A 57325-nucleotide genomic window follows, 5' to 3' on the forward strand; every position below is an offset into this window, starting at 1 on the left:
AAAGTGCCTGTTCCGTCTCCTTCTTCAATCCATACAATATAGGAAGTATTTTAAGATCTAACAGGCCCTAGCAAGATTCGGAGAAATCGCTAAATTCTTAAGAGAATATTTGGGAGACAATAAGTGATTTACTGTTATGTCGACGAGATAACCCCTGATGTTATCCGAGGATGGGCTTTTAATCCAAATGCGGCCGATGTTCCCGTAACTCTTCATGTGGTTTTCGATGAACAGGAGTTACTTCGTATCCAGTGTGATGCCATCCGTGAAGATGTGTTGGAAGCTGGTGTTCCTTCTTCCCAAGTCGGATTTCAATTTGCACCTCCTGCTTCAGTCCTAGATAACAAAACAAGAAAACTCACTTTTAAAAGCCGCCTTGATGATGTTGTCCTGGTTTATAATAATCAGGAAGTACCATCGATCGATTTTACAGAAACACTCCCAGAGCAGATTTTCTCCTATGTTGATGGAAACAAGGCTGGGGCACTGACTGGCTGGGTCGTTTCAGGCAACCGTATCACCGGAATGAAAGGTGGACGTGACCTACTGGTGACGTGTGGTGGCGAAAAAATTGGCCATATCCAGGCAGACCGGTATCGCGGAGACGTAGGAAAAGTTCTCTCCTGTGATCCGTATTGCGGATTTCAGTTCGTTCCCCCACCATTGTTCCGGAAATCCTATCCGCAAGAATTTCATTTCTATGTTCTTCCTGAAATGAAGGAACTGGATAACAGCCCATATTTTACAAGCTTCGTGTCTGATAAATACGAAGGTGTTGTGCTGGATGTGGTTGACCAGATTGACGCCCTGCATACACAACTCACCCAGTTGCGTCGGCAAGTGCGGGATATTCTGCCACAGCCGGGTTATACACTGGCCGATTATCACAAATGGGCTACAGACTACTTCCCCATTTTGCGCCGTTACGTTGACCGTACCCGTGTTGCAGATACGGAAGAGCCTTTGGTAAGTGTGATCTGCCCTGTTTGGCGTCCTGATCTGAGTGACTTCCGTGCCGCTGTTGAAAGTGTCATCAACCAGACATGGCAAAACTGGGAACTGATTATTGTTGACGATTGCAGCGAGGATGAAGAACTTCGGGATCTTATTCTTGAATTTGTAGACCTAGACCCAAGAATCCAGGCTATTTTCAAAGAAACCAATGACGGCATTAGTGGCACCACAAATGTGGGCATTGAAAACGCCAATGGTGAATGGATTGCCTTCTTTGACCACGATGACCTGCTTGTAGATGTTGCTATTGAATACATGCTGCGGGAAGCCAAAAGAAGTCAGGCTGATCTGCTGTATTCAGATGAAGACAAGATTGATCGCAGTGGATATTATAGTAACCCGGCTTTCAAGACAGACTGGAACTATCGTCTGCTTCTGGGTGTCAATTATGTCTGCCATTTTGTTATGGCCAAAACTGCTCTCGTCAAAAAAGTTGGCGGCCTGAACAAAAAGTACGATGGCGCGCAGGATCATGATTTTCTGCTGCGCGTTTCAGAAAATCTTTCAGCGCGGAAAATTCACCACGTTCCAGAAATTCTGTACCACTGGCGCATTACCGCCAAATCCACGGCAGCGGATATTGGCAACAAGAGCTACGCAGTAGACGCTGGTGTACAGGCTGTTTCTGACCATCTGGCACGCCGTAAGCTCCCAGCCAAAGTCACATCCCAACTTAATAACACGCTATATTCCGTTGAATGGACGTTCAAGGAAGAACCTACAGTCACGATTATTGTGCCTTACAAGGATGAAATTCCCACAACAAAGCGTTGCCTTGATGCAATTATCAAGCTGACGGCCTACAAGCATTACGATGTCATCTTGATTGACAACTGGTCGGTTACAAAAGAAGCGAAAGCTTTTGCCAAATACGTTGAAAAAATCCCCAACGCTCAGATTCTGACCTTAAAAGAAAAGTTCAACTATTCTCGCCTGAACAATAAGGCTGCTGCTCTTTCTGATTCTGATTTTGTGGTTTTCCTGAATAATGACGTGTTTGTCGAACAGGAAAACTGGCTGAATATTCTGGTCAATGAAGCTTTGGCAGATCAGGAAGCCGCTATTGTTGGTGGCAAGTTTGTTTATCCTAACCAGACTGTGCAGCATGCTGGCGTTTTGTTGGGGATTGGAGACGTTGCTGGCCATGCTCACGTTGGTATCCCGCGTGATGAAGGTGGTTATGCAGGCCGCGCCTATTTCCCACAGGAAATGTCTGCTGTAACTGCTGCTGGCATGCTTGTCAGGAAACCTGCTTTTGACATGGTTGGGGGCTTTGACGAAGAAAACCTGACCGTGGCCTTTAACGATATTGATCTTTGCCTTAAAATTCGGGATGCAGGCTTTAAGGTTATCTGGACACCTGATTTCTGTGCAGAGCATCATGAAAGCCTGAGCCGCGGAAGTGATGACCGCCCCACCACGGAACGTCGTTTCTTCCATGAAACACAATATATGCTTGAACGGTGGGGTGATCGCCTCCAGCGCGATCCGTTCTACAACCCACATTTTGCATTAGACCGGCAGGTCTTCTTTGATCTTCTGCCACCAGAGGTCAATTTGGACCGCTATCCGCCTTTGCCCAAAGATCAGAACGTTACTCCACATCTATGGGAAAAATCGGCAGAACAGACTGCTTCTAAATCATCCACCACATCCAAGTCTGCGCAGAAACCTGCAGCTAAGCCGACCAGACGGAGAAAAAAAGCATCGGCGTAAACTAAGTCATGGCTACCGTGACAACCTTTAAGGTTGTCACGGTAGCCATTTTATTTTGTTGGCATGATATGCATTATGTTTACAAGGCATGGTGCAATGCCTCTTAACCCTTCAAGTATAATAAAGAAGGGCTTAAAATTATTGCTTCAAGAACAGAAATAATTATTCCTGTATCCATACTAGAGACAGCTGGATCGATAGCTGGAAGGTATTGTTTAGATAAGAATGCTTTTCTTTTTCTAAACAGTTTATCTTCTGTGCAGATAGGATCAGCCAATATAAAATTATTCAGAAAATTTTATACTTGCTAATCCCTGCACTATGTCGCCTTTTAGATAAGCATATATTAAAGCATTGTGAAGTGCTGATTTTGTTATACCAACGACCAGTGGGCCGTCACGAAAACTCATCATTTGTTGTAAAATACTTAATATTTTAAAAATAATGAAAATTTCCGAATATTTATTTCAATACATACCTTAACTTCATCATATCTACCTTGAGTATGAGAATTGTTTACTAACCCTAACAGATAAGATGGTATCATATTTCTATCCCTTTTATTTATTTGCAAATTACCAAGAATTTACTTCTCAGAAAGCATTGCAGAAGATTTAAAAACATCTCCGTTTTTAATAAATATTTCTAAAGGATATTCATCCCAATACACTAATAAGAGTTGATCATGAAAAGAGAATTTTCCCTTCGTATTATGTTCTAAATGACTTACGCTATTATTTGAAAAGTCTAGAACTATTTCAGACTTCCATAATGGAGTTTCTGCTATGACAATTCGTTTTTCTTCATCACGTGTAGGAACATGAAAGAACAGTTTTCTTTTTTCTGCAAACTTTTTCAGGCTATCATCAAATACCTCTCCTTTATCTATTAAAGAATAGTCTTTGTTCTTTTCTATAAATTCTTGAAAGTATATTTTTTGCCCTGAAAAATCTCCATCTATGGACCTAAAATAACGAATAATTAAATCCTCAGCAGATCTAAGATGATAATGTTTGATATGCGGAGCTTCTAATAATAAAGCCTGATCTGTATTATTTAAAAGATGGTTTGCTGTATGCGGGAAGTTCTCAGCATATTCTGACCAATCATCCCCAAGAGAATTTACAATCTTAATATCTGGCCATCCACTTTTTGATAGAAAATGATGGAAGCTATGATGCAGGGATGCATTGCTTTTTTTTATTCTTTCTTCAGTAAGGTAAGATGCTTTGCAAATATATTTTGTATGATTATTAAGATACTTGTCTCTGTAAACATAATTTCTTAAAACTGATCCATATGGACGCGAAATAAATCCAGATGTCTTAAACTGTAACCAATTAAAATAGACGCAATCAACATCACCCTTCTGAATATTCATGTAATCAGATATATTGGCGAAACTTTTTAAATCAAGAAATTCATCAATATCAAAAAAGGATATCCATTCTGATTCTTCCCGTGCAACAGTTAATGCATCCAAATACATTTCATGCTGCTTTCCTTTTTCAGGAAAGTATTTTACAGTTAAAAACCCTTTGGGAAGTCCAGCTTCATTTATTCTATCAAAAAATTCTGTTGGGTCATCATCATTACAGTAAACATAAATATGATCAAAACCTATTTCTTTGTAATAAGATAACCACTCCCCTATATAGTTACTCTCCCACCTTGCGCAGCATATAATAGAATATTTGTATTTTTTAGGCATATTTTCCAATTTATGATTTCCTTATCATTTATTTAGCTTTTAACTAATCAACTGATAAAAATATACAAAAATATCCCGATATTTGGAAGCCTGACTTAAAAAAGAAACCGTAAATTACAGAAGATCAAAACCTGATACACGAAAGCACTATTCTTATTAAAAGACCGAAATCTACGCGTATTATAAACAATATATGTAGAAATATTTCTAAAACATCTTTAACATCAATAATATGAGAAAAAATACGGAGTTTAATAATTAGATATCAATACTCCTTAGCCAGACAGAAGCTGATAACACATATCATAATTTATCGAAATAAAACAAAAATGTATACTTTTTATCTATTCGATATTATTTTGTCATTCCCTGAATTAACCATATAAAACAAGACGAATCAGATAAAACCCTTATTCGTCTTACAAACAATACATCTTCTTATGTAAGTATTTTAAGTTATATTAGCGCAATGGGCGGCCTTCTTTAAAGCCATAGCTAACATAATGAATGAAAGGTCCATACTCAAACGCAGCCACATCTGGGTTAATACGCAGGTAAGCTGCACTATCAAACAAGGCGTTAGGGTTTCTGCCTTCTTTAGCCCCAAAAGCTAGAAAATGTTCAAGTGGATTTATACCTGCCTCACGAATATCCGGGTAAGCATTAAGGTACCACTGACCATCAAAAAATATGGCATCCCGACGTTCTTGTTCAACTTGCTGTTCCACGATATTTACCTCAGATTGAAGTGCCGATGCAATTCGTTCTGCGTCTACTTCCGATGTTTGCGCAGGTAATTGTGGTTCTAACACAGTTTCTGCTTGTGTAACAGATGTGGCAACTTTCTTACGGGCAACCTTTACTCGTGAAGAACGCGCTCTACCTACAGTTTTTTGCACCAGATACTCCAACATGCATTCATAATTTCTTCTTCACCCGTTCATTTCTATACATGTAAAGAGCCAACATGATTCATGATATATTCATGAATCATGCAGAGTTCACAAATACACTTCTTTCCTTACCAAGCGGGTGATGGCCCCTTCACAACAACAGCAAGATCTTCTGGCCGGATCCACTTCCGAAACGCCGCCTGCACTTCTGCCGCTGTTGCCTTGTAGTAAACTTTTGCCCCCCGATCTGCATTATCAAGCGGTAAACCGAGTTCCTCCAAGTAAAGATACTGTGCAGCAATGCGGCTTAAGCTGGCCCTGGCAAGGGGCAAGCTCCGCAACAATGAAGCTTTGGCCAAAGATAGCTCTTCGGCTGTAAGAGGTGCTATCTGCATAGCCTGCAAATCTTTCATGACAACAGTCCGTGCTTTTCCAACCTTATCCGGGTCTGCACCGTAGTTGACAGTATAGGCCCCGCGCGTGCGTCCCCAATCAAAGGAACTGCTGACAGAATAAACATAGCCGGTTTTCACCCGCATATCTCTGTACAGACGTGAGGAGAACAGGCCGCCTCCAAGTGCCTCATTCCCCAACTGAAGCAGGAAATGGTCAGGTTGCGCTGCGGTCAAACCCAGCGTTTCTGCCAGTACAACATCGTCTTGTACGCTGCTTTTATCCGGCACTGTTGCGCGAGATGTTTTGCTTAACGGAACCGTTGGCAGGTTAATATCTGGTGTTGGCCCATCTGCCTTCCAGCCACCAAAAGCTTTTTCCAACACTGCCTGAGCTTTTTCGGGCGAAATATCACCCGTAACAACAATAGTTGTCAGATCTGGACGCCATGCACTCTGATAATAATGCAGCACATCATCTCGTGTCACACTCATAATGGATTCAGGCGTTGCATCACGCAGGGTTGGATCTGCTGCGGGCAGAATAGCGGCCTTGATAGCCTTGTCAAACAGATGCCCCGGAGAAACCAGCTCCCCTGCCTGCGCCTGTGCCAACTGCGTGCGCACAACCGTAAAATCTTTTTCCGGAAAAGCCGGATGCAGCTCATTTTCTGCCAGCAATTCCACGCCTTTTTCAAAATCTGGCGTAAGAACCTGTAAAGAGAAATTACCCCCTGCATCTTCCCATGCTGGCACATCATCCAACGCTTTTTGAAAAGCCAGACGATCATGCTGCGTTGTGCCATAGGAGAACAGGGCTTCGGTCAGGCTATGAACGCCTTCCTTCCCCTTGGGTTCCTGCAATTCTGGCGTTTGGCGAATTTGGCCCGAAAGCTGAATTGTATGACTGACATGAGAGGGCCACACAATCAACTTGATACCATTGGACAATGTGTTGACAGCAGGCAGAGGTGTGGGTTTTGGTTCTTCCAGACGTGCCAAGGCTTTTGCCGCCCAATCAGGCAATTTTACAGGCTTGTCCGGGGCTGTTGCAAAAGATTCCGCGCCCCCAAACCCTTTATCGGAAACCGGCTTGCCGGATGCTTCTGGTGTAAGAATGGCAGAAACAGCATGTGCGGGATCCAGCAATTTGGCAGCTAGATCATTCACCGCTTTGGGCGTAACGGCCTGGTAGGCCGCCACCAGATCTCCCGGACAATCCAAATTCTGAAATGCCAGCGCATTAGACCAGATAGACGCCAGACCACTCACAGAGTTGGCAGAAAACTGCAACTGGGCAATTTCTTTCTGTTTGGCGGCTTCAACCAGTTCTGCTGGCACACCTTCCTTACGGATTTTTTCCAGCACGGCTTTCATCGCGTTCATGGAGCCAGAGGCATCCGCACCCTTGGGGAAAGCCGCGAGCGCCAGACCAAAACCAGCTTCCTTTTTAGGGGCATATTCAAACCCCGCGTACAGAGCCTTGCCCTGCGGCACCAGATCATACAACGCGCCCCGCTGGCTGGAGAGCACATCGGAAAGAATATCAGCCGTTGCAAAATCTGCTGAGGAACTGCCCGCCATAGGAAATGCAAGTGTTGCAAACCCCACGGGATAATCTGTGGAAAGAGTAAGTGTTTTGGCAGGTGGTGCAACCGGAGCCACCTTATGGCGCTGCGGCAAATCCTTGCGCGGAATATTGGCAAACGTATCCTGCACCAGTTGCAGGGTAGAAACCGGGTTAATATCCCCCACAATAACCAATACGGCATTATTGGGCGCATACCATTTCTGGTAAAAATCTTTCAGGTCTGCCGCTGTGGTTTTATCAAAGGAAGGCCGCGTGCCCAGCGCATCATGCTCATACGGGGTACCCGCAAACAAAATGCCCTGCAACTGTTCCAGATACCGATAGGCCGGGCTGGAAAGATCACGCGCCACTTCCTGCTCAATCGCACCGCGCTCTTTTTCCCAATCTGCTTCAGACAGGGTTAATCCGTTCATGCGCAGGGCTTCAATTTTCAGCAATACGGGCAGATCCTGCGCCTGCGCTGTATAGAAATACTGTGTGACATCTTCTGTTGTATCTGCATTGTAGCTGCCACCCAGACGTGTGCCGATAGCTGCAAGCTGATCCTTATCCAGCCCTTTGCTCCCGCGGAACATCATGTGCTCCAGCGCATGTGCCGTACCCGGAAAGCCATCCGGCGTTTCTGCTGAGCCAACAAGATAATTGATTTCCGTGGTCACAACCGGTGCAAGCCGGTTGGGTACAATAACCACCTTCAAACCATTGGGTAAGGTTGCCCGCACAACCTGTGCGCTGCTTAGGCTTGGAGGCACAAGAGCAGATGGCATACCCGGTGCGGCATCCTGAGCGTGTGCCAATGTTGGGGAAAGAGCCGTGCCCCCTAACAGGGCCAGCGTTATGGCCAGCAGTGAAAAACGTGTACGGGCAGCAGAAGGCTTGCGGAAAATCATGCGTCTTCCTGTTCATGCAGAAACAGATCAAAAAAGGAAAGTTACTGCCCCAACTGTGGCAAAGGCAACTTTTTAACCAAGGCAGAAAGCTTATGCCGCCGCAGTTCAGAACGGGCACGTGCATCTTCTGTCATGTAATTCAACTGGATGGTATAGCGTTGCCCAACAAACTGTTTATGACCATGCCATGTGGTTGGACCATTAGGAAAAATCAGCAAAGTGCCATCAACGGGAGGCACTTCCTTGGCGTAATCTTCTATATCATGCGGGCCACGTAAAAGGCGCAAACACCCTTCCTGCCGTTCCCATGCCTCCCCCGCCCCTGATGGGTTGAGGTACAGCAGAATGGTGACACGCTTTGCCAATGAATCTGTGTGGATACGGCCATCTTTTTCACGCGTGCGCCCCCGAATGGTCAGCATGGCTGGCGCGTTATCCAAATTAAGGTGGAATTTTTCCGCCACAATAGCTTTCAACCGCGGGCCTTCCAGTTCTTCCACCAAATGCGCCATCAACGGTGAAAGCTGTAAGGACTCTGGTGGAAAAGATCCTCCAGAAACAATATGTGGCCTATGGGCAAACAACCGCCCCAGATCTGCCGTGCGGATAAAATGCGGCACCACCACATGCGGAAAAGGATCAGGCGAGATGGAAGCCTGTTCCAGCGCTGCATAATCTGGCTGAATAAAAGTGTCTGACGCTGCCATGCCGCAATATCCGCACAAATAAGAGTTTGTAACAAAGACGGTAGAAGGGATAAGCGGCAGAAACAAGGCCTGTCAGCATACCATTATGATCGCTTTTTGCGCCTGGCAGCCGGATCATAACCACCCCCACCTGGCCCCAAGGGGCGTGGCACTTTGTCTTTTTTGGGTTTGCGGCCACTTGCTGGCGTTTTTCCTGCTGTTGAGGCTGGCACTGCAGGTGGTTCCAGCCCAAGCTGCAAGGCTTCCAGACGCTGAATTTCATCTCGCAGGCGGGCTGCCGTTTCAAACTCCAGTTCCGCTGCCGCAGAACGCATGCGTTTTTCCAACCCGGCAATGGCAGCACCCAGATCCTGCCCTACAAACTCTGCCACGCCTGTATCTTCATCTGGCGCAATGGTGACATAATCCTGCTCGAACACAGAAGACACAATATCACTGATATTCTTGCGCACACTTTGCGGCGTAATGCCGTGTTCCGTGTTCCACGCTATCTGTTTTTCACGCCGGCGGGCTGTTTCCTCTACGGCGTAAGTGAGAGAATCCGTCATTTTATCTGCGTAAAGCAGAACCCGGCCTTCTACATTTCGGGCCGCACGGCCAATGGTCTGGATAAGTGATGTGCGTGACCGCAAGAACCCTTCCTTATCTGCATCCAGAATGGCCACCAACGAACATTCCGGAATATCCAGACCTTCTCGCAACAGGTTAATGCCAATGAGCACATCAAAGGCGCCCATGCGCAAATCGCGGATAATTTCTATGCGTTCCAGCGTATCAACATCAGAATGTAGATACCGCACCCGAATACCAGCTTCGTTCATGTAATCGGTTAAATCTTCCGCCATGCGTTTGGTCAGCGTTGTCACCAACACGCGCCCACCCTTGCCAATGGTGGTCCGACATTCTGCCAGCAGATCATCTACCTGATGTTCTACAGGCCGGATAATTGTAATGGGGTCCACCAACCCGGTAGGGCGAATAACCTGTTCAGCAAACACGCCGCCTGTGCGTTCCATTTCCCACGGGCCGGGTGTAGCACTTACAAAAATGCTTTGCGGCCGAAACTTGTCCCATTCCGCAAAATTCAAGGGCCGGTTATCCAGACAGGACGGAAGCCGAAAACCAAATTCCGCCAGAACGGATTTACGTGCATGGTCTCCTCGTTCCATACCGCCAATCTGCGGCACGGTTACGTGGCTTTCATCTACAATCAGCAGCGCATCTTCGGGCAGATATTCAAACAAGGTTGGTGGAGGATCCCCCGGTTTGCGGCCTGAAAGATAGCGCGAATAGTTTTCGATCCCCTTACACACACCTGTTGTTTCCAGCATTTCCAGATCAAAGGTGGTGCGTTGGTCCAGCCGTTCTGCTTCCAACAGCTTGCCAGATTTTGTAAACACATCAAGCTGCCCGCGTAGTTCCTGCTTGATACCTTTGATGGCCTGATTCAACGTGGGCCGTGGTGTCACGTAATGGCTGTTTGCGTAAATTGTAATTTCCTGCAGATCAGCCGTTTTTTCACCCGTGAGCGGGTCAAACTCTATCAGCCCATCAATTTCATCCCCAAACAAGGAAACACGCCAAGCTCTATCCTCATTCTGTACGGGAAAAATATCTATTGTTTCCCCGCGCACCCGGAAGGTACCCCGCGCAAACGCAGCATCATTCCGACGGTACTGGAGTTCAACAAGGCTTTTTATAAGTTTATCCCGATCAATTTCTCCACCCAGTTCCAGCTTTACCACCATGCGGGAATAGGTTTCTACAGACCCGATACCGTAAATACAGGAAACAGACGCTACAATAATCACGTCGTTCCGCTCCAGCAGCGCCTGTGTGGCGGCATGGCGCATACGGTCGATTTGTTCGTTTATCTGGCTGTCTTTTTCAATATATGTATCAGACCGTGGCACATAGGCTTCTGGCTGGTAATAGTCGTAATAACTTACAAAATATTCCACAGCATTATTGGGGAAAAACTGCTTCATTTCCCCATAAAGCTGGGCTGCCAATGTTTTGTTGGGTGCTAAAATAAGGGTTGGTTTTTGCGTGGCCTCAATAATTTTGGCCATGGAAAAGGTTTTGCCAGACCCCGTAACCCCCAGCAGAACCTGATCGCGCTCTCCAGCTTCCACCCCCGCCACCAGTTCACTGATCGCCTGTGGCTGATCGCCTGCCGGTTCATATTCCGACACCACTTCCATACGTTTCAAACGTGGACGCGGGGCCTGTTTTTCCGGCTCAAACAGAACGGGAGGAAGACTGGCAGCACGTTCGCTTAATGAGGGGCGCTTTTTGCCACGTGCCGCAGAGGAAGAAGTTTTGGAAGCCATTGCTCAAACATGGGCCGCCACATGCCCAGACGCAAGATATGGCCGCTACAAAACCACCCTAACGCACCACATGAAACAGAATGCGTGAAAGCGGGGTATGAGAGAGCACAATAACCACCAGCCCCAGCCCAATGCCTACGCGCCCGCCAATATAGGTATAAACCTGAGAAAGCTCATCCCGGCTGGCCATATCCATAAATGGATCCAGCCCTTTATAATCAGCCAGCGCCCTCATGCTGCGATAGCGCGAAAGCGCATCTGCACCCAACCCGGCACGGCTGAATTGCTGCGCGCTATAATTGTCCAGATCTTCTTTACGAAACTGAACAGCACCCGCTCGGTGAGAAACAGATTTGGGCCCACAGCCCAATATTTCCAGAAACCTCAGCCTGCGTGCGGGAATACCCAGATAGCCCGCAGCCTCAACCCGCCCCAACAACTGTTGGAGCGGGAACATGCAGACTGTCGCCTGCTCAGGCTCAGCCTGATAAGGGGGGCGCGGCTCTTTCATATCCTCACAGAGTGCGAAAAAAGCCACATCTGAGTCAATGCGTATCGGCCACCGCCAGCCTTGCGGGCAGAACAGGGCTTCATAAACCAGCCCTGCACCTGTTACGCCATATTAGGCCCGCAATGGCGGCGCCATGAATTCCGGCCCTACCGGATCTTTAATATCCTTGGCCAAAATAGCATCAACGGCTTTCATGTCTTCCGCATCCAGCTTCCAGCCAAAGGCATCGTCCACACCGGCAATCTGCTCTGGCTTGCGCGCACCCCACAGGGCAATGGTTGGCCCCCTATCCAGAACCCAGCGAATAGCCAGTGCCAGCATGCTTTTGCCGTGCTTGTTGGCAATGGCCTTCAGATCTTCCACCGCCTGCAGATACTGGCCAAAACGCGGCTGCTGAAATTTGGGATCTGTCTTGCGCAGATCATCCCCTTCAAACTTGCGATCTACCGTCATGCGGCCAGAAAGCAGGCCACGGCACAGCGGGCCATAAGCCAGCACAACCAGATTGTTCTTTTCTGCATAAGGCAGAACATCACGTTCTATTTCACGCTCAAACAGATTGTAGGGGGGCTGCACAGCAGAAACCGGTGCAAATTTGCGGAATTCATCCATCTGCGCGGGGGAAAAGTTGCTCAACCCCAAGGCTTTAACCTTGCCGCTTTTTACCAGATTTTCCAGTGCGCGGGCGGTTTCTTCAAACGGTGTGCGCGTATCCGGCCAATGTACCTGATACAGATCAATATAGTCTGTGCGTAGGCGGCGTAAGGACTGCTCTATTTCATCTTCAATCCGCGCGGGCCGACTATCCCGAAAAACCTTGCCATCCTGCCAGTTTAGCCCAACCTTGGTGGCCAGAATAACGCGCCCACGCCGGCCTTCCAAAGCCTTGCCAATAACTTCTTCAGAATGTCCAAACCCATAAACTGGCGCTGTATCAATCATATTGATACCGAGCTCCAGAGCTTCATCTATGGTCTTGCTGGCATTTGCATCATCTGCGCCACCCCACATGGAACCACCAATGGCCCACGTGCCCAATGCAATACGCGAGGCAGGTTTGGCTATACCCGGAATGGCAATTGTATCTGCCGACATAAGATGCGCTCCTTGATAGCTGGTTTATATGTTCCGTGCACAACATCCACACGGTTATGGCTGTATTTAACACGTATTTTCTGTATTGGAGCAAAGAGAAAAAATGGCCAAAACCCTTTTACGCAGATAAGGGTTGACCAGTGTTCATGACCTTTTAGACTTTTCAAGCATGACAACATCCAATCTTGCCGCTTTCCCCCGCTCTGGTGTTCTTGCTATTGTACGCAGGCAGAACACCTTTTTGCTTGTGCGCCGTGCAAATGCGCCAGATGCTGGATTATGGGGTTTTCCCGGTGGACGGATTGAGGCAGGAGAAACCATTTTTCATGCCGCAGAACGCGAGCTTTTAGAAGAAACATCCTTACCCGCAAAAGCAACTTCCATAATAGATGCTTTTGACAGCCTGCATTACGATGCCAATGGCACGCTGCAATTCCATTACATTATTCTTGCTGTAAAATGTGAGGAACAAGAACAGGCCCATAACCCCATACAAGCAGGGGATGATGCCTTGGAAGCCCGTTGGTTTTCCTATCAGGAAATCAGCGCTCTTGGTGCGCGTGCCAGCGCACGCCTGCACGGCTTAACGCGCCAGATCCTGCAAAAGGAAGCACCTTCCTATCTCTCTCAATAAATCAGGAAAATTCATGATCAGGGCATGTGTTTTTTAATATGCCCACTTAATGAAAAATCCGGCGTGTGACACGCTCCAACTTTTGACGCCAGATTACAAATATCCACAGCACAGCAGCCGCATATATTCCCCCCATGACTGTCATGGAAACAGGCACACCGGGCACCAGGTACGTTGCGGCATCACATGGTTTGGAAGGCAGAAGCGGCATGGAGGCCAAGCGCTCCGCCATAGTATGCCCGGAAACATGTGGGGCATGGCAGGCAGGAAATGGGCTGGGCCACCACTGCCACTCCACCCCGGCATGGCACACAGAAAGCCCTATTGCCCCCAGCATGAAAGGGACCGTTAGCCACACAATTTGCCGGGCGATTTTATCTGGCAACACAGCTGCCACAATGCCCGCACCTAACAGCAAACGCCACGGCCAGCGTTCCCACAAACATAATTCACAGGGCATAATCTGCAAAACATGTTGGGTATACCATGCCACTCCCAACGCCAATAACGCCGCAACAGCCAAAAACAGCGCAAGCGGCCGAGATGCATGGCCTCCCCTCATGCAGAACGCACCTCTGCCAATGACGTAATAAAGGAACGTGCCCAACTGCCAGCCGTAACACGCCAGACATCTGGCTTAAGCCGCTTCCACCGCACCTGTCTTTCAGAAAGAGACATGCTGAGTGCTTTATGCAGGGCATCTGCCACTTCATCCGCATCGTGCGGATTGACCAAAAGGGCATCTTCCATTTCTGGCGCGGCACCAGCAAAACGGGAGAGAATAAGCGCACCAGGGTCTTTTTCATCCTGAGCGGCCACATATTCCTTGGCCACCAGGTTCATGCCATCCCGCAAGGGCGTTACCAATGCTGCGCGGGCAAGGCGGAAAAACGGTGCCAGCAGTTCACGCGGGACCGGATGCGTAAGATAGCGAATAGGCACCCAGTCAAAATCTCCATACGTGCCATTCAGGTGGCCCACCACACCATCCAGTTCTTCGCGCAGCACCTTATATTCTGGCACGCTGCCGCGTGAAACAGGTGTGATCTGAAGGTAGATCACCTTGCCCCGATATTCCGGATATTTACGCAAAAACACTTCATACGCCCGAAAGCGCTCCGGCAACCCTTTGGAGTAATCCATCCGGTCCACGCCAATAATCAGCGGCAAACCCCTCAGACTTTTCTCCAGCTTCTGCACTTCAGGATTATTCAACCCGGCAGACGCCTGCTGCTGAAAACTCTCCGGGTCTATCCCTATGGGAAAGACACGCGCCCGTGCAGGCACGCCAACAACAGAGAACCCTTCATTAACATTGCGGGCATCATCTTCAGTCTGCACACCCATAACATCATAGGCGCGCAAAGACTTCATCAGTTTTTCCGCTCCCGGCAAGGCACGCATCAGGCTCCATGGCGGAAACGGAATGTGCAGAAAAAAGCCAATGCGGCATTTTACGCCCAGTTCACGCAATGCCAGCCCAAGCGGGAACAAATGGTAATCATGCACCCAGATCAAATCATCAGATTTCAATAACGGGGCAAGTTTACGCGCGAACATTGTATTCACGGCATGGTAAATGTGCCGGTCCTGCCGCGTATAATTCATCAACCCAGCGCGGTAATGGCACAGAGGCCACAAAATGCCGTTGGAATACCCTTCGTAAAATCCATTATATTCCGATTGGGTGAGATCCACAGTGGCATAGGTTACATTATCCACCTTATCTACGCTGACGCGCCGATCTTCACCCTCATCATCGGGAACTTGCTGGCCAGACCAGCCAAACCACAAACACTCCTGCCCCTGCACGGCATCACGCAGGGCAACAGCCAACCCTCCGGCAGGTTGGGCACGCTCACGCACTGCTGGAACACGGTTGGAAACAATAACAAGACGCGCCATCCCTTACCGGCTCCCACCTGTAAGAGAGGCCAACCAGGCCCGAAAGATGGAAGGGGTGGGAAAATCGGACGGAATACGCAGCCCAATCCCCCCCATTCTGCGCACAGCGGCTATGGCATCTTCATCCGTCACATCATCCCCCACAAATACGGGTTTTCGCCCTGTAAAGGGAGGGTTTTCCATAAGCAATGTTACGGCATAGCCCTTGTCTATTCCTGCGGGCCTTATTTCCCATGCCATTTTTGCCGGCAGAAGCAGGAATGTCCCCTTGGACTGCTTCACCCACTCTGCGGCAGCCAGACGCAATGCTTCTGCGGCTTCTGGCGCTGCACGATAATGCAGCACAAACCCGCCTTCCTTGTGCTCTAGCCGTGTGCCCGGCAATGTTGCCAACAAACTGCGTGCCTGCGCCAGCCATTCTGGCGGCAAAGGCGGCAGCGCGGCCCGTTCAATCGGCCCACCCGGACGATGCCGAATAGCTACCCCGTGCTCTCCGGCAACTGCAAACGGCACATCCCCCAGAAAATGATCTATCTGATCAATCGGGCGGCCGGAAACAACAGCCAAAGCATCCCCACATGCTTCACGCAAGCGGCGCAGGCTATCAAGAAGCCCATCTGGCACCACAACAGATTCTGGCGTGGGAGCAATATCCACCAGAGTACCATCAAAATCGAGCAGAAACGCTGTTTCGTTTAACGGGGGTAGATGAAAACGGAAATCCTGCGCACCGAGAGAACCTAGCACGTTTGCACCTCAATCCTTGTTGTGATGTCTGGACCTGAAGGCAAAATTGCTAGGCACTTTCTGCCAGACCATCGTGTTTATACACGTTGCCGAACACCCCCTGCTTCGACAACCACCGATCACACAGACCTGCCGCGCAGAACAGGCACAAAAGCGAAACGGCTTTTTAACCCAACGTTAATAGACACCCCCAGTTTCCTGCTTGTCTGGGAGGGTATCGGGCACTTCTGAACTACCAGTATGGCCAGAAGATGTTTTATCTCCACCATCTGCTGGTGTTGGCGCCGTATCCACGCCGGATGCAGGCGGAGCCGGTGGCGCCACCGGTTTGGGGAGTGGCGGCAACGCAGGGCCTGTATCTGCCCCTTCACACCGCACCATCCGCACATCATACACCGGGCTTTCAAACACCCCTAAGGCAGGCTCTGCCGCCAGCATCCACCCCTGAAAAGTGGCGCCATTAGGGTGCTTGTCCTGCATGGCCAGCCATGCTGCAGCATCCGGTGAAAGTGTTGGCGGCCGTAACAGGCAACGAGAGGGCGTAATATCCAAACTTTTATAATGCGCTGTTGTACCTACCGGAATAGAAAGGACTTCCACATGGGCATCCAGCCTGTCCAGCACCCGTACAACAGCGGTATCCTTACCTTGCCATGTATCTGGTGCATAAACTGCCGGTGGGGCCAATACCGTGCCCGCAGCGTGCGCCAGAAGAGGCATGCCAGCCAGCGTGGCGGCACAAACCGCAAGCGCATATCGCTTCATGCTGGCTGACTCCCATTTTTGGGAGAAGCAAGGCTGTCTACCATCTCTTTCAAACGCGCACGCATAAACTGTTCATTCACTCCCATCAGCATGGCGTCCTCAAACGCGTCTCGCATAATATCCTGCACCTCCTGCCAGTTTTCTGTCAGAAGGCGCAGCTTTTCATGGCAGGTTATGGGGTCTCCATCATCCTGCGGCCAGAAGCGTGGCTTTTCCATACTGTTGGTTTCCCGGCTTCAATTTTAAATTAACGGATTTTTATGTCTGTTTCAGGGCAAATCATTCCCGCCCGTGCCGCCACCACTGGTAGGGGCAGTTTTGTTGGCACGTGTCAGAGTATCCGTAACCGAGAAAATGAACTTGCTGAGCAACTGCTCCAAACTGATGGAGCCCTGGGTCTGCCCAACTGTTTCACCGGGTTTCAGGGTTTTGTCATCCCCACCGGGGGAGAGGGCAATATACTTACCCCCCAGCAAACTATCGCTGGTAATAATGGCGGCTGTATCATCTGAAAGATGAATATCAGGGCGCACTGTAAAGGTGACATGCGCCTTGAAACTGTGCGGGTCTACCGTTTCACTGACAACCTGCCCGATAGTTACGCCTGCCAGCCTGACATCAGAGCCGATATCCAGCCCATCTATGTGCGTAAAATCGGCATTAAGCCGGTACCCGGTTGTATCTGTCTTGCGGCCTTCGCCCACTACGGCAGCCACCAGCATACCGCCGATAGCTGCCAGCACGACAGCGCCTGTAAGCAGTTCTGTCAGACTACGCCGAGATTGTTCTGCCATTGCTGAAGCCATAAGCCACCTTGCACTCCCTGTATTGCCTATATGGCTTAGCAGGAAATGCGCGGCAGATCACGCATCAGGTGTCCATGCCTCGTAATCTCCTGTGGCAGGAGGGTGCTGACCCGTAGAATACAGGCTGCCCGGTGGCCTGTATGCCTGTGCCGTACCTGTCATGTTGGGTTGGTATGGCAACTGCCACGGCTTGCGTTCTTCTGCCGGAATAGGCGCATCCAGCGTGTGATGCAGCCACCCCCACCATTCTGGCGGCACGGCAGAGGCATCCTCCCCTTTCAGGTAGATCACCCAACGTTCGGGCCGTTCCACACCCCCACCCTGCCGGGCCGGGCCAGTGGATTCGTAATAACTGCGGCCATCGGCATCCTTGCCAACCAGCCGCCCTTTTCGGCGCGTATGCAGCCATGTTCCAAAGTTTGCCATGTGTTGAATGATAGGACTCCACCCCCGCACTGGTCCATGAAATATGCATATGCGCCTGATCAACTGCGCTCGATCAGCCCGTATTGCGGCAAGAAGCGGGACTTCACAAAAAGTTATCCCCCATATCCTCATTATGCAGAGTGTTAACCGCCTTTTGGCAGCACGATTCCGGGTTCCGAGGCGCAGGGCGAAAACGATAAACTGCCCCGCATGAACGCAACAGCCAGACGCCACTGGAATGGCGTGCTGATGAGCACGCTAGAGGCCGCAGCAGACCCGGACGCTCCCCTTCGCTCCGTTACGCTGCCCGCAGAATGGGATACAGATGCCGCAACGGCATTGGCCCAGCTTGTACCAGGAGATGAAGCGCTGGATTTGCCCAGCCTTGCCTCCCGCTGGATTGATGCGCTGGCACCAGATGATGCCACGGCACGTTCCCTGGTATGGATGCTGCTCACGCGGCAGGCCGCGCCAACGGAGGCTGTATGGCACTGCCGTTTTGATCGGCCACCGGGCTTTATAGTTAATCTGGCAGCCTTTGTTTCCCCCGGTGAAGGGTTTGCCGCGCGCACATTTGTTGCAGCACTGCGGCTGATCTGCTCCGTATTGCGCCATGCTGCCAGCACACTGGCCAACCAGCGCAATGGTGAACTGCCGCTACCAGATCTGTTTGCGTCAGAACAGGCACAAGCCACACCTGCCGCGCCAGCTGAGGAACAGGCAGCCACCCCACTGGCAGGCGATATTCTGCTGACCAATCTGGATGCCTGCCTTGCTGGCGTGGGATTGGATTACGATAGTGAGGATGGACGCGCCGCCGCATGCGCCATTGCCGCATTGGCCACCCTGACCGCCCATGCAGGCCGGGGGCCGGAATCTCTCCCGCTGCCACCTGTACGCACCGTCCTGCCTGGCTTGGGGGAAACCTTGCGCGCTGTGTGGAACGAAGCTGCGGTAGAAACAGAAACGCCTCTGGCACCTGTGGAAACAGGATTTTCCTGCTCTAACCCAATAGACGGGCTTTTGGGTGTAGAAGCCTGCGGGCTGGCCCCGGCTTTTTCCATGTTACGGCCCGATGGCAAGCTTTCCAGAAGCGCCTTACTGCGGCTGGAAGCCCGTGGTTTTACAGTTGAAACAGCCTTAGCCGCCGCGCTGGCAGGTGAAACTGTGCTCCCCCAGCCCGGCCCCAATGCACACCTGGCCATGTATCGGGCCTTAACCGGGTTTGTAGACCGCATGCCCGCACGGCCAGACGTGCAGAACCAGCCCATCCGTAACAAGCTGGAACGCGGCGTGCGCCGCACCCTACCCCCGCGGCATGGTGGCTTTACCCAAAAAACCACTATTGGCGGGCATCGCCTGTTCCTGCGCACCGGGGAATATGAAGATGGCACGCTGGGTGAACTGGCTCTTACCCCCACGCGGGAAAGCAGCATGGTGCGCGGGCTGATGGAAAGTCTGGGAGAAGCCGTAAGCATTGGCCTGCAATACGGTGCCCCGCTGGAAGCCTTTGTGGAAAACTTTGCCTATACCTGCTTTGGCCCGGCCGGCACGGTGGAAGGAGACCCGGTTGCCTCCTACGCCACATCCATGCTGGACTACGCCTTCCGGGCTTTATCTGACACGTATCTGGGTATTCGGCTGCCAGATGGCCCACACCAGGATACGCAATCTGACCCAGATCCACTTCTGCCGCTTGATCTGCCAGAAGCCGATGATACGCCGCCCACTGGGCGCAAACGCCGTAATCTGCGGCTTGTCTGCTAACGGCATAGGGTCCATTCTGCTGGGCAAAGGGCAGATTTCTGTGTCCTGCCCAGCTTTTTAACACAAGGAATACAGCGTGATGAGCACTCCTGAATCCCGCCTGGCTGAACTTGGTATCGAACTTCCAACCCCGGCTGCACCGGTTGCCAACTATGTGGCCTGTGTACAAACGGGATCTTTGTTGGTGGTTTCTGGCCAGTTGCCACTTAAAGATGGCAAGCTGTTTGCAACCGGCAAACTGGGGGATGCTGTTTCTGTTGAAACAGCAGTTGAAGCTGCGCGTTACTGCATGATCAACATTATTGCACAGGTGCGCGCCGCTGTGGGTGATCTCTCCCGCGTAAAGCGCGTGGTGCGTCTGGGTGGCTTTATTGCCTGCACGCCAGACTTTACCGCGCACGCAGCCGCCATGAACGGCGCATCTGATCTGGCTGTTGCTGTCTTTGGTGATGCCGGGCGCCATGCACGCTCCACCGTTGGCGTACCTTCCCTGCCGCTGAACGCCCCGATTGAAGTGGAAGGGCTGTTCGAAATCGGCTGAACCTGCAGGACAAACAGACATGGCTGAATGGTCCGTATCTCTGCACAACAGTATCCACGCCATTCCGGCAACGGAGTGGGATGCCTGTGCGGGGGCGGACAACCCATTTATCAGCCATGCCTTTCTTTCTGCCTTGGAAGATAGCGGTTCCGTACGCCAAGAAACAGGCTGGCTGCCTCAGCATGTCGGCCTGCATGGGCCAGATGGACAACTGGCCGCCACCTGCCCCGCCTATATCAAAGGCCATTCATGGGGCGAGTATGTGTTCGACCAAGGATGGGCACGTGCCTTTGAAGCCGCTGGCGGACGCTATTATCCCAAATTGCAAATTGCCGTTCCCTTTACCCCGGCACCCGGCCCACGCCTTTTAACGCGGCCAGATGCACCGGCAGAAACCCAAGCGGTTATGGCAGACGCCCTGCGCCAGATCTGCCATGATACGGGACTTTCCTCCGCCCATGTAACATTCTGCACTGAGCAGGAAAGTAATATTCTGACTGAACGAGGATGGCTCCCGCGCTTAGGTTTACAGTATCACTGGCACAATCAGAATTACGCCTGTTTTGATGATTTTCTGGAAACACTTTCATCCCGCAAACGCAAAACCATCCGGCGCGAGCGGCGTGATGCCAATGCTGCAGGGCTGAGCTTTCATACCCTCCGTGGATCAGAAATTACGCCTGAGGACTGGCAGGCCTTTTACACATTTTACCAAAACACAATTGATAAAAAATGGGGCAATGCTTACCTGACGCCCGCTTTCTTCCCGCTACTTTCTGAACGCCTGCAAGACCGTGTTGTGCTGATGATCGCACGGCATGAGGGCATACCCGTTGCCGCAGCCCTGAACCTTTTGGGGCACGATACATTATATGGTCGCAACTGGGGCTGCGTTGGCAACTGGCCATTCCTGCATTTTGAACTGTGTTATTATCGCGCCATAGATTTTGCCATTGCCCATGGCCTCAAACGGGTAGAAGCCGGCGCTCAGGGTGAACATAAAATTCAACGTGGTTATCTGCCCGCCCTCACACACTCTGCCCACTGGCTGGAAAACCCTTCTCTACGCAATGGGGTAGAAGCTTTTCTGCAAGCCGAACGCCCCGCCATATTGGCAGAAGCCGAGGCACTTACCGCCCTTTCTCCCTACCGGCAGAGCGCAACATGACCTGAAATTTCCCGCACATATCAGGCTTATGCTGGGGAAAGCGTTGTCGTTTAGCGTTTTTTTGCGTATGCCCCGGCTAGAAACTCCACACGCTTCTGCATGATCAACTGGCAGCTCCATGACCAACGCATCTTCCTCCTCCCTTCCCTCCGATCATCAGGCTTCCCTGATTGATGGCAAAGGCTTTGCCGCCAAAATGCGCCAGCATATCCGTGAGGATGTTCTGGCGTTTCACGAGAAACATGGTGTAACCCCCGGTCTGGCTGTTATTCTTGTTGGGAATGATCCTGCCAGCGAAGTGTATGTACGCAACAAGGCTGTGCAGACCCATCATGCGGGCATGCGCTCCTTCATGCACATGCTGCCCGAAAACACATCGGAAGCCGAACTTCTGGCGCTGATAGACCGCCTGAACAAAGACCCCGAAATTCATGGTATTCTGGTGCAGCTTCCGCTACCAAACGGGCTGGATGGCCGCCGTGTCACCAACGCCATTCTACCTGAAAAGGATGTGGATGGCCTGGGCGAGATCAATGCGGGGCGTCTGGCTGTTGGGCTGCCCTCTCTTATTCCCTGCACACCGTTGGGCTGCCTACTGCTGCTGCGTGACCAGTTGGGCGATATGAAAGGCCAGCACGCCGTGGTTATCGGGGCCTCTAACCTGGTGGGCAAGCCCATGGCTTTGCTATTGCTGGCAGAGGGCTGCACGGTTTCTATCGCGCATATTCACACGCGTGATACAGCCGCACTGGCGCGCGAAGCCGATATTCTGGTAGTGGCCACCGGCTGCCGTGAACTGGTGCGGGGAGACTGGATTAAGCCCGGCGCTACCGTGATTGACGTAGGTATCACCCGTATCAAAACCGATGATGGCAAAACCCGTCTTGTAGGGGATGTGGCATTTAATGAAGCGGTCAAGGTGGCAGGGCGCATTACGCCTGTTCCGGGTGGCGTTGGCCCCATGACCATTGCCTGTCTGCTGAAAAATACGCTAACCGCTGCCAAATTGCAGCTTGAGGGGAGCGCGGAATGAGCCTTTCACGCCTTTCGGTTGAGTTGATCCCGCGTTCTGCTGAGGCCTTGGCCGCAGATGTGGCTACAGTTAAAGCCACCTTCCCGGTTGCAGATACGCTGAATATTCCTGATCTGATGCGCTTTCCCCTACGCAGTTGGGATGCCGCAGCCCTTGTGCACCCTCAGTTTGGCAACGTTATCCCGCATATTCGGGCCATAGATATTGCGCCAAACGCGCCGTTGCCCGGTGTAGATCAACCTGGGCTGGAAGAAATTCTGGTGGTGCATGGTGACCCACCGGCAGACCTGAGCCACCGCACTTACCCCAACAGCACGGAAAGCATTATCCGCCGCTACCGGCAGGAAGCACCACATCTGAAAGTGTATGCGGCGTTCGACCCGTATCGTCGCGCCCCATGGAAAGAGCTGGAAGATGTGGCCCGCAAGAAAGAAGCCGGAGCCATTGGCTTTTTCACGCAGCCTGTATTTGACATGAAGCTGTTTGACCTGTGCCGCGAATGGTTGCAGAACGAATGTGTATTCTGGGGCCTTTCCCCCGTTATTGGCCCCAAATCCCGCTCTTATTGGGAAACAACAAACCACGTTGTTTTCCCGCATGATTTCTCCCCCACGCTGGAAGCCAATATCCAGTTTGCGCAAACGGTGCTGAAGGAACTGGCGCAGGAAAAAGGGAAGGCTTACCTTATGCCAGTGCGCATCAAGCTGGAGCATTACCTTCCTGCGTTACGGGATGCTGTGGCATAAAAACCGTGCATTCCTGCGGTATCTTTTCCTCCCACCAGATTATTTCATAGGACCAGCCCATGCCATTCTACCTTCTCTCCTGGCATGGCGCATTGGTGGGTTATACGGGCTTACGCCTCCATCCAGTTTCCTTTGCGCAAGCGTTTATGCGTGGCACAACACCAGCCACGCTGGATGAGCAATCTACGGCATTAAGCCCCGGTGAGGCATTTACCACAGCAGAGCCCATAGAAAACTTTGCAAACCGTCCGCTTGTTTCTGTGCGGGCGGGCAAAGGCTATCTTTCCAGCCGGGAGCAGACTTTGTTTGACGTGGCGCCACTTTGCGCCACGTGGGAGCATTTTCTGCTTTTGTCCCCAGAACTGCTTTCCATCCTGCGCGATCTGACAGAGCAGGAATGGTACTGTAAGGCCCGTTTTGTCGGCCGTGCCACGTGTGCAGAACATCATGTGCATTTGGGTGGGCATAAATGGCCCGCAGAACAGCTACAGGCGGAACGCAAGGGAGATACCATAACACTCTGGACAGATGCGACACCGGAAAAAGTCACGTTTACAGCCTGCCCTTCTCGTGTGCTTTCCGGGTTGGTGGAAGATCTGTTGCATCTTTTGCAAACCAAAACTTTGCGCCCTACCACAACACCATGGGCCACGCTGGAAGATCTGCGCGAACAGCTTTTACGCCTGAGTGTCACCCCGCGGGATACAAACACCTGCATACATCTGGCGCGCCTTTGCGCTCTTTTCGGGCAGTGGGAATTAGCTGATGGCTTTTTAACAATTGCCCGCCAGCATGATACGCGCTCTGAACTTCAGTGGATGGCTGCAGTTCTGGCCCTGCGCACCAAAAATAACGATACTGCCGCCAAGCTGATGGAACAGGCCCTGACCTCCCGCTATCCTGATCGGGATCTAGGCCCGCTGCTGGCGCCGTTAGTGACACGGCAACAGAATGGTGAAAATGCTCTGTTACTGGTGCCTGCAGCCCTCTCCAGCATCGGCCTTCCTGCCTTTGAAACGCCATTTGACATGCTGCTCATGCCCATGCGTCTTGCAGCCAAGAATGGGCCGGATATTCGGCGTGTATATAGCCGTCTGTTTGAACAGGCTTTTCAGAAACTGGACATAGAAAACCGCCTGCGCCTGCTGACTGCCGAAGCCCGGCTGAATGGCCTGAGCTGGTGGGAAGAACTGGGGCTGGGGCATACAAGCTGGCTGGCTGGCCTACAGGCTGAAGCAGATACGCATTATGCCATTGCCCGCAAACTGGCTGTGCAGGATAACATGACCCCCGCACAGTATGATCAGGGCGTGTTTTCGTGGCTCAGCATGCACGAATGTGGGCGCTTGGCCAGCCGGGCCATACCAGACGTGACCGGTGTGGCAAACTGGCAATGGCACTTCAGCATGCCAGAAGAACAGCCGGGCACGTGCCTGTCCTTTGCCTGCACGGAAAAACATTTTGATGTGGTGCCGGGGCTTGTGCTTTCACTTATTCATGCCTGCCGGGAAGATCGGTCTGCGGGCAAAATCCAGCTCTGCCTTGGCGTTGCACATCCAACAGTGGACCAACTGACTTTTCTTTCCACCGTTTCTGAATGGTTGGAAAAACATTCCACAACATTACGGCTCAGTTTCGGGCATGGAGAAACCAGATCAGACGCCACCATGCTGGAGCCTGCCCTACGCTATCTGATTCTGCCTGATATTGCCGCCCAATTCAGAACGCCTGTTTTGATAGGAGATTGTGCAGGGTATTTTCCGGCCAATTTTATCAGCCTGCTACGGGACATGAAGGCCCATGCAACATATGGCTTTGACCTGACCCAATTTGATGACAACGGCCAGCAGCAATATGGCACGCCATGGAGCATGAACACAGATCTGGCCTATTTTGGCGAGGCCGAGCTTGTGCCAGCCATTGCTGCGTTTATGAGCGATTATCTAAATACGGTTTGCGCGCCCAGCAATCCGTACCATACGGATATGGACCGCTGCACATTGGCACAGATGTTCCGCCGGTTTGTGGCCTCTCGCTGGGCACAGCTTTCCATCCGCTTCCTCAACGATGGACCACCCATGCTGGTTATCCCACACCATGACCAGGCAGGGCTTGTAACGCCAGAAAATGTGTTAAACGACCTTAAGGCGCATATACGTTAAACGCTGTTTGCACATTCCCCTGAACTCGCATGTCAGCTCAGGGGAATAAGTGATTATTTTTGAGAACCACTGCCATACAGAGCTGTCAGACTGGCAGAAGCCAACTTGTGATGGTTCACCATAAAACCCACCAAGGCTGGACTGGAATCTTCTTTCACATCCAAGGTCGGCACATCCAGCGCATAAACCGTAAAGATATAACGGTGCACGCGGCCTGGCGGAGGGGCGGCGCCCCCATAACCGGGCACACCAAAATCTGTCCGCACCTGCAAGGCACCTTTTGGCAACTTATCCCCAGCAGACCCCGCACCCGTGGGCAATGCAGTAACAGTGGCAGGAATATTAACCACCACCCAATGCCACCAACCGCTCCCGGTGGGGGCATCTGGGTCATACACTGTCACCACAAAACTTTTGGTGCCTGCGGGAGCGTCTTTCCACTCCAGCTCGGGAGAAAGGTTTTTCCCGTGCTGGCCCATGCCGTTATAAACCTGCTCTTGCGGCAGTGTATCTCCGTTTACAAAAGCGGGGCTTGTAAGAACAAATGCCATAAAAGTGGCTCCCGTACTGTTACCAGTTGCGGCTGATCAGCCAGAATTCTTCTGATGTCAGCGTAACGCCAGCTTTGGATTCGGCTGCGGCTTTTGCCAGCGCTTCAATCCGTTCAATCATAATAACCTTACGCTGGTGGGCTTCTGTGGTTTCATCTGTTGTTTTCAACACGCCCAAAGAAACTTCAGCAGCCTTGGCAACACGTGCGGCATCCAAAAGAGCGTAAGACATAAATCGTCATCCTTTAAAATATATATGCACCGGAATACCCTCCGGCGTTTCTAAAAAAAGAATCTGGCCCCTGCATGCCCTCTCTTCAACCCCTACAGGTTGCATGCTATCCGCAGAACTGCGCCTTTGCCTCTGGCCTTGGCCCAGCCGATTGCGTAAACGGTGCCATCATGAGCAGCAACCGCACCGAAGATTTTGATTTTCATCTTCCAGAAAGCCTGATTGCGCAGGAACCCGCCCGCCCGCGCGAGGCCGCACGCCTTTTGGATGCCACACAGCCTGGCATGTTTGCTGATCGGCGTATCCGTGATCTGCCTGCACTTTTAAAGCGGGGTGATTTGCTGGTTGCAAATAACACAGCCGTTATTCGCGCCCAGCTGCATGGCCTGCGCGGAGAAGCCAGAATTGGCATTACGCTGGACCAGATTCAGCCAGATGGCAGTTGGCATGTTCTGGTGCGCAATGCACGTCGGCTTAAGGTTGGTGATATTATTATGTTCCCCAACGTGCAGGACACAGCCCGCGTGCTGGCACTGGAACCCGGTGGTGGCGCTGTGCTCCGCTTTAGTGCGGAAGGAGATGCCTTTGATACGTTCCTGCAAAAAGCGGGAGCACTGGCGTTGCCCCCTTATATTCACCGCCCTGAAGGCCCGACTGCGCAGGATACCAGCGATTACGCCACTATTTTTGAGCGTAACAAAGGGGCTGTAGCCGCCCCAACAGCCGGGCTGCACTTCACCCCCGCCTTGCTGAAAGCCATAGAGGCCACGGGAGCCCAGCGCTGTACACTTACCTTGCATGTGGGCGCTGGCACCTTTTTGCCCGTGCGGGAAGCTGAAATTTCTGACCACAAAATGCATTCAGAACGCGGGATTATCACCTCGGAAACAGCAGAGCGTATTAACGCCACCCGTAAGGCTGGCGGACGTATTATTGCCATTGGCACAACCAGCCTGCGCCTGCTGGAAACCGCAACAGATGAAAACGGCATTGTGCATCCGTTTGATGGCACAACCTCCATTTTCATTCGGCCGGGCTATCAATTCCGGGCTGTGGATGTGCTCCTCACCAATTTCCATCTTCCGCGCTCTACATTGTTTATGTTGGTTTCCGCCTTTGCTGGCGTAGAACGCGCTCGGCAGATTTATGCCCATGCCGTTGCCAGTGGCTACCGCTTTTATTCCTACGGCGATGCCTGCCTGCTGCGCTGCGCCCATTCCATTCATGCCCACCACCTCGGAACAGTAGAATGACCCGCTTTAACTGGACGTGTGAAAGCACAGATGGCGCTGCACGCGCCGGTATGCTGCACACAGCCCACGGCCCTGTGGCCACCCCCACCTTTATGCCGGTTGGCACAGTTGGCACGGTAAAAGCCATGACCATGGATGCCGTGCGCTCCACCGGTGCGGGCATTGTTCTGGGCAACACCTATCACCTCATGCTGCGTCCGGGGGCGGAACGCATACGTGCCTTGGGTGGCCTACATAAGTTCATGGATTGGCCCGGCCCGATTCTGACAGATTCCGGGGGCTTTCAAGTTATGTCCCTTGGGGCACTCAGGCGGCTGGATCAGGACGGCGTGACCTTCCGCTCCCATATTGATGGGTCCGAACATCGGCTCACGCCAGAAAGTTCAACAGACATTCAGCACGCGCTAGATGCCACCATCACCATGTGTTTTGATGAATGCCCGGCCCTGCCTGCACCGCCGGAAGCCATTGCGGCTTCCATGCGGCTTTCCATGCGCTGGGCTGCGCGCTCCCGTCAGGCTTATGTGCAGCGCGAAGGGTATGGTCAGTTCGGTATTGTGCAAGGCGGCACGGAACCCGAACTGCGTGCAGAAAGCGTAAAAGCACTAACGGATATCGGGTTTGAAGGCTACGCCATTGGTGGCCTGGCAGTTGGCGAAGGGCAGGAACTGATGTTCGCCACGCTGGACACCACAACACCCATTATGCCGCAGGACAAGCCGCGCTACCTTATGGGGGTAGGCACACCGGATGATCTGCTGGGCAGCGTGCAACGCGGTGTGGATATGTTTGACTGCGTGATGCCCACACGCGCAGGCCGCACCGCCCGCGCCTATACCGAGCGCGGTACACTAAACCTGCGCAACGCGCGCCATGCCACCGATGCACGCCCCATTTCTCCATACTGTGACTGTCTGGCATGTTCACGCCATAGCCGCGCCTATCTGCATCATTTGTTCCGCGCCAATGAAATTCTCGGCCCCATGCTGCTCACATGGCATAACATTGCCTACTACCAGCGCCTGATGCGCCAGATCCGGCAGGCAATTGTGGAAAAACGGCTGGATGCATTGGCCACCACGTTACGTGCAGAATGGGCCGCCGAAGACTGGACAGAAGATGAAATGCCCCAACCCAGCCTGCCGCCTGTTCCCTGAGCAAGCGCCTTCAACCGCAACTCTTTAGAAGTTCATGACCGCAGCACCTTTTGCACATCCGTCCCAGTCTGCTGCACCCACCGCAAAACTGGCGGAGAAGATACGCATAAAGGCGCTGGAATTGGGGTTTGATGCCATAGGTTTCTGCCCCGCCCATCTGGGGCCAGAAGTGCGGGCGCGGCTCAAAGATTTTCTGGCCGCGGGCTATCATGGTGAAATGGGCTGGCTAGCAGAGCGCACAGAGCAGCGCAGTCAACCCACCGCTCTATGGCCAGAAGCCCGTAGTGTTATTGCTCTGGGCCTGAATTACGCCCCGGCCGAGAATCCGCTGGAGACACTTCAGAATCGCACATGCGGCAATATTTCCGTATATGCACGCCACCGTGATTATCACGATATTGTTAAAGGCATGCTCAAACATCTGGCCCAGTTTGTGGTGCGGGAAGCCCGGATGATGCTGACCACAGCCCCAGATGTAAAAGTGTTTGTTGATACAGCACCCGTGGCAGAAAAACCCTTGGCAGCACAAGCCGGACTTGGCTGGCAAGGCAAACATACCAATCTGGTTTCTCGCCAGCATGGAAGCTGGCTCTTTCTGGGTGAAATCTACACCACGCTGGAACTGCCAACTTCCGCCGATTCTGGCGGAAGTTGTGGAAGTTGCACCCGCTGCCTGAATGCATGCCCCACACAGGCTTTTCCCGCACCTTATCAAATGGATGCGCGCAAGTGCATTTCCTACCTAACCATTGAGCATGCTGGCCCCATTCCTCACCCGCTACGCAAAGCCATTGGCACACATATTTATGGGTGTGATGATTGTCTGGCCGTGTGCCCATGGAACCGCTTTGCCCAGACATCCCGCCATATCAAACTGCAACCCCGGCCAGATCTGATAGCGCCAGAACTGGCAACACTCAGCCAACTGGATGATACGGCCTTCCGGCGCATGTTTTCTGGGTCTCCCATCAAACGTATCGGGCGCAACCGGTTTATACGGAATGTGCTGATAGCTATTGGCAATTCTGGCCATGCAGACCTTTTGCCCTATGCCCAGATTCTACAGCAAGACCCGGACGCCGTTGTGGCAGAAGCGGCAGAGTGGGCCACGCAGCGCCTTATGGGAGAGACAGCTTGAGCCCTCATTTACGTAAACGCAGCCTGATTTTGGCAGGGCATGATACCAGCGTTGCCTTGGAAAGCACGTTCTGGAACGTGCTGGAAGACATTGCTCATCAACAAAAGCAAACACTGCCGCAACTGGTCACAAAAGTGGATGCTGCCCGTACACCGCAGCAATCCCTTGCTTCTGCCTTACGCGTTTATGCGCTGGAATGTCTGAAACAGCAGCTTTCCCCCAGCACGACTCCTTGCCCCTGAAATTAACGCAGAACTGCCGCGCCCTCTCTTTGCATCAGGGTGTTTGGGCAGGATGCCAGAACGTGATAAACTGACGCTATGGCAATCTGGGGTAAAATTTTTGGTGGCGTAGCCGGTTTTGCCGTAGGCGGCCCGGTTGGCGCAGCAGTTGGCACGGCACTGGGCCATGCGGCAGATACAGGTGCGATTCTTCAGCCCCCAACAGGAGGATGGAGCGACCGATGGGCTGCGCGCTCAAGGCCGGACCCAAATGGCGCTGCCACTTTTGTGGCGGCCAAACTGGCCGCAGCCCTTGGCAAGAAGGAACAGCTTTATGGGCTGTCCTGCGTTATTCTTAGCGCCAAGCTGGCAAAATGTGATGCACCGGTAAACCGGCGGGAAATTAACGCTTTCAAAACGCGATTCCGCGTACCAGATGAAAACATGCGTGAAGTTGGGCGCCTGTTTGATATGGCACGCCAGCGTACGGATGATTACGAAGCTTTTGCGCGTGAGCTGGGCCAGGTTTACACAACAGATAAACGGCCGCTGGAAGACCTGATGGGCATTCTGTTTGCCATTGCACGGGCTGATCTGGCAGCTGACGCCCCCCTGGCGCCAGAAGAAGAACGTTTTCTCAAGCGCGTACACGCCCTGTTCGGCCTAAGCCGTGGGGCGTGGGAACGCGCCGCACATGGGCGTACACGCCCAGCCATGGCGGAAGATGACGCCTATGCCGTGATGGGTGCCACGCCTGATCTTTCCAATGAAGAATTACGTGCCCTGTGGAAAAAACTGGTACGGCAATATCATCCAGACATTCTTCTCGCCCGTAATGCCAGCGCGGTGGAGATTGAAGCGGCCTCCGTCAAAATTTCACGCATCAATGCTGCGTGGGACATTATCAAGCGGGATCGTGGCCTCTGATTTCAGGATTCTCTTTTCTTTTTGAGGCCAGATAGAAAGTGCGACTTTCTGGCAACAGGTTGTACAAAAATCTCTCACTCTGTCTGTCCAAGGGTGCATGCACAGGTCTATTTTACGCCCCTGTTTGTTATGCAAGTATGCCCTGCCATTGCGCCGCTGGTTTCTCGTGGTAGAGAAAGCGGCAACAATTGGCCTGCACACAGCAAGGGCCAGACGGTCGTCACAGAGCAAAGGTAAAGGTGGCAATGATTTCAGGACGGAACGGCTCAAGGCTCCGCCCTCGCGCGCAGGCAAAAAAAAGTCAGACGCGGGAAGGTTCCTCGGCACAGCGCCGTTTTCGTCTGGGCACATTCTGCCTAGCCGCCGTCTTGCTGAGCACGGCAGGATGCAGCGCCATTAAGGCACCCGTACCCAAAGATCCGGATGCTCTGGCCGAATATAAAGCCGCTAACGATCCGTACGAGCCGTTGAACCGCAAGATGTTCAACATGACCATGAAGTTCGATAAATGGGCCCTGCGCCCCATGGCCAAGGCTTATGTGTGGGCTGTGCCGCGCCCTGTCCGTAATTCACTGGGCAACCTTGTCAGAACCATGAATGAACCCTCCGTCTTCTTTAACGATGTGGGGGCAGGCAAGCCACGCCGTGCAGGCGATATGTTTGTACGCTGGTGCGTTAATATGACTGTGGGGCTGGGCGGCCTGATTGACGTGGCCAAAATGGCCGGATTCCCGCATCATGATAACGATGCCGGCATGACACTGGCCAACTGGGGCATTCCCGCTGGGCCATATCTGTTTTTGCCCATGGGGCCATCTTCTATCCGTGATGGCATTGGCTATGCCATTGACCAGGGTCTTTCCCCGTGGGACTATGTGCCGCGCGGATACGGATTGGTCAGCTTTAACTGGGCTTATAACCTGTTTGGGGTTGTGCATGCACGTTCTGAGCATCTGGATGAACTGGATGCGCTGGAACGTGATGCACTGGATCCTTACGCCACCATTCGCAGTGCCTATCAGCAGCAGCGTCGGGCGCAGGCCGAAGCCATCAAGAATGATAACCGCGCGACCGTGCCAGACTGGTACCATTAAAAAAAACAGCCAAAAGGGTACACAGACATGAAATTTCTTTCAAGCCGCCGTGTTATTCTGGGTGCCTTTGCCCTGCTTTGCGCGGGTGGCCTTTTCTCCGCGCCTGCACGCGCTGCGGAAAATGCAAAACAGTTTATTCAGGTCTTTGGCAACCAGCTTGTTGCCATTGTAAACAGCCCCATTCCGCTGGCTGAAAAGAAAGAAAAAGTTCTGCCGTTGGTGCAGAAGAATGTCGATATTGATGGTATCGGCCGTTATTGTCTGGGCCGTTACTGGAAAACAGCTTCTCCAGATCAACAGCAGCGTTATCTGGGCCTGTTCCATCAGGTTCTGGTAAACGCCATTACAGACAAATTGGGTGAATACCGCGGCGTTAGCTTTACACTGGGCAATGTCACTAGCACCGGTGCAGATGAATATGCCGTGGATAGCACGCTTTTGCGCCCGCAGCAGCCTGCCGCAGCTATGCAGTGGATTGTCAGTGAAGCCTCTGGCAGCCCCAAAGTTGTGGACGTTATTGGTGAAGGTGCAAGCCTGCGCCTGACACAGCGGAATGACTATTCCTCCTACATCGCACGCAATGGCGGCAACGTAGGTGCGCTGTTGGATGCGCTACAGCGCCAGCTCAGCCACCATACACAGGCAAACTGACGCAGACTCGATTTTCTGGTTTGTGAAAAAGGCGTTCCCCAAAAGGAACGCCTTTTTTTATGGTTTGGGCCAGGTGCTTTCATAAACCAGCATTGTCTGCCCATCTCTTTGAAACGTTTTTTCCACCCGCATACCTATGCCACCCAGAATGGTGCGGGATGCGATGTTATTTTCCGCGGCCACAGCTATGACTTTATTAAGCCCGGCATCATGCGCAAAGTTGAGGGCAGCCCCTGCAGCCTCTCGCGCAATACCGCGCCCGCTGGCCCATGGAAAAAGCGCAAAACGCAAGGCGAACCCACGCCCATCTGGCCGATCATGAATACCTGTCATCCCGACAAAACGGCCATGTTCATGAATGGTAAAAATACCCACCCGATGGCAGGCCCAGAAGGCAATATCATCCGCCATTTCCAGTTCCGCCTGCTGGCGGCTGCGCACACCCCCCAGCATACGGCCAAAGGCACCGCCATCTGCTTTCAGGCGCACCATATCTTCCATATCCCGCCATGTTACGGGCTTAAGCAGCAGGCGTGGAGTTCTGACAGAACGCGAATCCACAATTCACGCCTTGCAGCAAAGGAAAGGTAATACCCTCCCTTTTACTTCCGCATGCTGCTGGTAATGCATGGTGCCTTCATCAGGATAGAAGCCCACTAATAAGTAAGGGCTTCTATAAACCTTACTTAGCGTGCCAGAGGTTTGTACTGGATACGGCCGGGTTCTGTTGCCTCTGGCCCCAAACGGCGGCGCTTATCTTCTTCATACGCCTGGAAGTTCCCTTCAAACCATTCCACGTGGGAATCGCCTTCAAAGGCCAGAATATGCGTGGCCAGGCGGTCCAGGAACCAGCGATCATGCGAGATCACCACAGCGCAACCGGGGAACTCTGCCAGCGCGTCTTCCAGCGCACGCAGGGTATCCACGTCCAGATCGTTGGTGGGTTCATCCAACAGGATCACGTTGCTTTCTTGGCGAAGCATTTTGGCCAGATGCACGCGGTTGCGCTCACCACCAGAAAGCACGCCAACCTTTTTCTGCTGGTCAGAACCCTTGAAGTTGAAGGCCCCGACATAAGCGCGTGAAGGCACAGCCCGCTTGCCCAGATAAATCACATCCGTGCCGCCAGAAATTTCTTCCCACACGGTTTTGTTCGCATCGAGATCATCACGAGACTGATCAACGTAGCCAAGCTTTACGGTTTCACCAATTTTCAGGTCACCCGCATCTGGCTTTTCCTGCCCGATAATCATTTTGAACAGGGTGGATTTACCAGCACCATTCGGGCCGATAACCCCTACAATACCACCCGGCGGCAGCTTGAAGTTAAGGTTATCAATCAGCAGGCGCTCACCAAAGCCCTTGGTCAGGTTTTCGGCTTCAATAACGGTACCGCCCAAACGGGGGCCAGGCGGAATAACAATATCCGCAACGCCATTAACCTTTTCTGCACTGGCGGCCAGCATTTCCTCATATTTGGTAATACGGGCTTTGCTTTTGGTCTGGCGAGCTTTGGGGCTGGCGTTAATCCATTCCTGCTCCGCAGCCAATGCACGCTGGCGGGCACTTTCTTCTTTTTCTTCCTGTGCCAGGCGCTTACGCTTCTGTTCCAGCCAGGAGGAATAGTTACCTTCAAACGGAATACCGCGGCCACGCTCGATTTCCAGAATCCAGTTGGTCACGTTGTCTAGGAAGTACCGGTCATGGGTAATGACCATAACAGTGCCATCATAATCCTTCAGCGTGCGTTCAAGCCACGCAACGCTTTCAGCATCCAGATGGTTGGTGGGTTCGTCCAGCAGCAGTAGGTCAGGCTTTTCCAGCAGCAGGCGGCACAGGGCCACACGGCGGCGTTCCCCACCAGAGAGCTTATCTACCGGGCTATCTGCGGGCGGGCAGCGCAGGGCATCCAGCGCAATATCCAGCTTGCGGTCCAGCTCCCAGCCATCACCGGCATCAATCTTTTCCTGCAATTCGGCCTGTTCAGCCAGCAGGGCGTTCATTTCCTCATCTTCCATGGGTTCGGCAAAGCGGGCGGAAATCTCATTAAACCGGTCTACGGCCTTTTTGAGATCACCAAAGCCCAGTGCCACGTTTTCACCCACGGTCAGCTTGGGGTCCAGCTGCGGTTCCTGCTCCAGATAGCCAACACGCACACCTTCTGCCGCCCATGCCTCACCGCCGAACTCCTTGTCGATTCCGGCCATGATTTTCAGCAGGGTGGACTTACCCGCACCGTTCACACCCAAAATGCCAATTTTGGCACCCGGCATGAAGGACAGCGTGATGCCTTTGAACACTTCACGCCCGCCGGGGTAGGACTTTGTCAGATCCTTCATGACATAAACATATTGATAGGATGCCATGATAATGAACTCCCGTAATGCGGATGGGTAAGATAAAAAGGCGGGTGCGACCACATTGGCGCAGCAAGCTGTTACGCCTGCGCCCGGCAGGACTTGAACCCGCAACCAAGCCGTTATGAGCGGCCCGCTCTAACCAATTGAGCTACGGGCGCGCAGGCGGGTTCCTGATTACGCAACCTGAGTGATTTGGCAAGGGTTTCTATGCTGAAAACTGCTATTTGGCATGAAAAACGCATTACTCTTGGCAATTGGGCCTCTGCCAGATAGGGTTTGCCGCCTTCAATTTTTCAGCTCTGGAGCAGTCTTCAATGGACGTTTCAAAACTTTCTCCCGGCAAAGATGTGCCGTTTGATATTAATGTCGTCATCGAAATTCCGCAGGGTTCTTCTGTCAAATATGAAATCGACAAGGAAAGCGGCGCCCTTGTGGTGGACCGTTTCCTGTTTACGCCCATGGCTTATCCCACAGCTTACGGCTTTATCCCCAACACGCTGGCCGCTGATGGAGACCCGACAGACGCCCTGGTGCTGACCCCACACAATGTTGTGCCTGGCTGCGTGATTCGCGCCCGCCCCATTGGCGTTCTGAAGATGGAAGACGAATCCGGTCAAGACGAAAAAATTATCTGCGTGCCGCACGATAAAGTGCACCCGCAATTCACCAAAGTGGAAAGCGTGAGCGATCTGCCAGAAATTACCGTGCAGGCCATTGAGCACTTCTTCACCCGCTACAAAGACCTTGAAAAAGGCAAATGGGTGAAAGTGACCGGTTGGGGCACGAAGGAAGAAGCAGGCGCGTTCATTGTAAAAGCTCTGGAAGCTGCAAAAGGCAAATAAGCCCTGTTTGCATTCTGCTTACAAAAAGCTGCGCGGCTTCTGCCCCGCAGCTTTTTTCTTGCCTTATAGCGTGCATAAAATAGTGCCCCCAGAAAACCGCTTATCAAGCACATGCTTTCTCTCCAAAATATGGGATGAATATTGGAGAAACCAGCATGCCTGTAACGGGCTCTTCCCTTACCCTACGCCAACCTGTTCTTTTTCTCCCTCATGGTGGCGGCCCCTGCTTCTTTATGGACTGGCCCAACACCTGGGACAAAATGGCGGCGTATCTGCGCAACACACAAAACACCCTGCCCCGCAAACCCGATGCCATTCTGGTAGTTTCCGGCCATTGGGAAGAAAACATCCCCACCCTTACGGCTGCACCTCATCCATCCCTGATTTATGATTATTATGGCTTTCCGCCACATACATATCAGCTGCAATATCCAGCACCCGGCAGCCCTCCGCTGGCCACCGCTGTTTGCAAGCTTTTGCACGCTGCAGGCATACCCTGCACAACAGATGACCAACGCGGGTTTGACCACGGCGTGTTCATTCCCTTCATGCTGGCATTTGCAGAAGCCGATATTCCGATTGTGGAACTCTCTTTGCTGAAAAGCATGGATCCTGCGGCCCATATTGCCTTAGGGGCCGCTTTGGAACCTTTACGTGCCCAGAATGTGCTGATTGTTGGTACAGGCATGACGTACCATAATCTGCGCCACTTCATGAACGGTTCTCCTGTCACCAATCAGGCAGCGCAAGAGTTTGATACATGGCTGGAAAAAGCCATGACGGCCCCACCGGCAGAACGCACCTCCCAGCTTATACATTGGGCCTCCGCCTCCGGCGCACGCATCTGCCACCCACGGGAGGAGCATTTGCTTCCACTTATGGTTGCTGCCGGTGCGGCCGGGAAAGACAAGGGGATTCGCACGTACAAAGATACAATCATGGGGAAAGCGCTGGCGGGTTTTCGCTTCGGGTAGAAACAACACAAATCTCCCCGGCAACTTTTCATATGCTCATGAGCTTTTCCTTTTGAGAATCCGAGCGTTTCCCGAGGAACAGATCATGAGCACTTTTTTCCTGCGCCCACCCCTTGTTTTTATCGGGCTGGTTTTGGCCTTGTCCGCCGCTCAGGCCGCACCTGCTTTTTCTGCTGTTGAACAAGGAACCTACACGGTGGACCCCACCCACACGCAGATTGTGTTTTCCGTGCTTCATCTGGGGTTTACAAATTACTCTGGCTTTTTCTCAAACGCATCGGGCACGCTGGCACTCAACCCTATGCAGCCCGAAACATCCCACCTCAGTGTTTCCATCCCTGTCAGCAGCCTTCTCACACCCAGCAGCAAACTGACTGAAGAACTGAAAACATCGCAATGGTTTGATGTGGCGCATTACCCAGATGCCAAATTCGTTTCCTCCAAAATCACATCAACAGGCACAGATACAGCCGATATTGAAGGGCAATTTACGCTACATGGTATTACCCAGCCCCTTACCCTGCATGCACGTTTTATAGGTGCTGGGCAAAACCCCATGAACAAAACCTACACTGTGGGCTTTCAGGCCAATGGGGAGCTAAAGCGCAGCGCTTATGGCATAACAACCTATGTGCCTATGGTGGCGGACAAGGTGCATCTTTCGATTGCCGGGGCGTTTCAAAAGGCAAATTAAGCCATTCCATTCAAAAGAAATTGCGGATTTTCTGCGCTTGGAGGCAGAAAAGTTTTCTGAAATGAAAATTTTTATGAAAACCCTGTTGCCAAACGCGAAAACATCGCTATAAAGCCCGACATACCAACGCACGAAAGCGCGTTGAAACTGCGGGTGTAGCTCAGTTGGTTAGAGCGCCGGCCTGTCACGCCGGAGGTCGCGGGTTCGAGCCCCGTCACTCGCGCCACTTTAATTTCTCAAAATATTGTTTTTAAGAACTTAAAGCTGGCGCCACCTGCTTTTTGTCCGGCTGCATAGCAGCCGGAAGCAAAACAGCTTAGCCTTTATCCCCTAAAGCATTGGCGCCCTGTAGCGTAACGGCCACGGCATGTACGGTGGCTGCAATACGTGCGGCTGTTTGCACGGCAGAGGCCCCCAGAGCTTCACGCACAATCTTTTCATGGCTGCTGACACACAAATCACACCCATTGATTACGGAAACAGCCAGGCACCACAGTTCAAAATCAACCTTTTCCACACCTGGGCGTGCAATAACGCTCATGCGCAATTGTGCGGGCATCTGGGAATATTCACCACCCGCCATATGCACAAAGCGGTAGTAAATATTGTTCATGGCCATAATGGCATTGGCTGATTTGGCTGCCGTAAGCGCTTCTGGCGAAAGTGTTGCGCTAAACTGCTCTACAATTGCTTTTGTAACGTCATCATTCCGCGCAGCAAGGGCAGAGGCCACAAACGTACCTGCAAGTTGCTGGGGGGTAAGTGTTACATCATTGGCCAGAGAGCTCAGATTAAGCCGCAGATCCTTGGCGTAATCAGGAATCCGATCCTTGATGTCATCAATGGACATAGCTTTTTCCAGTATTCAGATTGTTCAGAAAAATCAGACGCACAGCGCCAACGCAGCCTTGCTGCGCAAACTGCGCCAGTATCTGGCACAGCTGGTAACCCACATAAAGCTACCGCCTTCTCCATAAAGAAGAAGGCAACGGGCGGCATATGCCACCCGCACCGCCTCATCCGCCCCACAGGCCGGATGAAATTTTCAGGCTCAGGCCTTAATAAAGGCGTCGCCCTTCTTCCAGTTACACGGGCACAGCTCGTCGCTCTGCAAACCGTCCAGAATACGCAGGATTTCCTGCGGGTTACGACCAACAGACAGATCGTTGACGGACACGTGGCGAATCACGCCATGTGGGTCCACAACAAAGGTTGCGCGCAGGGCAACGCCAGCTTCCTTGGCCATCACGCCTGTGCCTTCTGTCAGCTCACGCTTGACGTCAGCCAGCATCGGAATCGGCAGATCCTTCAGATCTTCCTTATGCAGGCGCCAGTTAAGGTGCACGAACTGGCTGTCGATAGACACACCGTACACAACGGCATCACGATCAGCAAAGTCTTTGGCCAGCTTGCCAAAAGCCACGATTTCTGTCGGGCAAACGAACGTGAAGTCCATCGGCCAGAAGAATACGATCTTCCACTTACCGGCATCGCTCTTGTCAGAAATCTGAACGAAATCGCCCTTCAGGCCTTCCGGGCCACCGGGAACGGCGGTCAGATCAAAGCTTGGAAATTTATCGCCAACTGTCAGCATAATCTTGCTCCTTCTAGCTTGGCACACACCATGCGGCACCAACGCGCCGCCGGCTGCGTTGTTCTGTATGGCGCGGCTTTTTCATTTAAGCCAATGAATATTTTATATCAAAATGATTGAAACATTCGATGAAATGCCGAACATTTCTCCTTCAGATACACCTGCATCAGGAATTCATACCGTGCTGCCGCTGCCTTCTGCCCAGCAATTACGCTACCTGATCACTCTTTCAGAACTGCGCCATTTTGGCCGGGCTGCAACGGCCTGCGCAGTCACGCAATCCACCCTTTCTGCTGGCATTATGGCCCTTGAGCGCCAGCTTGATGCCCCTCTGCTAGACCGAACAGTGGGCAAAAAAGTGGTTTTTACCCCTTTGGGCCACGAAATTGCGATTAAAGCCCGGCAAGCGCTGGCCGCACTAGAAGCCGTGCCACAACTGGCTGCCGCAGCCCGCACGCCGCTCACAGGGCCTTTGCGAGTCGGGATTATTCCTACCATTGGGCCCTTTCTTATTCCGCAACTTGTGCGGAGCTTGCGTGAACATTTTCCACGCCTGCTTCTTTCCATTACGGAAGACACAACAGAACATCTTTTGGAAAAACTGGCCCTGGGGCAGTTAGACATTCTTGTTCTGGCCATGCCGTGCCTGTGTGACGGCACAGAAACGCATCCTTTATGGCAAGACCCCTTCTGGGTCATCATGCCGCCGGACCATCCTTTTGCTGACTTGGCTGCCGTGCCAGCCTCTCAACTTTCTGAACACAGCATGATCATGATGGAGGATGGCCACTGCCTGCGCGATCAAACTTTGGCTATCTGCCGCCAAAGCCCAAACCGCAATGGTTCTGAAGGAGAAAGCGACTCCACTTTTACAGCCATGTCCCTTCACTCCATGGCAGAGATGGTGGAACTGGGGCTGGGCATTGCCATCATGCCGGAACTGGCTATCCACGCAGGTATTTTGCAGGGGCACAACCTTGTGGCGCGCCCACTCACCAGTGATCTGGCACGGCGCACCATTGGGCTGGCATGGCGGCCGAGATCTCCCCGCGCAGAGGATTTTCAGACACTCACCACAACCTTTGCGGCACTTGCGCCCCCTACATCCTCTACAGGCAAAACAGAAAAAACAGCTCAATCCTGAGAAAATGTGCCCAAAACTGCGAGAAATATTGACTCTGAAGCACGCAGCCGGTATGTGCCGAGCCAACTTATTTTGTACGTCCATCAGCATCGGCGGAGAAAACGGGCCATGAAAATCAGAAACAGCCTGAAGTCGGCCAAAGTGCGCGATAAAGACTGCCGTGTAGTGCGTCGTCGCGGCCGGGTTTATGTTATCAACAAGAAGAACCCACGCATGAAAGCCCGTCAGGGCTAATTCCATGCGTCATCCGGCCCTTTTTGGCTGGTTGAACACGCATGTCATGCGTCAAACCCGTTTTTCCGCTTGCCGGAGAAACGGGTTTTTGTTTGTCAGCCTTTGCGCAATTACTCTGGGCTTTCCGGCTACAGGGTGGGCACAAACCAAACAGGCCAATACATCCCCCGCTCCCGTTGCCCCAACACAGGCCAACACAGCGGCGCATTCTTCCAACAGCGTTGCCGAGCAGATCAAACAGCTTTCCACAGCATTGGCGCACGCCAAAACGCCGGAAGAGGCCCATGCTGTACAAGAAAAACTGGAAGCCCTCCGCTCTGCCAAACTTTCCCCCACTACGCAGCTTTTGGTCCGTCGGGCAGAAAAAGACCTGACAACCGATAAACCAGATGATGCCGTGGAAGACATAAGTGATGCTCTGGCCCTACAGCCTGACCAAGCCATTCTGTGGCGTACACGCGCCCAGATACGCCTTGTGGCAGGAGACCTGAAAGGAGCCATTACAGATATAGGTGAAGCCTTGCAGCGTGATCCGCTAGATGTGGAAAGCTGGAGCCTGCTGGCAAGTGTGGAAGAACACCGTAACGATGGCAAAGCAGCCCTGAAGGCATGGGAAAAAGTGCTGGAACTCAGCCCCATGACAGACCGCAACCACAAACGGTTGGATGCCCTGCACATCAAAGCTTACGGGCAACCCACCTGAGAAAGAAAGCAGGCCTTTAAGCCTGTTTATTCTCAATCAGGCTTTTACGAATTTTGCGGCCCCGTTCAATTCGATCCACAATATAATCAGAATCTTCCCAGCGGATGGCACGCGCCATGGCCTGCGCATCTTCCATAAACCGGCCCAGCATCTCCAGCAGCGCTTCACGGTTAGAAAGAAAGATATCACGCCACATAATAGGGTCTGATGCCGCTATACGCGTAAAATCCCGAAACCCGGATGCAGCAAAATCCAACACTTCAGATCGGGTTTCACTCGCCAAGTCATCTGCGGTGCCGCAAATAGTAAAGGCTAGCAAATGCGGCAAGTGGCTGACAATGGCGCATACCCGATCATGATGTGCTGGGGTCATTTCCCGCAAACGGGCACCACAGCGTTCCCACAGGGTGCGTATTTTTTCCAACGCATCTGTCGTCGTGCAGTCCAGCGGTGTTATCAGGCACCAGCGATTCTCAAACAAATCTGCCAACCCGGCATCCGGGCCAGAAAATTCCGTGCCCGCCATAGGATGCGTGGGCACATAAGGCACATCAGCCCGGAGTGAAGGACTAATGGCCTCAATAACAGAAACCTTGGTAGACCCCACATCTGTCAACACTGCGCCGGGCTTCATGGCCGGCACAACCTGGGCTGCCACAGGCCCCATGGCACCCACGGGCACACAAAGCATAACACAATCTGCCTGTGCGGCTGCGGCTGCGGCATCTGTTGTAACTTCATCCGCAATGCCCAGTTCAGCCACACGGGCACATACATCCGGGTTCTGATCCACAGCAATCAACCGGCGGGCCAGATTGCCCTGTGCACGTGCGCGGCGCAGCACGGAAGAACCAATAAGCCCAGGCCCGATAACAACCAGCGTATCAAAAACAGGCACAGTATCCTCAGCCAATGTGGGTATCCTTCACGACTGAAGACGTGGAAGGATACGGCGCCTTGCCCTCATCACCTTTGTCATCAGTACGCAAACCGTGCATTTCCATGAACTGCCATGCCAACAGAACAGGAATGCCAATAATAATCTCCCGTCCGCGGCGCAGCAGGGAAAGCCCTAGCGAGACTGATGGGTCAATACCAAAAGCATGCCCCAGCGCCATGTAGGCCCCTTCCTGCACACCCAGGCTGCCCGGCACCAGAAAACCCAGAGACATAATGGCGCAGGTCACCCCTTCCACAGCAATGGCATTGGGAAAGGTAAGATGTGCCCCCAGAAAGCGCGCTGTCAGCCAAAGCATAGCCGCGCTGCCCAGCCAGCCCACAAAATGGTACAACGCAGAGCGGAAAATATACCAAGGGCGGCTCCACGCAGCTTCCAGATGTTCTTGCAGGTCATCAGCGCCCTGCGTCAGATTCTCGTGCCACTGGGCGGCAAGGCTGCGGGTAAATGTTCCACCAAATTTACGGAACAGGTTACCACCATGCCGCTGTGTCCAGATAAACCCGATAGTACCTGCAATAAGAAACACCGCCCCGCAGGCCACGGGCACCACAAACGGGCTGGACCGCTGATGCGCCACCAGAAAAGCAACAGCCAGCAGCACAAACGCCACCTGCCCCATAACTTCTGTGGTGATATCCACCAAATTGGCGCATGCGGCCTCTGGCAACGCCACTTCACGCGTGTCACCTTTATAAAGACCATGCGATGAGCACGTGGCCCGAATCCCGATAACAATGCCGCCCAGCTGAGAAAACGGCAGGCATGTTGCGGCGGCATCGCGCACCATACGGGCGGACAGCAGCCTGAAATAGCCCAGCTCGGGAAAAGCCGCATGCCAGGCCAGCCCCAGAACGCCATCTACCAGCAACTGGCAGCATACCATTACAAGAAAGCCGCCCAGACCAATACGCATAACAGCATGCAAAACGGAATCAAATCCGCTCCACGCCATTGCTGCCGTAACGGCCACAAGCCCCAGAAAAGTAAGAAAAACCGTAAGCTTCTTCAAGGCCCCAGCTCTGTCTGTCCAGCACGCCCAAGGCCCTTTGCCATGTGGTAGAAAGCAAAAGGCGCATCAGGGTGTGTGTGTGTGATTGGTTCGTCCCCTTACACCACCACGGGGTCTGGCGCCACCTCGGACAGCAGGATAAAGAAACAGACCTGCCGTTCGGGATTAACGTCCTTACCACTTTTATTCTATGTATCGTACCTCTGGGGGAGCGTATATTTTCATGACTGCCCATACCCTCGTTACCGGCGCAACAGGCTTTGTTGGTTCCGCCGTAGCCCGCACCCTGCTGGAACGGGGGCATTCCCTGCGGCTGATGGTGCGCGAAGGCAGCGACAGACGCAATATTGCAGACATTCCTGCCGATCTGGTGGATGGGGATCTCTCTCGCCCTGAAACCTTTGCCCGCGCGGTGGAAGGCTGCCGCTATGTGTTCCATGTCGCTGCGGATTACCGGCTCTGGGTGCCAGACCCCGCCCCCATGATGACAGCAAACGTAGAAGGCACGCGCCAGCTCATGCTGGCTGCCAAAGCTGCGGGTGTTGAAAAGATTGTGTACTGTTCCTCTGTTGCCGCATTGGGCCTGATTGGTGATGGCTCCATTGCGGATGAAAACACACCAGTGCAGGAACATGCCGTTATTGGCATTTACAAGCGCTCCAAATACCGGGCTGAACAGGAAGTGCTGCAACTGGTGCGTGACCAGAGGCTTCCGGCTGTTATTGTAAACCCTTCCACCCCTGTTGGCCCGCGAGACATCAAGCCCACCCCCACCGGGCAGATGATTCTGGATTGCGCAGCCGGCCGCATGCCCGCTTATGTGGATACAGGCGTGAACATTGTGCATGTAGATGATGTGGCAGAAGGCCATGCACTGGCATTAGAGCGCGGCACAATTGGCGAAAAATACATTCTGGGTGGGGAAAATTACCTGCTGCGAGATCTGTTCGCCATGGTTTCAGAAATTGCCCATGTGCCACCACCCAAAATCCGCCTCCCGCAGGAAGTCATCTGGCCTGTAGCCATTATATCTGAATGGCTTTCCCGCTCCTTTGGCATCAACCCACGTGTTACGCGTGAGATGTTGGCCATGTCCCGCAAAAAAATGTTCTTCTCATCCGATAAAGCCAAGCGTGAGCTGGGGTATAACCCACGCCCTGCGCGCAAGGCGGTAGAAGATGCCATCACCTGGTTCCGCAATAATGGCATGCTGAAATAGGAGAGCTACGGTGACACTGGCTCTGGCTATTTTATGCGCCACGATCTGGATCGGACTGATATTTTTTCATGGAAGATTCTGGCAGGCGGGCCCCATTTTGCGTCCGGCGGATACAAACCGGATGCGTATGGATATTGCGCCAGATGTTACCGTAGTTGTTCCGGCCCGTAATGAGGCCGAATCCATCCAGCCAGCTCTGTCTTCTCTACTGGCGCAGGATTACATGGGCCGCCTTTCCGTTGTTTTGGTCAATGATCGCAGCACGGACGCAACAGGAAAACTGGCGCGCGCTTTGCCAGACCCCCATGCACGGCTGACAGTGGTGGATGGGGCTGATCCATCTGCCGGGTGGAGTGGCAAATTGTGGGCCGTAGCCCAAGGTGTGGCAGAAGCAGAACGCCAATGTGCAGATGGCAGCGGTTACATGCTGTTTACAGATGCAGACATTATTCATGCTCCTGCCCATGTCTCCACACTGGTTGCCAAGGCGCAGACAGACCGCCTGCACATGGTTTCTGAAATGGTGGAACTGCAATGCGAAAGCTTGGCTGAACGCGCTTTGGTGCCTGCTTTCGTGTTCTTTTTTACGCTGCTTTATCCCTTCGCCAAGGTGAATAACCCCAAGGATAAAACTGCGGGCGCCGCAGGGGGCACCATTTTGCTCCGCCGCGATATGCTCCGCCAGATTGGCGGCATAGAAGCCCTGCGGGGTGCACTGATAGATGACTGCACACTGGCAAGCTGCGTCAAACAGGCAGGGGGGCGCCTTTATCTGGGCCATTCCTGCCTGGCCAAATCTATCCGCCCCTACCCAACAGCAGGGGATATATGGCGCATGATTGCACGCACAGCCTATGTGCAACTACGCTTCTCCCCAGCATTGCTGATTCTGACCGTACTGGCCATGATTGTGGTATGGATTGCCCCCTTGGCCCTGACTTTTCTGGCCCACGGCCCTGCTCAATGGGTTGGAGCTGCCACACTTATTGTATCTCTTTGCGCTTTTGTGCCTACACTTCTGCGCTTCAGGCTTTCCCCTTTATGGGCCTTGGCCCTGCCCTTTATCGCGCTGTTTTATACAGCCGCCACCATTGGGTCCGCCCTTAACCACCATCGCGGCAAAGGTGTGGTATGGAAAGACCGCGCCTACACAGAAGCCATCCCCAATGATGGGCGTGCAATGGAGCAAAAAAGCCGCCGCGCCTGAATATATCTGCCCCTCCCCTCTGGGCAGGAGCGCAGTTAAGGGATAGGCATTCCCGGTGGCCTCATGTAAATCACGGGGCTGCCCTTACCGCGCAATCACATTGAGCCAGGCATGACCAACACAACCAGCGTATGGGGAACCGCAGACGTTTCATCCGGGAAGGGAGCGTCAGATGAGAATTTTCCCGTAGGCTCCCTGTTAATCAGCAAGAGGCTGCGCCCACATGTGCACGCCTATTATGATTACGCCCGCGTTATTGATGACATTGCAGACAGCGAAACCCTTGCGCCTGAAGACAAGATTACACGCCTGAACGCAATGGAAGACGTTCTGCTTGGCAAGCGTGAGCCCATTAACCGGCCCGATGCCCAAAGCGCTGCCACGTTGCGTCGTTCACTTTTGCAAACGCATGTACCCTTTGAAACTGCAACAGATCTGCTGATTGCCTTCCGGGACGATTCGCGCGGGCACGTCTATCAGACATGGAATGATCTGCTGGAATACTGCCGATATTCCGCCAACCCGGTCGGTCGATATCTGATTGGCCTACACGAAGAATCTTCCGCAGCCTTTGCCCCTTCCGATGCGCTGTGCACATCCTTGCAAATCCTCAACCATCTTCAGGATTGCGCAGGTGATCTCAAACGCCTGAAGCGCTGCTATATTCCGGCAGACCTGATGCAAAACTGCGGCACATCGCAAAATGATCTGCTGGCCGGCAGCACTTCCCCCGCAATGCGGCGTGTTTTCAACACCATGTTGGATGGCGTGGAAGCCTTGAACCAGAAGGCTTCCGGCCTTGCTGCCCATATTCGTGACCGCCGATTCCGCATGGAATGTGCCGCCATTGTTGAGCTGGCACATTGCCTGACCCGCCGCCTGCGGCGTGAAGACCCGCTGGCAGGGCGTGTGGCCCTGCGCCGGGCAGACGGTATGCATGCAGCCATTGCGGCCCTGCGGGCATGGGCATGACCTTTCCGAATGGCAGAACTTCTGTAAAAAGAGCCTGACCAAATACCTTTGACAATTGAACAACAAGTGAGAAGCGCGTGACAACCCCAGACATCCAGATGCATGACGAGCCGACCCCCCTTGGGTGTGATCCTGCTGATCTTGCCTGGGTGGAAAGTACAGTCAAACAGGCGGGCACCTCTTTTGCTGCCGGCATGCGTATTCTGCCACCCATGCGCCGCTACGGCATGTACGCCATTTATGCTTTCTGCCGTGTGGTGGACGATATTGCTGATGGGCTGGACCCGCTGGCAGAACGCACAGCAGCGCTGGAAGAATGGCATAAAAAGATTGCCCACCTGTATCAGGACAGGCTGGAAACACCATCCGAACCGCTGGAACGCGTTCTGCTGGCCGCCATTCCGTTCTTTGCCCTGCAACAGGCAGATTTTGATGCCATTATTGATGGCATGCTGATGGACACAGCCAGCCCCATTGTGGCGCCAGATGAAAAAACGCTGGATCTGTATTGTGACCGCGTGGCCGCAGCCGTAGGCCGTTTGTCTGTACGTATCTTTGGTGAATGTTCTGATGAGGGCAATAAGGTTGCCTATCATCTGGGCCGCGCCCTGCAGCTGACAAATATCTTGCGTGATCTGCCCGAAGATGCCGCACGCGGGCGCCTGTATCTGCCATCTGATCTGCTGGACCGGTTTAACGTGCCGCATGATCCGATAAAAGCACTGACAGCACCAGGGCTGCAGGAAGTTACAAAAATTATGGCTGCCCGTGCGCAGGACCACTTCACCACGGCATTTGCCACCATGAAGCTCTGCCGCCCCCGCACCATGCTGCCCGCCCGCATTATGGGTGCCAGTTATGAAACTGTACTGAAAAACCTGCGCAAACGTGGGTGGGGGCCTGATGTGCTGCGTCAGTTGCCCGAAAGCTCAACCGTGGGCAAGGTTTATACGCTCGCCTGCTCTTATCTTCCCTGATCTTACGGCAAGGAAACGGTGATGACAGGCACTTTGCATATTATAGGCGCGGGCATGGCTGGGTTGGCTGCCGCAGTAGAAGCCGCAGGCTCTGGCCCACGCATTATTGTGCACGAAGCCGGCCGTGCCTGTGGTGGGCGTGCGCGCTCCTATATGGATCGTCAGCTTGGCTGCCGGATTGATAACGGCAACCATCTGCTGCTTTCTGCCAACAAAACCGTTTTCCGTTACCTGGGGCTTACAGGCGCGCTGGAAACATTAACTGGCCCGCATGCTCCGCTCTTTCCCTTTGTTGATCTGGCAGAGGATGCCCGCTGGACGTTAAACCTCTCTCGCGGGCGTATGCCGTGGTGGGTGTTTCAGCCGCACCGGCGCGTGCCAGATATGCGGCTGCCTGATCTGCGTAGCCTCTACCGCCTGATGCACGCGGGGGAAAATGAAACAGTTGCAGACTGTCTGCTACCCGGCGCTCTGGCCCGCAGACTGCTGGAACCATTTGCCATTTCTGCTCTCAATACACCTGTAGAAACCGGAAGTGCTGCACTACTGGGTGCCGTTATTCGTGAATCCCTCTCCCTTGGGGGAGCTGCCTGTATCCCGTGGTTTGCCAAGGATGGTCTTTCCGAAACTTTGGTAGATCCTGCTCTTAAGCACCTACAGGACATGAATGTGGAAGTACGCACCCAAAGCCGCATTACCGGTGTGGAAGAAGCACGTGGCCGCATTACCACCCTGCATACGCCAGAAGAGAACATTGCCCTAGGATCGGATGATTCCATCATCATGGCGGTGCCGGCCCCTGTAGCGCACACTTTGTTGGCCGATAAGATTGCCGGCATAACCGCTCCTACCGAATTTGAAAGCATTCTGAACCTGCATTTCCGGCTGGATGAACGTCCCATCCCGCAGGGGTCTTTCGCACAGTGTGGGTTTATGGGAGTGATTGGCGGCGTAACAGAATGGGTTTTCCTGCGTGGCAACATTCTGTCTGTTACCGTAAGTGCAGCCAACCGCTATGCAGAGCAGAATCAGGATGATCTGGCCCGCACCATCTGGCAGGAAGTGTGCCAAGCCTGCGATGCCGTCTTGGAGCAACCTCTGCCCGCCTCCCCGGCAGCCCAGCGTATTGTGTGGGAAAAACGCGCAACCTTTGCCGCAACACCAGAACAGAACCGCCTGCGCTGCGGCCCAGCCACACCTTTGGTAAATCTGGCTTTGGCAGGAGACTGGACAAACACCGGCCTGCCCGCAACCCTTGAGGGTGCCATGCGGTCCGGCGTGCAGGCTGTTCATACCCTGGGCCTGAAACACGCGCACTAAACTGCTTTATGCTCAGACGCAGAAAGGATTTTCTGACATGGCCGCCGATGGGAGTGCTCTTTCCGAAACACACCTTTCTCCAGAAGCTCTGGATCGTGCGGTTCTGGCTGCGCATACAGCTCTTGCCCAAGCCCAAAAAGACGATGGGCATTGGATTTTTGAGCTGGAAGCCGATGCCACCATTCCTACCGAATATATCCTGCTTGAGCACTTCATGGACAGGATTGATGATGCGCTGGAACAAAAAATTGCCATCTATCTGCGCCGTATCCAAAGTGAAGAACACGGCGGCTGGCCCCTTTACCACAATGGCAAGTTTGACCTTTCCGCCACTGTAAAAGCCTACTTTGCCTTAAAAGCTGTTGGGGATGATACAAGCGCCCCACATATGCAGCGTGCACGCGAAGCCATTCTGAATCATGGTGGCGCGGAATGTTCAAACGTATTCACCCGCGTCACACTTGCGCTGTTTGGGGAAGTACCGTGGCGCGCCACTCCCGTGATGCCGGTTGAGCTGATGCTGCTGCCTGCCAAAGCCTTTTTTTCCGTATGGAATATGTCTTACTGGTCCCGCACGGTTATTGCGCCGCTGCTGGTGTTGGCAGCCTTGCGCCCTGTTGCAGCAAACCCGCGCCAGATTCATGTGCGTGAACTGTTTGTCACTCCACCGGAAAAAGTACAAAGCTGGATACAAGGGCCTTATCGCTCTGGCTGGGGCTATGTTTTTAAAGGGCTAGATAGTGTTTTGCGGCCTTTTGTGCCGTTTATTCCTGAAAAAACACACAAAAGAGCCATTCAGGCAGCTCTGGATTTTATAGAACCACGCCTAAACGGCAAAGATGGGCTGGGCGCCATTTACCCGGCCATGGCCAACGTGGTGATGATGTATCGGGCCTTGGGTGTGCCGGATGAAGATTCCCGCGCAAAAACAGCATGGGAAGCTGTACAGGGCCTTATTGTTGAAAAAGATGATGAAGCCTATTGCCAGCCCTGTGTTTCCCCTATCTGGGATACTGGGCTTGCAGGCCATGCCATGATTGAAGCCGCCGCTGGCCCCAATGGCGTGGCACCCCAAAAAACGCTGGATGATCTGAAAAAAACCTCTGCGTGGCTGCGTAGCAAGCAAATCCTGAGCGTGAAAGGAGATTGGGCTACACGCAAACCGAACCTTTCTCCGGGCGGCTGGGCTTTTCAATACGGCAATGACTATTACCCGGATGTGGATGATACAGCTGTTGTTGGCATGCTTCTGCACCGTGAGGAAAACCCGGAAAATACTGCCGCCATTGAACGTGCACGCACATGGATTGTAGGGATGCAAAGCACAAATGGCGGCTGGGGCGCTTTTGATATCGACAATAATAAGGATGTGCTCAACCATATTCCCTTTGCAGATCATGGTGCGTTGCTGGACCCGCCCACAGCAGATGTAACTGCGCGCTGTATCTCCTTTCTTGCCCAATTGCGAAATCCGGAAGACGAGCCTGTGATTGCCCGTGGTTTGGACTATTTGCGCAAGGAACAGGAAAAAGATGGCTCCTGGTTTGGGCGATGGGGCACAAACTATATTTACGGTACATGGTCTGCACTCTGCGCGCTTAATGCTGCCGGTGTTTCTCACGATGATCCGGCCGTGGTGAAAGCCGTAGAATGGTTACGTTCTGTTCAGCGTGCAGATGGAGGTTGGGGCGAAGGTTGCGAATCTTACGAAGGCGGCCCACACGGCACATATAATGAAAGCCTGCCCTCACAAACCGCATGGGCTGTTCTGGGGCTAATGGCTGCTGGCCGTCGGGATGATCCGGCCGTAACACGTGGCGTAGCGTGGTTGACTGATCAGCAGGATGATAACGGGGAATGGCATGAAGACCCCTATAATGCTGTTGGTTTTCCCAAAGTCTTTTACCTCCGTTACCACGGTTATAAGCAGTTTTTCCCCCTTATGGCTCTGGCCCGTTATCGCAATCTTAAAAGCAGCAATACCCGCCGCGTATCCTTTGGGTTTTAAATAATGATATCAGCTTCTGCGCCGCTTTCTCTCTCTCGCCCCGGCATTTTGGTGGGGTTGAAAGCGGAGGCACGCCTTATCCGCACCATTTTCCCACATGCTGCCATTGCAACCAGTGGCGCCACCCAGAGCGGTGCAAAGCGCGAAGCTGCCAGACTGGTCTCTAGTGGGGCTGACTGCCTGCTCTCCTTCGGGTTGGCTGCGGGGCTAGACCCGGCGCTCTCTGCCGGCACCATTATTATACCGGAGAAGGTTTCCTGCTGGGGAACCGATGCCGTATGTGATCCCACCCTACGCCATATTCTGGGAGGAGATCAGCCGAGTGTACGAGGAGGCACTCTGTTACATAGCGATACAGTTGTGATGGATGCAGCCCATAAGGCGCAGCTTTTTGCGCAGTCTCATTGTCCGGCATTGGATATGGAAAGCGGTTTTCTGGCCAAAGCGGCAGAAGAAGCTGGGCTGCCTTTTGCTGTTTTGAGGGTAATCTGCGATCCGGCTGGGCGCTCGCTCCCCCCTATTGCAGGCACCGTTCTTTCCCCCGAAGGTGGCTTGCAGATTGGCCGGTTGATATGTGACGTATTACGCCACCCCACCCAGATTGGCGGATTGATACGCCTGGGGCAGGATGCCGCCCTAGCACGTAAAGCCATGATCTCTTTTTTGAATGCACAGGCGCAAAATCCTGCATTCAGGCAATTTGCTGTACGCTAAACCAGCGGGGCGTTTGTTTAGCGCCCATCCATATTGGATACAATTTCATCTGCGTCCTCATCATCTGAGGACGCCTCAAAATTTTCCCAAACATTTCCTATAGGCTTATTAAGTAGCACAATCCCGTACAGAAGTATTACGGCCCCTATAACCGGAAAAACCCAGCGGAAAGCAAGCATCCCCCAGCTATCCTGCGAGCTGCTATGCGCAACCGCCAGCCAGCCTGTTACACACATCAACGTAAAACCGCCAAGCCACAAAGCGGCAACCAGCAGAACGCGCCTGACATAGGGCGATGCCAAAACGCCTTGCTGTGGGGGGTTATTGTTTGAAGGCACGGGCAAGAAAGTTCTGCGTTTCCAGAGAAACAGGCAAGGTGGTGTTTGTAAGGGCCACCCCTTTCCAACCTGCACCCAAAGCTGTGTACAAGTTCACCGCATCACGCAACCGTTCCAGCTTGGCCAAAGCCTCCATATTCTGGGCGTTCAAGGTTGTGCGCTCTGTTGTCAGCACTTCCAGAAAGCCAACCAGACCTGCGCTGTAAAGCTTACGCGCACGCTCACTGGCTGTTGCACTGTCTTCTGCGGCTTTATGCAGTTGTTCCGCATATTCTATATCATCATGCCACGCTGCCATGGCATCTTCCACTTCCTTAAAGCCTTGCAACACAGTCTGGCGATATGTCAGGCGTGCGGCTTCTGCTGCAGCCTGCGCGGCACGGACTTCTGCCGTCATCTTGCCACCATGCATCAGAGGCAAGCTGGCCATCAGCAGGAACTGCCAGCTCATGGCGTTTGCCTGAAACGCCTGATACATAGCCGATGCATTGGGGTTAAAGGTAAGCGGCACCACAAAATGTGGATACAGGTTGGCAACGGCAACCCCGATCTGGGCCGTGGCAACAGCATATTGCCGCTCTGCCATGCGGATATCCGGGCGATTGGCAATAACAATTGAAGGCAATGTGGCCGGGAACTCCGGCACGATTGGCAGAGGCCGTGGAATCTTCAGTTCTTCTTCCAGCTCACCGGGCATTTTACCCAGCAGCACAGCAATGGCATGCGTAACCTGTGAAACACGGGTTTTAAGTGGCTCACGCGCAGCAATCTGCGCATCCATTTCTGCCTGTGCCTGTGCAATCTGCAAGGTGTTGCCCACACCTTCCAGATACAGCTTGTTGGTCAGATCCAGCGCATCCTTGGCAACGCGAATGTTATCCGTGGCAATCTTGATCTGAAGCTGCGTCACGCGCAACAACATATAATCGGATGCAAGTTCGGATAGCAGCCCCATCAGCAAAGCGCGGCGGCCTTCAATATTCGCTTCCACCTGATGTTCATGCGCTTCCACATCACGGCGGATACGCCCGAACATATCCAACTCCCACGAAGCCATGACACCATAGGTCAGCATAGAAGCTTCTGGCTGGTTGGCAGGGTTGCCTGGACGAATGGGCCAGTTATCAATGTTGATGGAATAGCGCACATCACCACCGCCCATATTGGCATCCATCTGTGGATACCACTGCGCGGCAGACCGATCACGAATGGCCCGTTCGGCCAGAATACGCTGCCCGGCTATCTGCAGATCGTAGTTGCCTTTAATGGCATCCTCAACCAGACGCGTCAGAATGGGGTCTTTGAACAAAGACCACCACTCTGTCATTTCCTTGTTGGTGCGTTCAATCTCTTCTGGCGTGGCGGGGTGCTCTTCTTCCTCCGTTTCCTTAAACGCTGCCGGAACCTTCATGCGGTCTGGCTGATAATTTGGACCTACTGTACAGGCTGACAACAACATGGATGTTGCCAGAAACAGCCCAAGGCGACGACGACCCTTCATGTTCTGTCTCATGTCCTGCGCTTACAGATGATCTTGCAGCCAGGTCGTCAACTTTCCGCGGCGGCCTCTGGGTTCAGGGCCTACGCTCACAGTTGCCGTCATACCTGCTGCCAGCGTGACACTGTCTGGCACGTGGTCAATATGAATGCGGACAGGAATACGCTGCGCCAGACGCACCCATGTAAAGATCGGGTTCACATCCTGCAGCCCCAGCTTATCCGGTGTGCCATTGGTGTCATTAATACCGCGGGCAATGCTGACAACATGGCCTGTCAGAATGGGCTTATAGCCCATCAGCTTCACGCGGGCTTCATCACCCACATGCACGCCCCACATCTTTGTTTCTTCAAAATACCCGTAAACCCAGTAGGAGTCGGAATCGATAACGGCCATACGGGCCTGCCCGGCAGAAGCGTAATCCCCCACCCGCAGGTTCAGGTTGGTGACATAACCATTCACCGGTGAATACAGAACCGAACGCTGCAGGTTCAGTTTGGCCACATCGAGGGCGGCGCGTGCGGCATCAACAGATGCAATCTGTGTGGCCACATTGGAGTTAAAGACTTCCTGTTCTTCGGCCGATACAATGCCGCCCAGGCCCATACGGCGCCGGGCATCATTGCGTTTGAGCTTCAGGTCTTCCAACGCGCCATCAAGCCGGGCCTGTGCCTCGCGGATAGCCAGACGGAAGCGCACCGGATCCAGCACAAACAGCGGATCACCCTTATGGACAAACTGGTTATCCACGATAGGAATCTGCACCACTGTGCCAGAAACTTCGGGGGCCACATCCACGACATAAACACGCACACGGCCATCGCGGGTCCAGGGTGCAATCATATAAACGTTCCACAGGGTAATCCCCAGAACGATGGCCAGTGAGACGACCGCAAGGGTCAGAATAACTCGTATCAGGGTGCGCAGAAGGGGCATTGCGGAGACTCAAAAGCCTTTTCGGGTCAGACGTAGAGGATCAGCAGGCAAAGGATACTGACGTATAACGAGACTTCAAACAACGCGATATGCCAGAACCAGCCCAAAAGGCCGCTCCACCACAGCACGAAGCGAACAAACATTGTTATCGGCAGCGCCGCTAGGGCGTACACGACAATAGGTGCAATAAAAACACCAAATATATTGAATTCAGTTAGCATGGTATTGTTCTGACAACTGGCATTATCGCATGCCTCTTTTATCACCACCAATGGTGTCCCGGTGGTTTTGGGCGGCTTGCTCAACGCGGTCAAGAACGCCACAGCATTCTTCCAGCTCTTTGGTGGAAACATCTTCTGTCAGGCGGGCGGTCACTTCATCGGCCACACGGCTAACAAGGGCTGCAACACTGCGCCCTTCCTCTGTAATGCTTACCAGTTTGGAGCGACGATCTTCCTCATCCGTTTCACGCACCACGTAGCCGCGCTTTTCCAGCACATCTAAAAGCCGGACAAGCGAAGGGGCCTCCAGAGAGAGGGAACGGGCCAGATCTGTCTGGCGCATGGGAATTTTGGAGAAATTCAAATAGAAAATGGGGCGCCAAGTGGCATCTGTCAGGCCAAAGGCACGCAAATCGGCATCAATCTCCCGCCGCCATACCGCAGCAAGACGCGCCAGCCGGTATCCGAAGAAACGGCGGGTCTCATTGGCCATAACGGGATGATGATTTGGTTCCATTCCCTACTCACACTAGTAAGCGTGCAAACAATTCGCACGCTCACGAAAGACAGCGCCATCATTTACAGAAAAAATCCGACGCGCCAATGCAAATTTGGAATGGAACCTATGGTTTTGTCCAGACTGGACAGTTTCAGTCCTTTTTCCGCCGTACAACGTCCCACACTTTGCGAGATCCACCGCGGCCCATAGCTGTTGCCATCGTTGCGGTGACAGCTGCCATGGTCATGGAGTCGCGCATTTGGGTGATGTTACGGTCACGGGCAATACGGGCTTCCACTTCCTGAACTGTCAGGTAAGAGCGACGGCCAAACAGCAGACAGACCAGAGCCCCAAAGACATCCAGCCCAAACACCATAAACGCCGCCCCTACCGGGCCAAAATGGCCAACAAAAACAAAAAGCACCCAAAGGAGCCCATGCCCTGTAATCAGGGCAAATAGTCCAAATACTGCCGCCATTGCCAGCAATACGGCCTGCTTGCCGTATCGGATGGCCATCTGTTGCATCAGAGTGGACTGAGCATTCAGGGCGGATTTACCAAGATCAAAGATACGCATGGGCTCCGAGGCTACCTTTGTTCAGATGACGCATAGCGTCAGCGTGACAGACGCCCCAAGATAAAGCCCACCACGCCAGAAATGGCAATGGACAACCAGGAGGAGCCACCACGCTCATGCTTTGCAAGATCGCTGTGTGCATGATCTGCCAGTTCGCGCGCATTGGCAACCGCCTGTTCCTTCAGCGTGCCGGCTTTATCCCCCGCGCGGCCCAATGCAGGCACCAAATGCTGGGTTACAAGGCGTTCAAGATGCGCTTTTACGGCTTCTAATTCCTCACGCGCCGTGTCTGCAGCGGCTTCACTTGCTGCTTTTACTTCTTTGATTTTATCAGAAGACATGAAACAAACCTCCATTTACCTGCCTGAAATATAGTGCACTTTACTTCTAACCTACGGAAAGGAACATAGTTGCATGCAGACCACGCATGGCTCATCCACAGCGCTGGCACTTCACAATCTAGCGTTCTTTCCCGATGCGCAGCCCCTCACCTTTTCCTTACCGAGCGGAAGCTGCACAGCCATGCTGGGAATCGGGCCAGACAATGTGGATCTGACCTATTTGGCAGAAACACTGGCTGGCAGACGCCCATACACGGCGGGGCAGATAGAAATTAACGGCACACCATGTGACCTACGCCCATCAAGCCGTAAAAAACTGGCAACAATTGGGCCTCACACCCCCCTGCTCCCTCATATTTCTGTGTGGGACAATATTCTTCTGCCACTTCGTGCCAATGGCACACTCCATAAGGCTGAAATAACACATCGCGGATCAGAAATACTGGCCTTAACCGGGCTGGAAGCCCTGCGCATGCAGCCTGCCAGCACACTTGATGCCGCGCAGGCTTTTCGGACAAAGCTGGCACGCGGGTTGATTACACACCCTGATGTTCTGGTGCTTAACCAACCTTTTGAAAATATGGACCAGCCCACAATCCGGCACACCCTTACGTTTCTGGACCGGTTACGCCATGCTGTAGGCCTGAGTATTCTGCTTCTTTCCCGGCAAAAGCAGAACTGCATGCTGGCAGCAGACCAGATCGGCATTATGGAGAACGGAACCCTGTTACAGGTAGGAGATGTTGCAACGCTGCTGAATCGTCCAGCCTGTCTGAGCGTAGCCGCGCAATTTGGAGAGGCAAATGTCCTTAGCGCCAAGGTCTTATTAATAGAAGATGATATTGCCACATTACGCTTGCCCACCGGCGAAACCGTAGAAGCCATGGCAGATGAAAATCTGGAAGAAAATGATCTGGCCAGCATTTGTATTCCACCGGACCGGCTTTCTGTTCTATTCCCCCGCTCAGGCAGCATGGAAACAGAAGAAAAAACAGATCTGGCGTGCACACTCGTTTCTGCTCACCACATTGGGCACGCTATTGCCATGCGGTTTCGGACTCTGGATGGAACAGAAATTATAGCCCATCGACCACTGGTGCATTTGCCGCGTGAACTGCGCCCTGGCAACAAAGCTATATTGGCCTGGCAACCCCAGAACGCTATCGCCTTTCCGATGGATGCAAAATAAGGCTAAAGTAACCTGTT

59 protein-coding genes and 2 tRNA genes are annotated in these 57325 nt (G+C 52.9%); 31 read left to right on the forward strand and 30 right to left on the reverse strand.

Annotation, left to right across the window (positions count from 1 at the left end):
- The first annotated feature begins 123 nt into the window (after positions 1 to 123).
- Complete coding sequence (locus tag CSR02_RS09645) at positions 124 to 2730, forward strand: glycosyltransferase family 2 protein (protein ID WP_099541509.1); 2607 nt, start codon at positions 124 to 126, stop codon at positions 2728 to 2730.
- A 586-nt stretch (positions 2731 to 3316) separates the two neighbouring features.
- On the opposite strand, the gene CSR02_RS09650 is transcribed toward CSR02_RS09645, so the two are convergent.
- The 7 genes from CSR02_RS09650 to CSR02_RS09680 all read right to left on the reverse strand — a co-directional run bounded on the left by CSR02_RS09650 (position 3317) and on the right by CSR02_RS09680 (position 12853).
- Positions 3317 to 4441 carry a glycosyltransferase family 2 protein gene (locus CSR02_RS09650; RefSeq protein WP_244176931.1) on the reverse strand — a complete coding sequence of 375 codons (1125 nt, stop codon included), beginning with the start codon at positions 4439 to 4441 and terminating at the stop codon, positions 3317 to 3319.
- 461 nt (positions 4442 to 4902) lie between these two features.
- Positions 4903 to 5355 carry a hypothetical protein gene (locus tag CSR02_RS09655; protein WP_042786244.1) on the reverse strand — a complete coding sequence of 151 codons (453 nt, stop codon included), beginning with the start codon at positions 5353 to 5355 and terminating at the stop codon, positions 4903 to 4905.
- A 107-nt stretch (positions 5356 to 5462) separates the two neighbouring features.
- Entirely contained in the window at positions 5463 to 8207 is a 2745-nt protein-coding gene (locus tag CSR02_RS09660; RefSeq protein ID WP_099541511.1) for a M16 family metallopeptidase, read from the reverse strand.
- Between the two features lie 41 nt (positions 8208 to 8248).
- The gene (locus tag CSR02_RS09665; protein WP_042786246.1) at positions 8249 to 8914 is read right to left on the reverse strand and encodes a 2OG-Fe(II) oxygenase family protein; all 666 of its coding nucleotides are present in this window, start codon (positions 8912 to 8914) and stop codon (positions 8249 to 8251) included.
- 83 nt (positions 8915 to 8997) lie between these two features.
- Positions 8998 to 11247, reverse strand: a complete 2250-nt coding sequence (gene uvrB / locus CSR02_RS09670) for an excinuclease ABC subunit UvrB (RefSeq protein WP_042786247.1) — start codon at positions 11245 to 11247, stop codon at positions 8998 to 9000.
- A gap of 58 nt (positions 11248 to 11305) precedes the next feature.
- The gene (locus CSR02_RS09675) at positions 11306 to 11758 is read right to left on the reverse strand and encodes a hypothetical protein (RefSeq protein ID WP_042786248.1); all 453 of its coding nucleotides are present in this window, start codon (positions 11756 to 11758) and stop codon (positions 11306 to 11308) included.
- Between the two features lie 111 nt (positions 11759 to 11869).
- Positions 11870 to 12853 carry an aldo/keto reductase gene (locus tag CSR02_RS09680; protein WP_099541512.1) on the reverse strand — a complete coding sequence of 328 codons (984 nt, stop codon included), beginning with the start codon at positions 12851 to 12853 and terminating at the stop codon, positions 11870 to 11872.
- A gap of 133 nt (positions 12854 to 12986) precedes the next feature.
- On the opposite strand from CSR02_RS09680, the gene CSR02_RS09685 reads away from it, so the two are divergent.
- Complete coding sequence (locus CSR02_RS09685; RefSeq protein ID WP_183172641.1) at positions 12987 to 13487, forward strand: NUDIX hydrolase; 501 nt, start codon at positions 12987 to 12989, stop codon at positions 13485 to 13487.
- Between the two features lie 46 nt (positions 13488 to 13533).
- On the opposite strand, the gene CSR02_RS09690 is transcribed toward CSR02_RS09685, so the two are convergent.
- The 7 genes from CSR02_RS09690 to CSR02_RS09725 all read right to left on the reverse strand — a co-directional run bounded on the left by CSR02_RS09690 (position 13534) and on the right by CSR02_RS09725 (position 18136).
- The gene (locus CSR02_RS09690; protein ID WP_099541514.1) at positions 13534 to 14049 is read right to left on the reverse strand and encodes a disulfide bond formation protein B; all 516 of its coding nucleotides are present in this window, start codon (positions 14047 to 14049) and stop codon (positions 13534 to 13536) included.
- Entirely contained in the window at positions 14046 to 15392 is a 1347-nt protein-coding gene (locus CSR02_RS09695; RefSeq protein WP_042786252.1) for an alpha,alpha-trehalose-phosphate synthase (UDP-forming), read from the reverse strand. Before CSR02_RS09695 ends, CSR02_RS09690 begins: the two co-directional genes overlap by 4 nt.
- A gap of 3 nt (positions 15393 to 15395) precedes the next feature.
- A complete protein-coding gene (gene otsB / locus CSR02_RS09700) occupies positions 15396 to 16139 on the reverse strand; it encodes a trehalose-phosphatase (RefSeq protein WP_042786253.1) in 744 nt (247 codons plus the stop codon).
- 177 nt (positions 16140 to 16316) lie between these two features.
- On the reverse strand, positions 16317 to 16904 hold the full coding sequence (locus tag CSR02_RS09710) for a DUF2155 domain-containing protein (protein ID WP_099541515.1): 588 nt from the start codon (positions 16902 to 16904) through the stop codon (positions 16317 to 16319).
- Positions 16901 to 17122 carry a hypothetical protein gene (locus CSR02_RS09715; protein ID WP_042786255.1) on the reverse strand — a complete coding sequence of 74 codons (222 nt, stop codon included), beginning with the start codon at positions 17120 to 17122 and terminating at the stop codon, positions 16901 to 16903. The genes CSR02_RS09710 and CSR02_RS09715 overlap by 4 nt, the downstream gene beginning before the upstream one ends.
- 51 nt (positions 17123 to 17173) lie before the next feature.
- A complete protein-coding gene (gene mlaD / locus CSR02_RS09720; protein WP_099541516.1) occupies positions 17174 to 17710 on the reverse strand; it encodes an outer membrane lipid asymmetry maintenance protein MlaD in 537 nt (178 codons plus the stop codon).
- Positions 17711 to 17767: 57 nt separating this feature from the next.
- Positions 17768 to 18136, reverse strand: a complete 369-nt coding sequence (locus CSR02_RS09725) for an NADH:ubiquinone oxidoreductase subunit NDUFA12 (protein ID WP_042786256.1) — start codon at positions 18134 to 18136, stop codon at positions 17768 to 17770.
- 210 nt (positions 18137 to 18346) lie between these two features.
- Between CSR02_RS09725 and CSR02_RS09730 the strand changes: the two genes are divergently transcribed.
- The 6 genes from CSR02_RS09730 (at position 18347) to CSR02_RS09755 (ending at position 25553) form a co-directional block, all read left to right on the forward strand.
- Complete coding sequence (locus CSR02_RS09730) at positions 18347 to 19903, forward strand: TSCPD domain-containing protein (RefSeq protein ID WP_099541517.1); 1557 nt, start codon at positions 18347 to 18349, stop codon at positions 19901 to 19903.
- A 76-nt stretch (positions 19904 to 19979) separates the two neighbouring features.
- The gene (locus tag CSR02_RS09735) at positions 19980 to 20444 is read left to right on the forward strand and encodes a RidA family protein (RefSeq protein WP_099541518.1); all 465 of its coding nucleotides are present in this window, start codon (positions 19980 to 19982) and stop codon (positions 20442 to 20444) included.
- A 19-nt stretch (positions 20445 to 20463) separates the two neighbouring features.
- Entirely contained in the window at positions 20464 to 21612 is a 1149-nt protein-coding gene (locus CSR02_RS09740) for a GNAT family N-acetyltransferase (protein WP_099541519.1), read from the forward strand.
- Between the two features lie 118 nt (positions 21613 to 21730).
- Complete coding sequence (locus CSR02_RS09745) at positions 21731 to 22645, forward strand: bifunctional methylenetetrahydrofolate dehydrogenase/methenyltetrahydrofolate cyclohydrolase (RefSeq protein ID WP_042786260.1); 915 nt, start codon at positions 21731 to 21733, stop codon at positions 22643 to 22645.
- Positions 22642 to 23391 carry a methylenetetrahydrofolate reductase gene (locus tag CSR02_RS09750; protein WP_099541520.1) on the forward strand — a complete coding sequence of 250 codons (750 nt, stop codon included), beginning with the start codon at positions 22642 to 22644 and terminating at the stop codon, positions 23389 to 23391. The genes CSR02_RS09745 and CSR02_RS09750 overlap by 4 nt, the downstream gene beginning before the upstream one ends.
- Positions 23392 to 23450: 59 nt before the next feature.
- Positions 23451 to 25553 (forward strand): hypothetical protein, encoded by a 2103-nt coding sequence (locus CSR02_RS09755; protein WP_099541521.1) that lies wholly within the window; start codon positions 23451 to 23453, stop codon positions 25551 to 25553.
- A 53-nt stretch (positions 25554 to 25606) separates the two neighbouring features.
- On the opposite strand, the gene CSR02_RS09760 is transcribed toward CSR02_RS09755, so the two are convergent.
- Both CSR02_RS09760 and CSR02_RS09765 read right to left on the reverse strand, forming a co-directional pair.
- Positions 25607 to 26104 (reverse strand): kinase inhibitor, encoded by a 498-nt coding sequence (locus CSR02_RS09760; protein WP_042786263.1) that lies wholly within the window; start codon positions 26102 to 26104, stop codon positions 25607 to 25609.
- Positions 26105 to 26123: 19 nt separating this feature from the next.
- A complete protein-coding gene (locus CSR02_RS09765) occupies positions 26124 to 26336 on the reverse strand; it encodes a hypothetical protein (protein WP_042786264.1) in 213 nt (70 codons plus the stop codon).
- A gap of 170 nt (positions 26337 to 26506) precedes the next feature.
- On the opposite strand from CSR02_RS09765, the gene queA reads away from it, so the two are divergent.
- From queA to CSR02_RS09800, 7 genes are all read left to right on the forward strand, one after another.
- Positions 26507 to 27589, forward strand: a complete 1083-nt coding sequence (gene queA / locus CSR02_RS09770; protein WP_099541541.1) for a tRNA preQ1(34) S-adenosylmethionine ribosyltransferase-isomerase QueA — start codon at positions 26507 to 26509, stop codon at positions 27587 to 27589.
- Positions 27586 to 28746, forward strand: a complete 1161-nt coding sequence (gene tgt, locus CSR02_RS09775) for a tRNA guanosine(34) transglycosylase Tgt (RefSeq protein WP_099541522.1) — start codon at positions 27586 to 27588, stop codon at positions 28744 to 28746. Before queA ends, tgt begins: the two co-directional genes overlap by 4 nt.
- Positions 28747 to 28780: 34 nt before the next feature.
- Positions 28781 to 29884 (forward strand): tRNA epoxyqueuosine(34) reductase QueG, encoded by a 1104-nt coding sequence (gene queG / locus CSR02_RS09780; RefSeq protein WP_099541523.1) that lies wholly within the window; start codon positions 28781 to 28783, stop codon positions 29882 to 29884.
- Positions 29881 to 30126, forward strand: a complete 246-nt coding sequence (locus CSR02_RS09785; RefSeq protein WP_042786267.1) for a ribbon-helix-helix domain-containing protein — start codon at positions 29881 to 29883, stop codon at positions 30124 to 30126. Before queG ends, CSR02_RS09785 begins: the two co-directional genes overlap by 4 nt.
- A 78-nt stretch (positions 30127 to 30204) precedes the next feature.
- Positions 30205 to 31032 (forward strand): TerB family tellurite resistance protein, encoded by an 828-nt coding sequence (locus tag CSR02_RS09790; RefSeq protein WP_042786268.1) that lies wholly within the window; start codon positions 30205 to 30207, stop codon positions 31030 to 31032.
- Positions 31033 to 31277: 245 nt separating this feature from the next.
- On the forward strand, positions 31278 to 32126 hold the full coding sequence (locus tag CSR02_RS09795; protein WP_095045765.1) for an MlaA family lipoprotein: 849 nt from the start codon (positions 31278 to 31280) through the stop codon (positions 32124 to 32126).
- Positions 32127 to 32153: 27 nt separating this feature from the next.
- On the forward strand, positions 32154 to 32777 hold the full coding sequence (locus tag CSR02_RS09800; RefSeq protein ID WP_052013455.1) for an MlaC/ttg2D family ABC transporter substrate-binding protein: 624 nt from the start codon (positions 32154 to 32156) through the stop codon (positions 32775 to 32777).
- 57 nt (positions 32778 to 32834) lie between these two features.
- On the opposite strand, the gene CSR02_RS09805 is transcribed toward CSR02_RS09800, so the two are convergent.
- The 3 genes from CSR02_RS09805 to CSR02_RS09815 all read right to left on the reverse strand — a co-directional run bounded on the left by CSR02_RS09805 (position 32835) and on the right by CSR02_RS09815 (position 35295).
- Positions 32835 to 33338, reverse strand: a complete 504-nt coding sequence (locus CSR02_RS09805) for a GNAT family N-acetyltransferase (RefSeq protein ID WP_042786269.1) — start codon at positions 33336 to 33338, stop codon at positions 32835 to 32837.
- Between the two features lie 125 nt (positions 33339 to 33463).
- Positions 33464 to 35143 (reverse strand): energy-dependent translational throttle protein EttA, encoded by a 1680-nt coding sequence (gene ettA / locus CSR02_RS09810; RefSeq protein ID WP_042786511.1) that lies wholly within the window; start codon positions 35141 to 35143, stop codon positions 33464 to 33466.
- Between the two features lie 78 nt (positions 35144 to 35221).
- Positions 35222 to 35295: transfer RNA gene (locus CSR02_RS09815), tRNA-Ile, on the reverse strand.
- A 156-nt stretch (positions 35296 to 35451) separates the two neighbouring features.
- On the opposite strand from CSR02_RS09815, the gene ppa reads away from it, so the two are divergent.
- The 4 genes from ppa (at position 35452) to CSR02_RS09835 (ending at position 37873) form a co-directional block, all read left to right on the forward strand.
- Positions 35452 to 35979 (forward strand): inorganic diphosphatase, encoded by a 528-nt coding sequence (gene ppa / locus CSR02_RS09820; RefSeq protein ID WP_019088846.1) that lies wholly within the window; start codon positions 35452 to 35454, stop codon positions 35977 to 35979.
- A gap of 155 nt (positions 35980 to 36134) precedes the next feature.
- The gene (locus tag CSR02_RS09825) at positions 36135 to 36953 is read left to right on the forward strand and encodes a DODA-type extradiol aromatic ring-opening family dioxygenase (protein ID WP_099541542.1); all 819 of its coding nucleotides are present in this window, start codon (positions 36135 to 36137) and stop codon (positions 36951 to 36953) included.
- 85 nt (positions 36954 to 37038) lie between these two features.
- Positions 37039 to 37647 (forward strand): YceI family protein, encoded by a 609-nt coding sequence (locus CSR02_RS09830; RefSeq protein WP_099541524.1) that lies wholly within the window; start codon positions 37039 to 37041, stop codon positions 37645 to 37647.
- Positions 37648 to 37796: 149 nt separating this feature from the next.
- Positions 37797 to 37873, forward strand: a tRNA-Asp gene (locus CSR02_RS09835).
- A gap of 90 nt (positions 37874 to 37963) precedes the next feature.
- Here CSR02_RS09835 and CSR02_RS09840 read toward each other — a convergent pair.
- Complete coding sequence (locus tag CSR02_RS09840) at positions 37964 to 38497, reverse strand: carboxymuconolactone decarboxylase family protein (protein ID WP_099541525.1); 534 nt, start codon at positions 38495 to 38497, stop codon at positions 37964 to 37966.
- On the opposite strand from CSR02_RS09840, the gene CSR02_RS16625 reads away from it, so the two are divergent.
- Complete coding sequence (locus CSR02_RS16625) at positions 38481 to 38624, forward strand: hypothetical protein (protein ID WP_167384128.1); 144 nt, start codon at positions 38481 to 38483, stop codon at positions 38622 to 38624. The two genes, CSR02_RS09840 and CSR02_RS16625, sit on opposite strands and share 17 nt — an antisense overlap.
- Positions 38625 to 38698: 74 nt before the next feature.
- Here CSR02_RS16625 and CSR02_RS09845 read toward each other — a convergent pair whose 3' ends face one another.
- Complete coding sequence (locus tag CSR02_RS09845) at positions 38699 to 39241, reverse strand: peroxiredoxin (RefSeq protein ID WP_042786272.1); 543 nt, start codon at positions 39239 to 39241, stop codon at positions 38699 to 38701.
- 181 nt (positions 39242 to 39422) lie between these two features.
- Between CSR02_RS09845 and CSR02_RS09850 the strand changes: the two genes are divergently transcribed.
- The 3 genes from CSR02_RS09850 (at position 39423) to CSR02_RS09860 (ending at position 41322) form a co-directional block, all read left to right on the forward strand.
- A complete protein-coding gene (locus tag CSR02_RS09850) occupies positions 39423 to 40385 on the forward strand; it encodes a hydrogen peroxide-inducible genes activator (RefSeq protein ID WP_099541543.1) in 963 nt (320 codons plus the stop codon).
- A gap of 108 nt (positions 40386 to 40493) precedes the next feature.
- On the forward strand, positions 40494 to 40619 hold the full coding sequence (ykgO, locus tag CSR02_RS09855; RefSeq protein WP_003625637.1) for a type B 50S ribosomal protein L36: 126 nt from the start codon (positions 40494 to 40496) through the stop codon (positions 40617 to 40619).
- Positions 40620 to 40623: 4 nt separating this feature from the next.
- The gene (locus CSR02_RS09860) at positions 40624 to 41322 is read left to right on the forward strand and encodes a tetratricopeptide repeat protein (RefSeq protein ID WP_099541526.1); all 699 of its coding nucleotides are present in this window, start codon (positions 40624 to 40626) and stop codon (positions 41320 to 41322) included.
- Positions 41323 to 41338: 16 nt separating this feature from the next.
- Here CSR02_RS09860 and CSR02_RS09865 read toward each other — a convergent pair whose 3' ends face one another.
- Complete coding sequence (locus CSR02_RS09865; RefSeq protein WP_183172646.1) at positions 41339 to 42220, reverse strand: prephenate/arogenate dehydrogenase family protein; 882 nt, start codon at positions 42218 to 42220, stop codon at positions 41339 to 41341.
- 7 nt (positions 42221 to 42227) lie between these two features.
- The gene (locus CSR02_RS09870; RefSeq protein ID WP_099541528.1) at positions 42228 to 43292 is read right to left on the reverse strand and encodes a lysylphosphatidylglycerol synthase domain-containing protein; all 1065 of its coding nucleotides are present in this window, start codon (positions 43290 to 43292) and stop codon (positions 42228 to 42230) included.
- 223 nt (positions 43293 to 43515) lie between these two features.
- Here CSR02_RS09870 and hpnA point away from each other — a divergent pair, with 223 nt between their 5' ends.
- The 7 genes from hpnA to CSR02_RS09905 all read left to right on the forward strand — a co-directional run bounded on the left by hpnA (position 43516) and on the right by CSR02_RS09905 (position 51709).
- Entirely contained in the window at positions 43516 to 44511 is a 996-nt protein-coding gene (hpnA, locus tag CSR02_RS09875) for a hopanoid-associated sugar epimerase (RefSeq protein WP_099541529.1), read from the forward strand.
- Positions 44512 to 44521: 10 nt separating this feature from the next.
- Entirely contained in the window at positions 44522 to 45718 is a 1197-nt protein-coding gene (locus CSR02_RS09880; RefSeq protein ID WP_099541530.1) for a glycosyltransferase, read from the forward strand.
- Positions 45719 to 45829: 111 nt separating this feature from the next.
- Positions 45830 to 46690 (forward strand): squalene synthase HpnC, encoded by an 861-nt coding sequence (hpnC, locus tag CSR02_RS09885; RefSeq protein WP_042786277.1) that lies wholly within the window; start codon positions 45830 to 45832, stop codon positions 46688 to 46690.
- Between the two features lie 98 nt (positions 46691 to 46788).
- Entirely contained in the window at positions 46789 to 47667 is an 879-nt protein-coding gene (hpnD, locus tag CSR02_RS09890) for a presqualene diphosphate synthase HpnD (RefSeq protein WP_042786278.1), read from the forward strand.
- 21 nt (positions 47668 to 47688) lie between these two features.
- A complete protein-coding gene (gene hpnE, locus CSR02_RS09895) occupies positions 47689 to 48987 on the forward strand; it encodes a hydroxysqualene dehydroxylase HpnE (protein WP_099541531.1) in 1299 nt (432 codons plus the stop codon).
- Positions 48988 to 49024: 37 nt separating this feature from the next.
- Positions 49025 to 50995 (forward strand): squalene--hopene cyclase, encoded by a 1971-nt coding sequence (shc, locus tag CSR02_RS09900; RefSeq protein ID WP_099541532.1) that lies wholly within the window; start codon positions 49025 to 49027, stop codon positions 50993 to 50995.
- A 3-nt stretch (positions 50996 to 50998) separates the two neighbouring features.
- Positions 50999 to 51709: a phosphorylase family protein gene (locus CSR02_RS09905; protein ID WP_099541533.1), complete on the forward strand. Its 711-nt coding sequence runs from the start codon at positions 50999 to 51001 to the stop codon at positions 51707 to 51709.
- 17 nt (positions 51710 to 51726) lie between these two features.
- Here the strand turns inward: CSR02_RS09905 and CSR02_RS09910 are convergent, their stop codons facing one another.
- The 7 genes from CSR02_RS09910 to CSR02_RS09940 all read right to left on the reverse strand — a co-directional run bounded on the left by CSR02_RS09910 (position 51727) and on the right by CSR02_RS09940 (position 56119).
- Entirely contained in the window at positions 51727 to 52053 is a 327-nt protein-coding gene (locus CSR02_RS09910; protein WP_244176925.1) for a hypothetical protein, read from the reverse strand.
- Positions 52031 to 53560 carry an efflux transporter outer membrane subunit gene (locus CSR02_RS09915; RefSeq protein ID WP_099541534.1) on the reverse strand — a complete coding sequence of 510 codons (1530 nt, stop codon included), beginning with the start codon at positions 53558 to 53560 and terminating at the stop codon, positions 52031 to 52033. Before CSR02_RS09915 ends, CSR02_RS09910 begins: the two co-directional genes overlap by 23 nt.
- Before the next feature lie 9 nt (positions 53561 to 53569).
- Entirely contained in the window at positions 53570 to 54481 is a 912-nt protein-coding gene (locus CSR02_RS09920; RefSeq protein WP_042786283.1) for an HlyD family efflux transporter periplasmic adaptor subunit, read from the reverse strand.
- 26 nt (positions 54482 to 54507) lie between these two features.
- Positions 54508 to 54702 (reverse strand): DUF1656 domain-containing protein, encoded by a 195-nt coding sequence (locus CSR02_RS09925; protein ID WP_042786284.1) that lies wholly within the window; start codon positions 54700 to 54702, stop codon positions 54508 to 54510.
- A 22-nt stretch (positions 54703 to 54724) separates the two neighbouring features.
- Positions 54725 to 55219 (reverse strand): MarR family winged helix-turn-helix transcriptional regulator, encoded by a 495-nt coding sequence (locus CSR02_RS09930; protein ID WP_099541535.1) that lies wholly within the window; start codon positions 55217 to 55219, stop codon positions 54725 to 54727.
- A gap of 133 nt (positions 55220 to 55352) precedes the next feature.
- Positions 55353 to 55778: a phage holin family protein gene (locus tag CSR02_RS09935; protein WP_099541536.1), complete on the reverse strand. Its 426-nt coding sequence runs from the start codon at positions 55776 to 55778 to the stop codon at positions 55353 to 55355.
- Positions 55779 to 55816: 38 nt separating this feature from the next.
- Positions 55817 to 56119: a hypothetical protein gene (locus tag CSR02_RS09940; RefSeq protein WP_042786286.1), complete on the reverse strand. Its 303-nt coding sequence runs from the start codon at positions 56117 to 56119 to the stop codon at positions 55817 to 55819.
- 73 nt (positions 56120 to 56192) lie between these two features.
- Between CSR02_RS09940 and CSR02_RS09945 the strand changes: the two genes are divergently transcribed.
- Complete coding sequence (locus CSR02_RS09945; RefSeq protein ID WP_099541537.1) at positions 56193 to 57308, forward strand: ATP-binding cassette domain-containing protein; 1116 nt, start codon at positions 56193 to 56195, stop codon at positions 57306 to 57308.
- The last annotated feature ends 17 nt before the right edge of the window (positions 57309 to 57325 follow it).

Origin of the sequence: Acetobacter pomorum, assembly GCF_002738225.1 — a bacterium.
Classification (GTDB): domain Bacteria; phylum Pseudomonadota; class Alphaproteobacteria; order Acetobacterales; family Acetobacteraceae; genus Acetobacter; species Acetobacter pomorum.

Coding starts and splice junctions, on each gene's coding strand:
- CSR02_RS09650 (WP_244176931.1), bottom strand. CDS start 4,441: ATGCCTAAAAAATACAAATATTCTATTATATGCTGCGCAAGGTGGGAG.
- CSR02_RS09655 (WP_042786244.1), bottom strand. CDS start 5,355: ATGTTGGAGTATCTGGTGCAAAAAACTGTAGGTAGAGCGCGTTCTTCA.
- CSR02_RS09660 (WP_099541511.1), bottom strand. CDS start 8,207: ATGATTTTCCGCAAGCCTTCTGCTGCCCGTACACGTTTTTCACTGCTG.
- CSR02_RS09665 (WP_042786246.1), bottom strand. CDS start 8,914: ATGGCAGCGTCAGACACTTTTATTCAGCCAGATTATGCAGCGCTGGAA.
- uvrB (WP_042786247.1), bottom strand. CDS start 11,247: ATGGCTTCCAAAACTTCTTCCTCTGCGGCACGTGGCAAAAAGCGCCCC.
- CSR02_RS09675 (WP_042786248.1), bottom strand. CDS start 11,758: ATGAAAGAGCCGCGCCCCCCTTATCAGGCTGAGCCTGAGCAGGCGACA.
- CSR02_RS09680 (WP_099541512.1), bottom strand. CDS start 12,853: ATGTCGGCAGATACAATTGCCATTCCGGGTATAGCCAAACCTGCCTCG.
- CSR02_RS09690 (WP_099541514.1), bottom strand. CDS start 14,049: ATGAGGGGAGGCCATGCATCTCGGCCGCTTGCGCTGTTTTTGGCTGTT.
- CSR02_RS09695 (WP_042786252.1), bottom strand. CDS start 15,392: ATGGCGCGTCTTGTTATTGTTTCCAACCGTGTTCCAGCAGTGCGTGAG.
- CSR02_RS09710 (WP_099541515.1), bottom strand. CDS start 16,904: ATGAAGCGATATGCGCTTGCGGTTTGTGCCGCCACGCTGGCTGGCATG.
- CSR02_RS09715 (WP_042786255.1), bottom strand. CDS start 17,122: ATGGAAAAGCCACGCTTCTGGCCGCAGGATGATGGAGACCCCATAACC.
- mlaD (WP_099541516.1), bottom strand. CDS start 17,710: ATGGCTTCAGCAATGGCAGAACAATCTCGGCGTAGTCTGACAGAACTG.
- CSR02_RS09725 (WP_042786256.1), bottom strand. CDS start 18,136: ATGGCAAACTTTGGAACATGGCTGCATACGCGCCGAAAAGGGCGGCTG.
- CSR02_RS09730 (WP_099541517.1), top strand. CDS start 18,347: ATGAACGCAACAGCCAGACGCCACTGGAATGGCGTGCTGATGAGCACG.
- CSR02_RS09740 (WP_099541519.1), top strand. CDS start 20,464: ATGGCTGAATGGTCCGTATCTCTGCACAACAGTATCCACGCCATTCCG.
- CSR02_RS09745 (WP_042786260.1), top strand. CDS start 21,731: ATGACCAACGCATCTTCCTCCTCCCTTCCCTCCGATCATCAGGCTTCC.
- CSR02_RS09750 (WP_099541520.1), top strand. CDS start 22,642: ATGAGCCTTTCACGCCTTTCGGTTGAGTTGATCCCGCGTTCTGCTGAG.
- CSR02_RS09755 (WP_099541521.1), top strand. CDS start 23,451: ATGCCATTCTACCTTCTCTCCTGGCATGGCGCATTGGTGGGTTATACG.
- CSR02_RS09760 (WP_042786263.1), bottom strand. CDS start 26,104: ATGGCATTTGTTCTTACAAGCCCCGCTTTTGTAAACGGAGATACACTG.
- CSR02_RS09765 (WP_042786264.1), bottom strand. CDS start 26,336: ATGTCTTACGCTCTTTTGGATGCCGCACGTGTTGCCAAGGCTGCTGAA.
- queA (WP_099541541.1), top strand. CDS start 26,507: ATGAGCAGCAACCGCACCGAAGATTTTGATTTTCATCTTCCAGAAAGC.
- tgt (WP_099541522.1), top strand. CDS start 27,586: ATGACCCGCTTTAACTGGACGTGTGAAAGCACAGATGGCGCTGCACGC.
- queG (WP_099541523.1), top strand. CDS start 28,781: ATGACCGCAGCACCTTTTGCACATCCGTCCCAGTCTGCTGCACCCACC.
- CSR02_RS09790 (WP_042786268.1), top strand. CDS start 30,205: ATGGCAATCTGGGGTAAAATTTTTGGTGGCGTAGCCGGTTTTGCCGTA.
- CSR02_RS09795 (WP_095045765.1), top strand. CDS start 31,278: ATGATTTCAGGACGGAACGGCTCAAGGCTCCGCCCTCGCGCGCAGGCA.
- CSR02_RS09800 (WP_052013455.1), top strand. CDS start 32,154: ATGAAATTTCTTTCAAGCCGCCGTGTTATTCTGGGTGCCTTTGCCCTG.
- ettA (WP_042786511.1), bottom strand. CDS start 35,143: ATGGCATCCTATCAATATGTTTATGTCATGAAGGATCTGACAAAGTCC.
- ppa (WP_019088846.1), top strand. CDS start 35,452: ATGGACGTTTCAAAACTTTCTCCCGGCAAAGATGTGCCGTTTGATATT.
- CSR02_RS09825 (WP_099541542.1), top strand. CDS start 36,135: ATGCCTGTAACGGGCTCTTCCCTTACCCTACGCCAACCTGTTCTTTTT.
- CSR02_RS09830 (WP_099541524.1), top strand. CDS start 37,039: ATGAGCACTTTTTTCCTGCGCCCACCCCTTGTTTTTATCGGGCTGGTT.
- CSR02_RS16625 (WP_167384128.1), top strand. CDS start 38,481: ATGTCATCAATGGACATAGCTTTTTCCAGTATTCAGATTGTTCAGAAA.
- CSR02_RS09840 (WP_099541525.1), bottom strand. CDS start 38,497: ATGTCCATTGATGACATCAAGGATCGGATTCCTGATTACGCCAAGGAT.
- CSR02_RS09845 (WP_042786272.1), bottom strand. CDS start 39,241: ATGCTGACAGTTGGCGATAAATTTCCAAGCTTTGATCTGACCGCCGTT.
- ykgO (WP_003625637.1), top strand. CDS start 40,494: ATGAAAATCAGAAACAGCCTGAAGTCGGCCAAAGTGCGCGATAAAGAC.
- CSR02_RS09860 (WP_099541526.1), top strand. CDS start 40,624: ATGCGTCATCCGGCCCTTTTTGGCTGGTTGAACACGCATGTCATGCGT.
- hpnA (WP_099541529.1), top strand. CDS start 43,516: ATGACTGCCCATACCCTCGTTACCGGCGCAACAGGCTTTGTTGGTTCC.
- hpnC (WP_042786277.1), top strand. CDS start 45,830: ATGACCAACACAACCAGCGTATGGGGAACCGCAGACGTTTCATCCGGG.
- hpnD (WP_042786278.1), top strand. CDS start 46,789: ATGCATGACGAGCCGACCCCCCTTGGGTGTGATCCTGCTGATCTTGCC.
- hpnE (WP_099541531.1), top strand. CDS start 47,689: ATGACAGGCACTTTGCATATTATAGGCGCGGGCATGGCTGGGTTGGCT.
- shc (WP_099541532.1), top strand. CDS start 49,025: ATGGCCGCCGATGGGAGTGCTCTTTCCGAAACACACCTTTCTCCAGAA.
- CSR02_RS09905 (WP_099541533.1), top strand. CDS start 50,999: ATGATATCAGCTTCTGCGCCGCTTTCTCTCTCTCGCCCCGGCATTTTG.
- CSR02_RS09915 (WP_099541534.1), bottom strand. CDS start 53,560: ATGAGACAGAACATGAAGGGTCGTCGTCGCCTTGGGCTGTTTCTGGCA.
- CSR02_RS09920 (WP_042786283.1), bottom strand. CDS start 54,481: ATGCCCCTTCTGCGCACCCTGATACGAGTTATTCTGACCCTTGCGGTC.
- CSR02_RS09925 (WP_042786284.1), bottom strand. CDS start 54,702: ATGCTAACTGAATTCAATATATTTGGTGTTTTTATTGCACCTATTGTC.
- CSR02_RS09930 (WP_099541535.1), bottom strand. CDS start 55,219: ATGGAACCAAATCATCATCCCGTTATGGCCAATGAGACCCGCCGTTTC.
- CSR02_RS09935 (WP_099541536.1), bottom strand. CDS start 55,778: ATGCGTATCTTTGATCTTGGTAAATCCGCCCTGAATGCTCAGTCCACT.
- CSR02_RS09940 (WP_042786286.1), bottom strand. CDS start 56,119: ATGTCTTCTGATAAAATCAAAGAAGTAAAAGCAGCAAGTGAAGCCGCT.
- CSR02_RS09945 (WP_099541537.1), top strand. CDS start 56,193: ATGCAGACCACGCATGGCTCATCCACAGCGCTGGCACTTCACAATCTA.